The organism is Pauljensenia sp. 27098_8_83, from assembly GCF_041432695.1.
GTDB lineage: Bacteria > Actinomycetota > Actinomycetes > Actinomycetales > Actinomycetaceae > Pauljensenia.
Genome location: NZ_JAPWAD010000002.1, coordinates 115,344 through 173,014, shown reverse-complemented (window position 1 = coordinate 173,014; position 57,671 = coordinate 115,344). Strand labels below are relative to the sequence as shown.

General features: G+C 64.0%; 45 protein-coding genes and 1 tRNA gene (2 of these 46 cut by a window edge). 35 read left to right on the top strand and 11 right to left on the bottom strand.

Annotated features, from left to right (window positions below):
* The 14 genes from O3656_RS01850 to O3656_RS01785 all read left to right on the top strand — a co-directional run.
* Positions 1–1,338, top strand: partial view of a replication-associated recombination protein A gene (locus O3656_RS01850; RefSeq protein ID WP_500062358.1) — the 3' portion only. It extends 6 nt beyond the left edge of the window; only the last 1,338 of its 1,344 coding nucleotides appear in the window; its start codon lies off the left edge, out of view; its stop codon occupies positions 1,336–1,338.
* A 119-nt stretch (positions 1,339–1,457) separates the two neighbouring features.
* A complete protein-coding gene (gene rpsD / locus O3656_RS01845) occupies positions 1,458–2,081 on the top strand; it encodes a 30S ribosomal protein S4 (protein ID WP_500062357.1) in 624 nt (207 codons plus the stop codon).
* A 119-nt stretch (positions 2,082–2,200) separates the two neighbouring features.
* Entirely contained in the window at positions 2,201–4,909 is a 2,709-nt protein-coding gene (alaS, locus tag O3656_RS01840; protein ID WP_500062356.1) for an alanine--tRNA ligase, read from the top strand.
* Entirely contained in the window at positions 4,906–5,394 is a 489-nt protein-coding gene (gene ruvX / locus O3656_RS01835) for a Holliday junction resolvase RuvX (protein WP_500062355.1), read from the top strand. The genes alaS and ruvX overlap by 4 nt, the downstream gene beginning before the upstream one ends.
* Positions 5,391–6,833, top strand: coding sequence for an endolytic transglycosylase MltG (gene mltG / locus O3656_RS01830; RefSeq protein WP_500062354.1), 1,443 nt, complete (start codon positions 5,391–5,393; stop codon positions 6,831–6,833). The genes ruvX and mltG overlap by 4 nt, the downstream gene beginning before the upstream one ends.
* Positions 6,830–7,690: a shikimate dehydrogenase gene (locus tag O3656_RS01825; protein WP_500062353.1), complete on the top strand. Its 861-nt coding sequence runs from the start codon at positions 6,830–6,832 to the stop codon at positions 7,688–7,690. The genes mltG and O3656_RS01825 overlap by 4 nt, the downstream gene beginning before the upstream one ends.
* Positions 7,687–8,379 carry a prepilin peptidase gene (locus O3656_RS01820; RefSeq protein WP_500062352.1) on the top strand — a complete coding sequence of 231 codons (693 nt, stop codon included), beginning with the start codon at positions 7,687–7,689 and terminating at the stop codon, positions 8,377–8,379. Before O3656_RS01825 ends, O3656_RS01820 begins: the two co-directional genes overlap by 4 nt.
* Before the next feature lie 97 nt (positions 8,380–8,476).
* Positions 8,477–10,006: a chorismate-binding protein gene (locus O3656_RS01815; protein WP_500062387.1), complete on the top strand. Its 1,530-nt coding sequence runs from the start codon at positions 8,477–8,479 to the stop codon at positions 10,004–10,006.
* A gap of 88 nt (positions 10,007–10,094) precedes the next feature.
* The gene (gene trpC / locus O3656_RS01810; RefSeq protein WP_500062351.1) at positions 10,095–10,943 is read left to right on the top strand and encodes an indole-3-glycerol phosphate synthase TrpC; all 849 of its coding nucleotides are present in this window, start codon (positions 10,095–10,097) and stop codon (positions 10,941–10,943) included.
* Positions 10,943–12,238: a tryptophan synthase subunit beta gene (trpB, locus tag O3656_RS01805; protein ID WP_500062350.1), complete on the top strand. Its 1,296-nt coding sequence runs from the start codon at positions 10,943–10,945 to the stop codon at positions 12,236–12,238. Before trpC ends, trpB begins: the two co-directional genes overlap by 1 nt.
* Before the next feature lies 1 nt (position 12,239).
* Positions 12,240–13,049, top strand: coding sequence for a tryptophan synthase subunit alpha (trpA, locus tag O3656_RS01800; protein ID WP_500062349.1), 810 nt, complete (start codon positions 12,240–12,242; stop codon positions 13,047–13,049).
* Positions 13,046–14,005, top strand: coding sequence for a prolipoprotein diacylglyceryl transferase (gene lgt, locus O3656_RS01795; protein WP_500062348.1), 960 nt, complete (start codon positions 13,046–13,048; stop codon positions 14,003–14,005). Before trpA ends, lgt begins: the two co-directional genes overlap by 4 nt.
* A gap of 124 nt (positions 14,006–14,129) precedes the next feature.
* The gene (gene pyk / locus O3656_RS01790) at positions 14,130–15,575 is read left to right on the top strand and encodes a pyruvate kinase (protein ID WP_500062347.1); all 1,446 of its coding nucleotides are present in this window, start codon (positions 14,130–14,132) and stop codon (positions 15,573–15,575) included.
* Between the two features lie 241 nt (positions 15,576–15,816).
* Complete coding sequence (locus O3656_RS01785; protein WP_500062346.1) at positions 15,817–16,032, top strand: hypothetical protein; 216 nt, start codon at positions 15,817–15,819, stop codon at positions 16,030–16,032.
* A 132-nt stretch (positions 16,033–16,164) separates the two neighbouring features.
* Here the strand turns inward: O3656_RS01785 and O3656_RS01780 are convergent.
* A tRNA-Leu gene (locus tag O3656_RS01780) sits at positions 16,165–16,238 on the bottom strand.
* 63 nt (positions 16,239–16,301) lie between these two features.
* On the opposite strand from O3656_RS01780, the gene O3656_RS01775 reads away from it, so the two are divergent.
* Positions 16,302–16,892 (top strand): ANTAR domain-containing response regulator, encoded by a 591-nt coding sequence (locus O3656_RS01775; RefSeq protein WP_007588074.1) that lies wholly within the window; start codon positions 16,302–16,304, stop codon positions 16,890–16,892.
* A gap of 59 nt (positions 16,893–16,951) precedes the next feature.
* Here O3656_RS01775 and O3656_RS01770 read toward each other — a convergent pair whose 3' ends face one another.
* A complete protein-coding gene (locus O3656_RS01770) occupies positions 16,952–17,428 on the bottom strand; it encodes a hotdog fold thioesterase (RefSeq protein ID WP_500062345.1) in 477 nt (158 codons plus the stop codon).
* On the opposite strand from O3656_RS01770, the gene polA reads away from it, so the two are divergent.
* Both polA and rpsA read left to right on the top strand, forming a co-directional pair.
* The gene (gene polA, locus O3656_RS01765) at positions 17,427–20,153 is read left to right on the top strand and encodes a DNA polymerase I (RefSeq protein WP_500062344.1); all 2,727 of its coding nucleotides are present in this window, start codon (positions 17,427–17,429) and stop codon (positions 20,151–20,153) included. The two genes, O3656_RS01770 and polA, sit on opposite strands and share 2 nt — an antisense overlap.
* A 171-nt stretch (positions 20,154–20,324) precedes the next feature.
* The gene (gene rpsA / locus O3656_RS01760; protein ID WP_500062343.1) at positions 20,325–21,761 is read left to right on the top strand and encodes a 30S ribosomal protein S1; all 1,437 of its coding nucleotides are present in this window, start codon (positions 20,325–20,327) and stop codon (positions 21,759–21,761) included.
* A 537-nt stretch (positions 21,762–22,298) separates the two neighbouring features.
* Here the strand turns inward: rpsA and brnQ are convergent.
* Positions 22,299–23,648 (bottom strand): branched-chain amino acid transport system II carrier protein, encoded by a 1,350-nt coding sequence (gene brnQ, locus O3656_RS01755; RefSeq protein WP_500062342.1) that lies wholly within the window; start codon positions 23,646–23,648, stop codon positions 22,299–22,301.
* A 92-nt stretch (positions 23,649–23,740) separates the two neighbouring features.
* Here brnQ and coaE point away from each other — a divergent pair, with 92 nt between their 5' ends.
* The 5 genes from coaE to O3656_RS01730 all read left to right on the top strand — a co-directional run bounded on the left by coaE (position 23,741) and on the right by O3656_RS01730 (position 31,299).
* Positions 23,741–24,412, top strand: coding sequence for a dephospho-CoA kinase (gene coaE / locus O3656_RS01750; RefSeq protein ID WP_500062341.1), 672 nt, complete (start codon positions 23,741–23,743; stop codon positions 24,410–24,412).
* Between the two features lie 103 nt (positions 24,413–24,515).
* On the top strand, positions 24,516–26,600 hold the full coding sequence (uvrB, locus tag O3656_RS01745; RefSeq protein ID WP_500062340.1) for an excinuclease ABC subunit UvrB: 2,085 nt from the start codon (positions 24,516–24,518) through the stop codon (positions 26,598–26,600).
* Between the two features lie 281 nt (positions 26,601–26,881).
* Positions 26,882–27,862, top strand: a complete 981-nt coding sequence (locus O3656_RS01740; RefSeq protein WP_500062339.1) for a TerC/Alx family metal homeostasis membrane protein — start codon at positions 26,882–26,884, stop codon at positions 27,860–27,862.
* Between the two features lie 58 nt (positions 27,863–27,920).
* Positions 27,921–28,919, top strand: a complete 999-nt coding sequence (locus O3656_RS01735; protein WP_500062338.1) for a TerC/Alx family metal homeostasis membrane protein — start codon at positions 27,921–27,923, stop codon at positions 28,917–28,919.
* Positions 28,909–31,299: a cation-translocating P-type ATPase gene (locus O3656_RS01730; RefSeq protein WP_500062337.1), complete on the top strand. Its 2,391-nt coding sequence runs from the start codon at positions 28,909–28,911 to the stop codon at positions 31,297–31,299. The genes O3656_RS01735 and O3656_RS01730 overlap by 11 nt, the downstream gene beginning before the upstream one ends.
* Before the next feature lie 70 nt (positions 31,300–31,369).
* Here the strand turns inward: O3656_RS01730 and O3656_RS01725 are convergent, their stop codons facing one another.
* On the bottom strand, positions 31,370–31,651 hold the full coding sequence (locus tag O3656_RS01725) for a YciI family protein (protein WP_500062336.1): 282 nt from the start codon (positions 31,649–31,651) through the stop codon (positions 31,370–31,372).
* 57 nt (positions 31,652–31,708) lie between these two features.
* Between O3656_RS01725 and uvrA the strand changes: the two genes are divergently transcribed.
* A complete protein-coding gene (uvrA, locus tag O3656_RS01720; RefSeq protein ID WP_500062335.1) occupies positions 31,709–34,579 on the top strand; it encodes an excinuclease ABC subunit UvrA in 2,871 nt (956 codons plus the stop codon).
* A gap of 17 nt (positions 34,580–34,596) precedes the next feature.
* Positions 34,597–35,082 carry a polysaccharide transporter gene (locus O3656_RS01715; RefSeq protein ID WP_500062334.1) on the top strand — a complete coding sequence of 162 codons (486 nt, stop codon included), beginning with the start codon at positions 34,597–34,599 and terminating at the stop codon, positions 35,080–35,082.
* Positions 35,083–35,173: 91 nt separating this feature from the next.
* On the opposite strand, the gene O3656_RS01710 is transcribed toward O3656_RS01715, so the two are convergent.
* The 3 genes from O3656_RS01710 to glnA form a co-directional block, all read right to left on the bottom strand.
* The gene (locus tag O3656_RS01710; RefSeq protein ID WP_500062333.1) at positions 35,174–37,090 is read right to left on the bottom strand and encodes an AMP-dependent synthetase/ligase; all 1,917 of its coding nucleotides are present in this window, start codon (positions 37,088–37,090) and stop codon (positions 35,174–35,176) included.
* A 45-nt stretch (positions 37,091–37,135) separates the two neighbouring features.
* Positions 37,136–39,001 (bottom strand): AMP-dependent synthetase/ligase, encoded by a 1,866-nt coding sequence (locus O3656_RS01705; protein ID WP_500062332.1) that lies wholly within the window; start codon positions 38,999–39,001, stop codon positions 37,136–37,138.
* 115 nt (positions 39,002–39,116) lie between these two features.
* Entirely contained in the window at positions 39,117–40,541 is a 1,425-nt protein-coding gene (glnA, locus tag O3656_RS01700; protein WP_500062331.1) for a type I glutamate--ammonia ligase, read from the bottom strand.
* Between the two features lie 186 nt (positions 40,542–40,727).
* Here glnA and uvrC point away from each other — a divergent pair, with 186 nt between their 5' ends.
* The 9 genes from uvrC to secG all read left to right on the top strand — a co-directional run bounded on the left by uvrC (position 40,728) and on the right by secG (position 50,735).
* On the top strand, positions 40,728–42,743 hold the full coding sequence (gene uvrC, locus O3656_RS01695) for an excinuclease ABC subunit UvrC (RefSeq protein ID WP_500062330.1): 2,016 nt from the start codon (positions 40,728–40,730) through the stop codon (positions 42,741–42,743).
* A complete protein-coding gene (gene purT, locus O3656_RS01690) occupies positions 42,740–43,963 on the top strand; it encodes a formate-dependent phosphoribosylglycinamide formyltransferase (RefSeq protein ID WP_500062329.1) in 1,224 nt (407 codons plus the stop codon). Before uvrC ends, purT begins: the two co-directional genes overlap by 4 nt.
* A 43-nt stretch (positions 43,964–44,006) precedes the next feature.
* Positions 44,007–45,002: an RNase adapter RapZ gene (gene rapZ / locus O3656_RS01685; RefSeq protein WP_500062328.1), complete on the top strand. Its 996-nt coding sequence runs from the start codon at positions 44,007–44,009 to the stop codon at positions 45,000–45,002.
* Entirely contained in the window at positions 45,002–46,006 is a 1,005-nt protein-coding gene (locus tag O3656_RS01680) for a gluconeogenesis factor YvcK family protein (protein ID WP_500062327.1), read from the top strand. Before rapZ ends, O3656_RS01680 begins: the two co-directional genes overlap by 1 nt.
* Positions 46,007–46,052: 46 nt before the next feature.
* Complete coding sequence (gene whiA, locus O3656_RS01675; RefSeq protein ID WP_500062326.1) at positions 46,053–47,036, top strand: DNA-binding protein WhiA; 984 nt, start codon at positions 46,053–46,055, stop codon at positions 47,034–47,036.
* Between the two features lie 205 nt (positions 47,037–47,241).
* Positions 47,242–48,249, top strand: coding sequence for a type I glyceraldehyde-3-phosphate dehydrogenase (gap, locus tag O3656_RS01670; protein WP_500062325.1), 1,008 nt, complete (start codon positions 47,242–47,244; stop codon positions 48,247–48,249).
* Between the two features lie 107 nt (positions 48,250–48,356).
* Positions 48,357–49,547, top strand: a complete 1,191-nt coding sequence (locus tag O3656_RS01665) for a phosphoglycerate kinase (protein WP_500062324.1) — start codon at positions 48,357–48,359, stop codon at positions 49,545–49,547.
* 3 nt (positions 49,548–49,550) lie between these two features.
* Positions 49,551–50,327 carry a triose-phosphate isomerase gene (gene tpiA / locus O3656_RS01660; RefSeq protein WP_500062323.1) on the top strand — a complete coding sequence of 259 codons (777 nt, stop codon included), beginning with the start codon at positions 49,551–49,553 and terminating at the stop codon, positions 50,325–50,327.
* A gap of 162 nt (positions 50,328–50,489) precedes the next feature.
* Positions 50,490–50,735: a preprotein translocase subunit SecG gene (gene secG, locus O3656_RS01655; RefSeq protein ID WP_500062322.1), complete on the top strand. Its 246-nt coding sequence runs from the start codon at positions 50,490–50,492 to the stop codon at positions 50,733–50,735.
* Positions 50,736–50,859: 124 nt separating this feature from the next.
* Here the strand turns inward: secG and pgl are convergent, their stop codons facing one another.
* The 4 genes from pgl to tkt form a co-directional block, all read right to left on the bottom strand.
* The gene (gene pgl / locus O3656_RS01650) at positions 50,860–51,603 is read right to left on the bottom strand and encodes a 6-phosphogluconolactonase (protein ID WP_500062321.1); all 744 of its coding nucleotides are present in this window, start codon (positions 51,601–51,603) and stop codon (positions 50,860–50,862) included.
* A gap of 1 nt (position 51,604) precedes the next feature.
* On the bottom strand, positions 51,605–52,546 hold the full coding sequence (locus O3656_RS01645; RefSeq protein WP_500062320.1) for a glucose-6-phosphate dehydrogenase assembly protein OpcA: 942 nt from the start codon (positions 52,544–52,546) through the stop codon (positions 51,605–51,607).
* Positions 52,543–54,069 (bottom strand): glucose-6-phosphate dehydrogenase, encoded by a 1,527-nt coding sequence (zwf, locus tag O3656_RS01640; RefSeq protein WP_500062319.1) that lies wholly within the window; start codon positions 54,067–54,069, stop codon positions 52,543–52,545. The genes O3656_RS01645 and zwf overlap by 4 nt, the downstream gene beginning before the upstream one ends.
* 169 nt (positions 54,070–54,238) lie before the next feature.
* Positions 54,239–56,323 (bottom strand): transketolase, encoded by a 2,085-nt coding sequence (gene tkt / locus O3656_RS01635; protein ID WP_500062318.1) that lies wholly within the window; start codon positions 56,321–56,323, stop codon positions 54,239–54,241.
* A 127-nt stretch (positions 56,324–56,450) separates the two neighbouring features.
* On the opposite strand from tkt, the gene O3656_RS01630 reads away from it, so the two are divergent.
* Entirely contained in the window at positions 56,451–57,398 is a 948-nt protein-coding gene (locus O3656_RS01630; protein ID WP_500062317.1) for a site-specific tyrosine recombinase XerD, read from the top strand.
* A 17-nt stretch (positions 57,399–57,415) separates the two neighbouring features.
* Positions 57,416–57,671, top strand: partial view of a ParA family protein gene (locus O3656_RS01625; protein ID WP_500062316.1) — the beginning only. The gene runs 608 nt beyond the window's last position; the window shows 256 of its 864 coding nt (coding positions 1–256); its start codon is at positions 57,416–57,418; the stop codon falls past the right edge of the window.

Genomic DNA, 57,671 nt, shown 5'->3' with positions numbered 1-57,671 from the left:
CTGTTTGATTCTGAGTCTGTCGACGAGTCGGGCGTGCCTGCTTTCAATGCGGGCGCGCCCCTCGCCGTTCGTATGCGCCCGACGACGCTCGCAGAGGTGGTTGGTCAGTCGCACCTGTTGGGTGAGGGGGCTCCGTTGCGGCGCTTGCTCTCTCCGGGTGCGAGCGATGGGGTCTCTGTTTCCTCCGTGGTCCTGTGGGGACCTCCGGGTACGGGAAAGACGACGCTTGCCTACTTGATTGCTCGTGCGTCCGGGCGCCGGTTTGTGGAGCTGTCCGCAGTTTCCTCTGGTGTGAGCGATGTTCGTCGCGTAGTCGATGATGCTCGACGGACTCTTGCCGGCGGGGGACAAGAGACGATCCTGTTCGTCGATGAGGTGCATCGTTTTTCGAAGTCGCAGCAGGACTCGCTTCTGCCCGCGGTTGAGAATCGCTGGGTTGTGCTTGTGGCGGCAACGACTGAGAATCCCTCGTTCTCGGTGATTTCCCCTCTCCTGTCGCGCTCTTTGCTGCTGACCCTGCGTCCGCTTGATGCGGATGCGATTGAGGGGCTGATTCGTCGTGCGCTCTCGGATGAACGTGGGTTGTCGGGCCGTTTCTCCATTACTGACGAGGCCGTGGCTGGCTTGGTGCAGCTCGCGGGCTCGGATGCGCGTAAGTCTTTGACTCTCCTGGAGGCAGCCGCTGGCGTAGCCAGCGACGATGGATCCGGCGAGATTACGGTCGCGAGCGTTGAAGCGGCGGCCAACCAGGCCCTCGTTCGATGGAGCAAGGATCAGCACTACGATGTGGCAAGCGCGTTCATCAAGTCGATGCGTGGGTCTGACGTGGATGCGGCGCTCCACTACCTCGCCCGTATGATCGAGGCCGGGGAGGACCCGCGCTTCATTGCGCGGCGTATCATGATCGCCGCCTCAGAAGAGGTCGGAATGGCTGCCCCTGAGGTGTTGACGACCTGCGTGAGCGTCGCGCAGGGCGTTGCGCTGATTGGTATGCCCGAGGCCCGTCTGCTCCTCGCGGAGGCGGTGGTCGCCGTGGCAACGGCCCCGAAGTCGAACGCGACGTACCTGGCGATTGATCGTGCGATCGCCGATGTGCGTGCGGGGCGTGGGGGAGCAGTACCGGAACACTTGCGCGACGCGCACTATTCCGGTGCGAAGTCGCTGGGCCACGGTGAGGGGTACCTCTATGCGCATGATTATCCGCACCATGTTGCGGCGCAGCAGTACCTACCTAACGACCTGGAAGGCACGCGTTACTACGAGCCAACGGAAAACGGGCATGAGGCGATGCTCACGAAGCGGCTTGGCGTGATTCGCAATTTACTGAAAAGACGCTAGGATGTAACAGTTGTCCGCACCAGCGGACACCTGGGGCCTTAGCCGACGGATCTCATTGATCCTGGAGTTGGCCCCATGCCGGTACCTCCGGCATGACATGAGAAACAGGAAGAAGAAACATGGCAACGAATCGTTCCCGCAAGCAGGTGCGTGAGTCTCGCGCCCTCGGTCTGGCTCTGACCCCCAAGGCCGTTCGCTACTTCGAGAAGCGTCCCTACGGCCCCGGTGAGCACGGTCGTACGCGCCGCCGCCAGGACTCCGACTACGCCGTTCGTCTGAAGGAAAAGCAGCGTCTGCGCGCCCAGTACGGCATCCGTGAGTCGCAGCTGCGCCGCACCTTCGAAGAGGCTCGTCGTACCGTCGGCCTGACCGGTGAGAACCTGGTTGAGCTACTCGAAATGCGTCTGGACGCCCTCGTCCTGCGCGCTGGCTTCGCCCGCACCATCCAGCAGGCTCGCCAGTTCGTCGTTCACCGTCACATCCTCGTTGATGGCAAGATCGTCGACCGTCCCTCGTTCCGCGTGAAGCCCGGCCAGACCCTGCAGGTCAAGCCCAAGTCGCAGACCACGGTTCCTTTCGAGATTGCTGCCGAGGGTATTCACCGCGACGTTCTGCCCGCCGTCCCCGAGTACCTGGACGTTGATCTCGCCCGCCTGAAGGCGACCCTGGTGCGTCGCCCGAAGCGCGCTGAGGTTCCGGTGACCGTCGATGTTCAGATGGTCGTCGAGCACTACTCGCGCTGACACTGGCCTTTTCCGCGCCCCCGAGCGATGCTCGGGGGCGCGGTTTTTCTTTTATCCCACTGTCCGCTTGCGCGTGCCGATGTGCCGTGATGGCTGGGGACCGACTAACATAAGGCACTATGCGTACTTCTGAAATCCGTACCCGTTGGCTCGACTACTTTGAGAAGCAGGGTCATGAGATTCGTCCTTCTGTTTCTCTCGTCTCCCCGGAGCCTTCGATTCTGTTCACGATCGCGGGCATGGTTCCGTTCATCCCTTACATCATGGGCGTCGAGCCTGCGCCGTGGCCTCGTGCCGCGTCGGTGCAGAAGTGCATTCGCACGAACGACATTGATAACGTCGGTAAGACGACCCGTCACGGAACGTTCTTCCAGATGAACGGCAACTTCTCATTCGGCGATTACTTCAAGGAAGGTGCCATTAATTTCGCGTGGGACCTGCTGACCGGCTCGCGCGAGGAAGGCAAGTACGGCCTCGACGGCGATCGTTTCTGGGTGACGATCTGGGACGAGGACGATGAGGCTCTGAGCGTCCTGACCAAGCAGATCGGCATGGATCCCAAGCACATCGTGCGCCTGCCGCGGGTTGAAAACTTCTGGGATACGGGTCAGCCCGGCCCTGCTGGCCCCTGCGCCGAGTGGCACTACGACCGCGGCCCCGCCTACGGTCCCGAGGCCGTGGGCGGCACCGTGGACCCCGGCGGTGACCGCTACCTCGAGCTGTGGAACCTGGTGTTCGACCAGTTCATGCGCGGCGCGGGCACCGGCAAGGACTACCCGTTGCTCGGCGAACTCGACAAGAAGGCGATTGATACCGGGGCAGGCCTGGAGCGCCTCGCGTTCGTCATGCAGGACAAGCCGAACATGTACGAGATCGACGAGGTGTTCCCCGTCATCGATGCCGCGATGCAGATGAGCGGCAAGCGCTACGGCCTGGGTGCCGCGGGCCCCGAGGCCGGCGCGGCTTACGACGATGACGTGCGCATGCGCGTGGTTGCCGACCACGTTCGCTCCTCCCTCATGCTCATCGGCGACGGCGTGCGTCCCGGCAACGACGGCCGCGGCTACGTGCTGCGTCGCCTGATCCGCCGCGCGGTGCGATCGATGCGTCTGCTGGGGGTCGACGAGCCGGCGATGCCGACGCTGCTGACGGCCTCGAAGGATGCGATGAAGGCCTCCTATCCCGAGCTGGAGACGAACTGGAAGACGATCTCCGAGGTTGCCTACGCGGAGGAGGATGCTTTCCGTCGCACGCTCAGCGCCGGCACGACGATCCTGGACGTGGCCGTGGCGAGCGCGAAGGAATCGACGGGCGCGCCCGTCATCTCGGGCAAGTCGGCATTCTTGCTGCACGACACCTACGGTTTCCCGATCGACCTGACCCTCGAGATGGCCGCCGAGCAGGGCGTGTCCGTCGATGAGGAGGGCTTCCGCACCCTCATGGCCGAGCAGAAGGAACGCGCCCGCGCCGACGCGCGCTCGAAGAAGACTGGTCATACCGACGTGCGCGTCTTCCACGAGATCGAAAAGGAGATGGGCGGGGGTTCGACCTTCCTCGGCTACACCCAGGACTCCGCGCCTGCCCGTGTTCAGGCGATCCTCGTGGACGGACAGCCGGTACCGGCGGCTGAGGCTCCTGCCGCTATCGACATTGTCCTCGATCAGACGCCCTTCTATGCGGAGATGGGCGGCCAGCTGGCCGATCATGGAACGATTCGCCTGCCCGGCGGCGACACGGTGATCGACGTGACCGACGTCCAGGCTCCGATCCGCGGGCTGACCGTCCACCGTGGTCACCTGCGTCAGGGTGGCATTGCTCTGGGCGATTCGGTGATCGCCGAGATTGACTCCGAGCGCCGCCTCGCGATCGCTCGTGCGCACACGGCGACCCACATGGTCTACGCGGGACTGCGCAACGTCGTGTCCGAGCATGCGGACCAGGCGGGGTCGGAGAACTCGCCCTCGCGTCTGCGCTTCGACTTCCGCCACAACAGCGCGCTTGCCGCTTCCCAGCTGGGCGACATCGAGGAGCTGGTGAACGAGAAGCTGGCCGAGGACCTGCCCGTGACCACCGAGGTCATGAGCATCGACAAGGCGAAGGAAATGGGCGCGATCGCTCTCTTCGGCGAGAAGTATGGCTCCGAGGTGCGCGTCGTCACGATCGGTGACGGCTTCGATCGCGAGCTGTGCGGTGGCACCCACGTGCCCACGACGGGCCACATCGGCCGCGTGACGGTGCTCGGCGAGGGCTCGGTGGCCTCCGGCGTGCGCCGCATCGAGGCCCTGGTCGGTACCGGCGCGTATGAGTTCCAGGCGAAGGAACACGCTCTCGTCTCCCAGCTGTCCCAGCTCGTGGGCGGGCGCGTGGACGAGCTGCCCGCGCGCATCGAGTCGCTGCTCGCCAAGCTGCGCGAATCCGAGAAGAAGCTGGAGAAGGTTCAGGCCGAACAGGCGAAGCGTCGGGGTGGCGACCTCGCGGCATCCGCTGAGCGCATCGGCGCGGTCGACCTCGTGGCAGCCGCGGTCGACGGTGTCCCGACGAAGGAGCTGCGCGGTCTGGTCCAGGACGTCGTGGCGCGTCTGGGGCACGAGCGCGGCGCGGTCGTCGCCCTGGCCGGTGCCGAGGGTGGCAAGGTCGCTTTGGTGGTTGCCACGAACGAGCGTGCGCGCGAGCTGACGCTCGACGCGGGTGCGTTGTTGCGCGCGGGACTCGCGCACGTCGATGGTCGCGGTGGCGGCAAGGCTGACATCGCTCAGGGCGGCGGTACGAAGCCCGAGGGCATCGCGGATGCGATCGATGCGATCCGCAAGGAAATCGAGGCCCTGTGAGTATTCGTCGGGGTATTCGTATCGGCGTGGACGTCGGCACCGTGCGTGTCGGCGTCAGCCGGTGCGACCCCGACGGCATTCTCACGATGCCTGTCGAAACCCTTCACAGGGCGTCCGATCTGTCTGATCTTGATCGTCTGGCTGACATCGTTCGTCGTCATGAAGCGATCGAAGTGATCGTTGGATTGCCTCGCCATCTGCGCGGGGGAGAGGGCATTTCTGCAAAGGGGGCGCGCAAGTATGCGCGTCGCATCAAGAAGCTTGTTCCCGATGTTCGGGTCGCGATGGTCGATGAGCGCATGACATCCAACCAGGCGCACGCTCGACTGCGCGCCTCAGGTATCCCGGAAATTGACCATCGCAGCGTCATCGACCAGGTGGCTGCGCAGATCATCTTGGAACAGGCTCTCGAGCTTGAACGCATGGGCGGTCGAGCTCCCGGTGAGGAGATTATCCTCGAACCCAACGAAGGAGTACACACGTGAGCACGCCTCCCCCTTACCCCTTCCGTTCTCGCCGTGAGATTCACTCCGGTGAACCCAAGGTCTACTCCGATGCCCCACAAGAGAGCTCCGACGCCACGGCGGCGCAGGATTCAGATCGTACCCCGGTTCACGGCACACCTGCGGTAGCCTCGGCCTCGACCGACACAGCACCCGTGCCCGGAGCGCGCCCTCGTCAACGCGCGGCTGTGCACTCGTCCTTCGATGAGGTGACGGAGACTGGCTCATCACCGCGTGTATCCGCTACGCCCGCCCGCGCAAGTGGCGTGGCGACGATCGCCGAAACCGCGTCAGAAACGACTGGTATGCGCTCGCGCAGGCTTGCCAGCGAACGCCGTGCGGCCCGTAAACGTAAGCGTCGTCGTCGTATTCGTTCGTTCTTCATCATCGTTCTCGTGCTCGGGTTGCTCGCCGGTGCGAGCTACGTTGCCTACGACCAGCTCTTCAACGCATCAACGACGTCGTCGGATGACTATCCGGGCCCCGGCACCGGCTCGGTTGAAGTGACCATCGATGAGGAGGCCACCGGCCGCGCGATCGGTCAGACCCTCGTGGAAGCGGGCGTCGTGAAGTCCGTGGGTGCCTTCGTGCGCCAGTTCGAGAAGACTTCGGCATCCATGTCGATCCGCCCGGGCACGTACCGCTTGAAGCTGCAGATGAGCGCCTCCGGAGCGCTTGCCGCCCTGCTGGACGAGACAAACCGTGTGGACTCGACGGTGACTATTGGCGCCGGGCAGAAGTTGTCGGAAGTTAAGCAGCGCATCGTGGATATCATGGGTGTTTCCGAGGCCGACGTCGATGCGGCATTCGCCGATACCGAGGCGATCGGCCTGCCTTCTGAGGCAGGCGGTAACGCCGAAGGGTGGCTCCTTCCGGGCTCCTATGAGGTCGGTGAAACAGACACGCCGACGACCCTCATCGCGCGTATGGTCAAGGGCACGATCGATGAGCTCGACCGTCTGGGCGTCGCCCCGGCAGATCGCGAGACCGTCCTCATTAAGGCGTCCATCGTGGATGGCGAGATGAACATCGATAAGTACATGCCGATGGTCGCGCGCGTCATCGATAATCGTCTGGCCGATACGAACGGAGAGACGAAGGGCATGCTCGGCATGGACTCGACGGTGCTGTACGGCGTGGGGAAGACCAGCGGTGTGCCAGATCAGGCGGACCTCGATAACGACAACCCATACAACACGCGCCTCCACCCGGGACTGCCGCCCACCCCGATTGGGCAGCCGAGCGAAAAGGCCATCAAGGCCGTGCTGAATCCGGCCGACGGAACATGGCTGTACTTCGTGACGGTGAACCTGGACACGGGTGAGACCCTGTTCGCTTCCACTCTGGAAGAGCAGGAGAAGAACCGCGAGCAGTTTAAGGCGTACTGCGCTGCGAATCCGAAGGTCTGTACGGCCTCATGACCTGGGCCGCCGTCATCGGTTCTCCGATCGAGCATTCCCTGTCGCCGGTCATCCACCGAGCAGCATGGGCGCAGCTCGGCATCGATGGGTGGGAGTATCGTCGCCTCGAGCAGGACGGCGCATCACTTCCCGGTTTCATCGGTGGACTCGGCGACGACTGTGTGGGCCTATCGGTGACGATGCCCTGCAAACAGGCGGTGATGCCGCTGCTGGATGCGATCGATCCTCTCGCGAGTGCTGTCGGCGCGGTCAATACGGTTGTTCCGTCCTCGGGCGTTCTCGCCGGCTTTAACACCGACGTGGCGGGTATCGCCTCGGCTGTTCGCCGTGCGTGTTCGCTCGCGCAACGCCCCTTGCCTGCGAGTGCTCTGATCCTTGGTGCCCGCGCCACGGCTTCCTCGGCACTCGCCGCGCTTGGCGAGCTGGGGATAACGACGTCGACCGTCGCTGCACGCCGCTTCGGTGGGCCCGGGTCGGCTGTTGCTGCAGCATCGCGTCTGGGCGTCACCATCGAACAGGTTCTATGGTCAAACGTCGAGGCCGTGTTGCAGGCAGCGCGCGCGGTTGACCTCATCGTGTCAACGCTGCCCGCGGGCGTTGCGGATCCGCTCGCGCAGTGCCTCGATGTACGTGACGGACAAGTCCTTTTGGATGTCGTCTATTCCCCGCGCAATACGGCATTGCGCAGCGTCTTTGAGGCAGGCGGCGGCATTGTCGCGGAAGGTACGGATATGCTCGTCTATCAGGCGGGCGCACAGGTCCAGTTGATGACCGGGCGCAGTCCCGATATTGATGTGATGCGCACTGCGCTTGAGGAGGAGCTGGAGCAGCGCTCACGGGAAGGAGCGGCGTCGTGATCGTCGGTTGGCTTTCCCAGCGTATTAGTGCGGATCTGTCTCTTGTATCCGGATTCCTCACGTGGATTATCGTGCTGGTGTGGCTGTGGCGCTCTGGCTGGAAGATTCAGCGGCGTTATTTCATTGAAGCGACTCGTACCCCGCTCACGCGTAACGCGATTGTGTGGAGTTCCGCGATCGTCGGGGCGATCCTTTTTGTGGCGGCGCAGATGCGCCCCGGCATGCCGGCTGTCATGACGGTTGCGATGATCGGGGCACTGAGTGCCTACGTTGACGCGCAGACCCACCGCCTGCCGAACGCATATACCGCGGCGATGGGTATCGGCGTGAGCGTGGGTGTCATTGTTGGCGTCATCATTTCGCCCCTGTGGCAGCAGCGCCTCATCGGATGTGTTGCCGGAGCTCTCATTTGGACTATCCCTATCGCACTGCTGAACCGTTTGCCCGGCGGTATGGGTGGGGGAGACGTGAAGCTCGCACCCGTTTTGGGAGCGATGGTTGGGACCGTCGGTATTCAGGCAGCGGTCTCCTCACTGGCCTTATCTTTCGTGCTGGCTGGCTTCGCTGCGCTCTGGAAAATTGTGATCGGCTCAGCGGGGACGAAGTCGCGCGTGCCGATGGGTCCTTGGATGATTGGATCCGCGCTGACGGCCGCAATCGCGTGGGGCGTCGTTCCGGACTGGCTGTAGCAGTCGGTCTCATTGTGGACCCCGCCGGGACGAGTACGCGTCCGGATGGGACAATAGGGTGGTGAGTATTTCGACGCCTTCGTACCAGTTTGAGCCTGTGAGCCTTGAGTGGGGCCAGACCTGGCCCCCACGCGACGTCTTTGTCGATCTCGCGGCCTCCAGGCGCGTGATCCCCGTTGTGCGGCGTGTCCTCGCAGATGAGCTGAGCGCGGTTGGCGTCTATCGACAGCTCGCCCATGGCAATTACGGAAGCTTCATTCTCGAGTCTGCCGAACACGGTGGTTCGTGGGGGCGCTGGTCTTTTGTCGGAGCCTCAAGTGCTGGCGCCATCGTCGCACGCGACGGTCACGCACAGTGGATCGGTTCCCACCCGGAAGGTGCTCGTGAGGAGGGAACGTTCCTTGAGGTCGTTCACTCTGCACTCGAAGAACTCGCTGCGCCGGCGATTGACGGATTGCCTCCGCTGACGGGTGCTCTCGTTGGTTCTCTCGGTTGGGGCATCATCCCCGAGTGGGAGCCTACGCTCGCCGCGACAGCACCGAAGGAGTCGGATATTCCGGACGCGACGCTCGTGTTGGCGACGGAGGTTGCTGCCCTCGATCATGCGACAGGGTCGGTGTACCTGATGGCGATCGCCTGGAACCTCAACGGTTCGGCGGACGGCGTTGATGGGGCGTACGACCGTGCTATTGAGCGCCTCGATGCGATGACGACACAACTGGCGACCCCGATTGCGCCCGCGGTGCTGGGGACGAGCGATGCGACGCCGCCTCAGGTACGTGAGCGTACAGCGCGCGCCGATTTCGAGTCCTCTGTCAACGCAGCGAAGCGCGCCATTGAAGATGGTGATGCGTTCCAGATCGTCGTGTCGCAACGCCTTGATGTATCGACGTCAGCCAGCGGCATCGATGTCTATCGCGTGCTGCGTACGGTCAACCCTTCGCCCTACATGTACTTCCTGGACCTGCCCGACGAGAAGGGCGGTCATTTTGAGGTTGTCGGTTCGTCTCCGGAGACCCTCGTCAAGAGTGAACGACGCCGCGTCTGGACGTATCCGATCGCCGGTTCGCGTCCGCGTGGGGCGGATTCTGCGCAGGACCACCGCCTGGCGGCCGAGCTGCTTGAGGATCCCAAGGAGCTGTCGGAACACGTGATGCTCGTCGACCTGGCTCGCAATGACCTGTCGAAGGTGTGCGATCCTGCGTCGGTCGAGGTCTCCACGCTCATGGAGCTGAAGCGTTTTTCGCATATTCAGCACATTTCGTCCACGGTGACGGGTGTGCTGCGTCCGGATGCTGATGCTCTCGATGCTCTGGTCGCGACCTTCCCTGCGGGGACGCTCTCCGGTGCGCCCAAGCCTCGTGCCATTGAGCTCATCGACGACTTCGAACCCGCCGCGCGAGGCGTATACGGTGGCGTCGTCGGTTACTTCGATCTGTCGGGCGATGCTGATTTGGCGATCGCGATTCGTACGGCATCGTTGAAGGATGGCGTTGCCTCGGTGCAGGCGGGTGCGGGCCTTGTTGCCGATTCGGTGCCGGCGCTGGAGTACGAGGAGTCCCGTAACAAGGCTGCTGCCGCAGTCGAGTCCGTCGTGCGCGCATCGACCCTGGTGCCCCTGTCCTGACTCGTCCCACGGGATGCCTCACCCGCCGTCGGCCATTTTTCGCTAGCCTAGGTGAAGATTGATTGTTTCTGCCTGAAAGGGGAGCATCGTGAGCGTTCTCGATGACATTATCGCCGGGGTCCTCCAGGACCTGAAAGAGCGTGAAGATCGCGTCCCTCTGGCTCGGATCAAGGAGATGGAGACCCAGGTTCCCGAGGCGAAGGATGCGCTTGGTGCCCTTCGTAACCGTGACGGTGCCGTCAAGATCATCTCCGAGGTGAAGCGCTCTTCGCCGTCCAAGGGGGCACTCGCGTCGATTCCGGATCCGGCCGCGCTTGCTTCCACGTACGAGGCCGGGGGAGCATCGGTTATCTCGGTGCTCACCGAGCAGCGGCGCTTCAACGGTTCGCTCGCCGATCTCGATGCGGTACGCGCAGCCGTCGACATTCCAATCTTGCGCAAGGACTTCATCGTCACGCCGTACCAGATCCACGAGGCGCGTGCTCACGGTGCTGATCTCGTGCTCCTGATAGTCGCGGCGTTGGAGCAGAACGTCCTTGTGTCCCTGCTGGAGCGTACCCGCTCGTTGGGTATGGAGGCCCTCGTCGAGACACACTCGCGTCTCGAGGCCCTGCGTGCGATGGAGGCGGGGGCGTCTATCATCGGCGTCAATGCTCGTAACTTGAAAACGCTGGAGGTTGACCGCTCGACCGTCGAGCAGGTCATCGACGTCATTCCTCAGGATGTCATTGCCGTCGCCGAGTCCGGCGTTGCAAACGCGCACGACGTCTTTGAATACGCCAAGTGGGGCGCAGACGCGGTTCTCGTCGGTGAGGCACTCGTGACGTCGGGCGACCCGATGGCGAGCATTCAGGACATGGTGAGCGCTGGACAGCATCCCGCGCTGCGCACGGATCGTAAGGCTCGCGTCGCTGCGGCGCGTCAGGAAGGACAGTGATGGTTGCCGAGAATTTTGTGCAAGGACCGTACTTTGGTGATTTCGGTGGGCGTTTCGTTGCCGAGTCCCTCGTGGGTCCCCTCGAAGAGGTTGAGGCTGCGTGGAAGCGTCTGTGGCGTGATCGGTCTTTCCAACGCCGCTTGCGTGACCTGTTTGTGAATTACGCGGGGCGGCCCTCCCTGCTGACGGAGGCACCCCGTTTCGCAGCAGATTTGGGCGGCGTGCGCGTATTCCTCAAGCGCGAGGATCTCAACCACACGGGGTCGCACAAGATTAACAACGTTCTCGGCCAGGCCCTGCTGACGAAGGAGCTCGGAAAGACCCGGGTCATCGCGGAGACCGGTGCGGGCCAGCACGGCGTGGCCACGGCGACAGCGGCTGCCCTCCTCGGTTTGGATTGCACGATCTACATGGGGCGTGAAGACACGGAGCGCCAGGCTCTCAACGTCGCGCGCATGCAGATGCTCGGGGCCGAGGTCATCGCTGTGACGGCGGGTTCCGCGACCCTCAAGGATGCGATCAACGAGGCTTTCCGCGACTGGGTGACCAACGTCGAGACGACCAACTACATCTTCGGTACCGCCGCGGGTCCGCACCCGTTCCCCGAACTCGTGCGTGACCTCCAGCGTGTCATCGGCGACGAAGCGCGTGCTCAGCTGCTTGCCGCCGAGGGCCGCCTGCCCGACGTCGTGGTCGCCTGCGTGGGTGGCGGCTCCAACGCCATTGGCTCATTCACCGCTTTTATCGATGACCCGAGCGTCGAGCTCCTCGGATGCGAGGCTGCCGGCGATGGTTTCGAGACGGGGCGTCACGCTGCCTCCATCACCGCCGACGAGGTGGGCGTGCTCCACGGAGCACGCACGTTCGTCCTGCAGGAACGTGACGGCCAGACGAAGGCTTCTCACTCGATTTCCGCCGGCCTCGACTATCCGGGAGTCGGTCCGGAGCACGCGTGGTTGGCGCGTACGGGTCGTGCCTCCTACATGCCGATTTCTGACGCCGAGGCCATGGATGCGTTCCTGCATCTGTCCCGCACCGAGGGCATTATCCCCGCCATCGAGTCCTCTCATGCGCTCGCTGGCGTTCGCAAGTGGGCGTTGGCCAAGGCCGAAGCAGAGGGGCCTTTCGAACCGGGGGAGGAGCCTATTGTCATCGTGACCGTCTCTGGGCGCGGCGACAAGGACGTGGATACCGCATCGCGGTGGTTTGGATACGGGCGCGCCAAGCTGCAGGTCATCGACCCCAGCGCCGGCCCGTCGGGCGTTGCCGTCCTGGACCAGAACGAGGAGAAGTGACATGACGCGCGCACCCCATTCAGCCGTTGCCATTGATGCCGCCCTCCAGCGTGGCGACGCGGCTCTCATCGGCTACCTTCCCGTCGGCTTCCCGTCTGTTGAGGATTCGATTCGTGCGGGCAAGGTCCTCGCGGACTGCGGCGTTGATGTCATCGAACTCGGTTTCCCCTACTCGGATCCCGGGATGGACGGACCGACCATCCAGCGTGCGACCGTCGCCGCTCTTGAGCGTGGCACCCACCTGGAGGATCTGTTCCACGCCGTGGACGAGCTGACCTCGTACGGCATTTCGACATGCTCCATGACCTACTGGAACCCCGTCGAGTGGTGGGGCGTTGAGCGCTTCGCCAAGGACTTCGCCGCCGTTGGTGGTTCGGGTCTCATTACCCCCGACCTGCCGCCCGAAGAGGGCGCGCAGTGGGAGGCTGCGTCGGATAAGTACGACCTGGAACGCATCTACCTGAGCGCACCCTCGTCCCCCGAGCACCGCCTCAAGCTCATTGCCGAGCACTCGCGCGGCTGGGTGTACGCGGCCTCGTCGATGGGCGTCACGGGTGCACGTGCCGCGGTTGGCGCGCATGTCACCGATGTTGTGGCGCGTACCCGCGCGGCCGGAGCCGAGCGCGTGTGCGTGGGTCTCGGCGTATCCAATGGTGCCCAGGCCCGAGAGATCGGGGCCTACGCGGACGGAGTCATCGTGGGTTCCGCTCTTGTTAAGACGCTCTTCGATGACGATATCGACCGTGGTCTGAAGGCCCTGGGCGAGCTCGCCACTGAGCTGAAGACGGGCGTCACTGGAGCGCGCGCGTGAGCGCCCTCATCGCGGCCGGTATTCCTTCTCCTTCTCAAGGCGTCTGGCACCTCGGGCCGATCCCACTGCGCGCCTACGGCATCATTATTGCCGTTGGTATGATCGTCGGCGTCTGGTGGACCGCTCGTCGCTACCGAGACCGCGGTGGAAACCCGGACACACTGTACGACGTCGCTCTTTGGGCGATTCCGCTTGGCGTCATCGGCGCACGTATCTATCACGTTATTACCTCCCCGGATGCCTACTTCGGTCCGGGTGGTGATCCGATGCTCGCCTTCCAGATTTGGCGCGGTGGTCTCGGTATCTGGGGTGGCGTTGCCTTCGGAGCGCTTGGAGCTTTTATCGCTGTCAAGCGGGCTGGTGTGCGTTTCGCTCCGATCGCGGACTCTTTGGCTCCCGCACTCCTGGTCGCCCAGGCCATCGGTCGGTGGGGAAATTGGTTTAACCAGGAGCTCTTCGGCGGACCGACGACTGTGCCATGGGGGCTCCAGATCGATGCAGCCCACATGCCTGCGGGGTATCCGGCGGGAACCTTATTCCACCCCACGTTCCTCTACGAGTGCCTGTGGAACCTTGCTGCCGCTGCCATTATCGTGTGGCTCGATCGGCGTCACCGCTTCGCCGGAGGCCAGGTGTTCGGCCTGTACCTGATGGCTTATACGGCGGGACGCTGCTGGATCGAGATGCTGCGCATCGATGATGCGCACACGGTTCTCGGTCTGCGCCTGAACGTATGGACATCCCTGCTCGTGTTCGCGCTCGGAGTGCTCGTATTCGTTATCGCAGGACGCCTGGGGCATCCGACAACCGTCGTCGCTGACGAGAGCGAGGCCGCGGCGGACACCGAGGAGACGGGGGATGAAGCGGTGCCCGACGATAGCGACGCTGACGATATCGTCGGTGCCGGTGTGACCGAGGAAGAATCCGCCGACGAGAGCACCCTCGAGGCATTCTGATCCTGAACTCGGTCATTTTCCGATGCGCGAAGGTCCCGCCACAGGTGGATTCATGGGAATGATCACGTCGACCCGGCGCGGATCCTCCTCGTTTCAACAGTGATTGGGCGGTAAACTCTTATCTATGCGTCGAGCTAAGATTGTCTGCACTATTGGACCTGCTACTGATTCCCCTGAGCAGCTCCAGGCGCTGGTGGACGCCGGCATGGATGTCGCGCGTATCAACCGGTCGCATGGAAAGGCTGAGGAACATGAGGCCGTCATCGAGCGCGTGAGGAAGGCGTCTGCGACGTCCGGTCGCGCGGTCGCTATCCTGGTTGACCTCCAGGGCCCCAAGATCCGCCTAGAGACGTTCCAGGACGGCCCTCAGGAGCTCAAGATCGGTGACACCTTCACCATTACCACCCGCGACGTTCCCGGCACCAAGGAACTCGTCGGCACGACCTTCAAGGGGCTGCCCGGCGACTGTGCTCCCGGTGACCGCCTGCTGATCGACGACGGCAACGTCGCGGTCCGCGTGGTCGAGGTGACGGATACTGACGTCGTGACCCGCGTCGAGGTTCCCGGTATGGTCTCGGACCACAAGGGCCTGAACCTTCCCGGCGTTGCTGTGTCCGTCCCAGCACTGTCCGAAAAGGACAAGGAAGACCTGCGCTGGGGCATCGAGCAGGATGCCGACTTCATCGCGCTGTCCTTCGTGCGTTCTGCGCAGGACATCAAGGATGTCCACGAGATCATGGACGAGATGGGCAAGCGCATCCCGGTCATCGCCAAGATCGAGAAGCCCCAGGCTGTTGAGGCGCTGGAAGAGATCGTCGAGGCCTTCGACGGCATCATGGTCGCCCGCGGTGACCTCGGCGTTGAGATGCCCCTGGAAGCCGTGCCGCTGGTCCAGAAGCGCGCGATTGAGCTTGCCCGTATTGCTGCCAAGCCGGTTATCGTCGCGACGCAGGTCATGGATTCCATGATCAAGAACCCGCGTCCCACGCGCGCCGAGGCATCCGACTGTGCGAACGCCATTCTCGATGGTGCCGATGCGGTCATGCTGTCCGGCGAGACCTCGGTCGGCGCATTCCCGATCGAGACTGTCCGTACGATGGCCGCGATCATCGAGTCGACGGAAGAAAACGGTGGTGAGCGCATCGCCTCCATCCCCGGTTTCTACGCCGATCGTGCGGGCGTTATCTGCGAAGCTGCGGCTCGTATCGCCGAGCACCTGGATGCCCGTTACCTCGTGACCTTCAGCCAGTCCGGCACGTCGGCGCGTTTGCTCTCGCGCATGCGCCGTCCGATCCCGATGCTGGCGTTCACCCCGCTCGAATCGACACGTCGTCGTCTGGCCCTGTCGTGGGGTATCCAGACCTACCGTGTTCCCGAGGTGAAACACACAGACGATATGGTGTGGCAGCTCGATCAGGTCGTGCAGTCCTCGCACCTGGCGGACATCGGTGATCAGCTTGTCATCGTCGCCGGTATGCCGCCGGGCATCGCTGGCTCCTCGAACATGCTGCGTATCCACGAAGTCGGAGATGAAGCCGACTATGCGATTGGCGGTCTGCGCCACGCGTGAGATGCGGCAGTAGTGGGGGGCGCTGGCGATGAGCCAGCGCCCCCCACTGTTTTTGTTTCGTCACGTGGACAAAACGGAATTCGTGGAATAAAGTACTCGGATACACGTTGAGACACGTGGACGCCGCACCAATGACGGCGCGGCACATGCAGCAAAGTGCTGCTAGGCGTGCTCAGAAATGCCTGTGCGATCAAAGCATGTTTTCTGGGGCGCCCGAAGAGAAGAAGATGGAGGAAGAAAAATGAATACGAACATCCGGACCGTGTCGGTCCACGACACTCTGTTTGGCCGCGTGGCCAACAACCTGGAGGTCGGCCAGCTCTCGCGCGCCGTTGAGCCCTGGTTCGCTGACTTCCACGATTCGAGGGTCAAGCAGGCTATCGCCGACCTTGACGAGCCGACCCGCAGGGGCGCGGCTGCCGAATACCTCGGCCTCGAGCTGTGCGTCGTGGCCTGAGCAGCAAAAGGGGCCGACAAGCAACGCTTGTCGGCCCCTTTTCATCTGCAGTTTTGAGGTATCAATTGCGGTGCGCACGTCGCATATGCGCTGAAATGCCGGTACCATTAGGAGCACGTACTCCACTGGCGGTACCCCGAGTGGGATTCGAACCCACAACAAGCCGGGTTTGAGCCGACCGCCTCTGCCAGTTGGGCTATCGGGGCTTCGCGTGTGCGAGACCCACAATAGAGCAGCTGAGCAAACCGATCAAACTGAGGAATATGACAATGAGTGAAGAGCAGGCTGAACCGCGTCGCGTCCTCGTCGCAGAAGACGAGGGGTTGATCCGTCTCGATATCGTTGAGACGCTCACCCAGGCGGGGTTCGAGGTCGTCGGCGAAGCTGCCGACGGTGAGGAAGCTGTCGAGCTGGCACTCGAGCTCGAACCCGATCTATGCGTGATGGATGTCAAGATGCCGAAGATGGATGGCATCACCGCTGCGGAGAAGATCCTGCAGGAGCTGTCGTGCGCCGTTGTGATGCTCACCGCGTTCTCGCAGACGGAGCTCGTTGAGCGCGCACGCGACGCCGGTGCGATGGCCTACGTCGTGAAGCCGTTCAGCCCTGCCGACCTGATCCCTGCAGTCGAGATCGCACTGTCGCGTCACGCTGAGATCGAGTCGCTTGAAGACCAGATCGCCGATCTGTCCGATCGTTTCGAGACCCGCAAGCGCGTGGACCGCGCCAAGGGACTGCTCATGAAGAACATGGGAATGAGCGAGCCTGAAGCCTTCCGCTGGATCCAGAAGACGTCGATGGATCGCCGTCTGTCGATGCGTGAGGTCGCTGACGCGGTCATCAACCAGGTCGACGACTGAGAATCACGTACACGAATGGGGAGGGTCACTCGGCCCTCCCCATTACTGTTTCTTGTCGGTCAGTCGTGGCTCGCGCGCACGAGGATCCGGTTGGTGACGCGCGCAACTGAGATGAGGCGGTCGGCCTCGTCCCTGATCTCCACAGTGTGGACGGTGGACGAGCGCCCCAGGTGGACCGCCGTCGCGGTCGCTGTGATGATCCCTTCACGTCCGGCGCTGATGTGCGATGCGTTGAGCTCCGTGCCCACTGCGTAGGCCTGCTTGCCGGGGTTTGTCTCGCGCGCATGAATCTGGGCGGCGAAGGACGCCGCCGTTTCGGCGAGTGCAGCGGAGGCACCCCCGTGCAGAATGCCAGCGCTCTGGCGGTTTCCGTCAATCGGCATGGAAATAACGGTACGCACAGCACTGTGCTCGATAACCTCCATACCCGTTGCTTCCATGAGGGTCCCAGGCCAGTGGGCACCGACCCAGCCGCCGCGCGCGAGCGGATCAGGTGAGGAAGACTGCGTGTGTTTCATCTGGTGATCGTGTGTCATGGCATCTAGGGTGGCATGTGTGAGTGACACCGTGCTGATTATTGATGGCCATTCGATGGCGTTTCGCGCCTTCTATGCGCTCCCGCCAGATAACTTCGTGACGGCCACAGGCCAGCACACAAACGCGGTTTACGGCTTCGTTTCAATGCTGACGCGCTTGTTAGAGACCGAGCAACCGACGCATATCGCTGTCGCATTCGATGTGTCGAGGCACTCATTCCGCACGGAGGAGTACCCCGAGTACAAGGGCACCCGTGACGCGACGCCCGAAGAATTTAAGGGACAGGTGGAGCTCATCCGCGAGGTGCTTGACGCGATGGGTATCGTGTCTCTGTCCCGTGAGGGTTTTGAGGCCGACGATATCCTCGCGACTCTCGCGTATCGCGCAGGTCACGAGGGATCGACTGTTCTGGTGGTGTCCGGCGATCGTGACTCGTTTCAGACGGTGACCGACAACGTGACGGTGCTCTACCCCGGTACGGGGCCAGGTGACCTGCGTCGTATGACTCCGCAGGCGGTGGAAGACAAGTACGGCGTTCCGCCGCACCGTTACCCCGAGATTGCCGCAATCGTTGGTGAGACCTCGGATAATCTGCCCGGCGTCCCGGGTGTAGGGCCGAAGACCGCCGCGCAGTGGATCAACAAGTTCGACGGTCTCGACAACCTGCTGGCGCGTGCCGATGAGATTGGCGGAAAGCGCGGCGCTGCACTGCGTGAACACATGAACGACGTGGTGCGCAATCGTCGGCTCAATCGTCTGCTCACCGACATGGACCTAGAGGTCTCGCTCAGTGATCTGGCACGTCGCCCCACGGACGTCGCCGCCATCGACCGTCTCTTCGACTCTCTCGAGTTCGGGCGACTGCGTACGAAGGTCCGTGAGGTTGCCGGTATCGGCATGGGGGAGGGGGCCATCGACGAGACTCCCGAGCCCGCCGCCGACGTTGACATCGAGGTGATGGTTGCCGATGCCTCGTGCGATATCGCGCAATGGGTGGGCACTCGCTCCAGCCTCGCCCTTCTCGTTGAAGGCGATTCACGCCCCGTGCGTGGAGACGTCACCCGCGTTGTTCTAGCGTCCGAGAACGACGCACTCGTCATCGATCCCGTCGAACTCAGCCCCGCGCAGGAGCAAGCGCTCGGCGACGTTCTTGCCACGGCCTCGTCCCTGATCGTGCACGATGCCAAGGGGACGCGCCATGCGCTCGCTTCACGCGGCTGGACTCTCGGTACCGTCGGCTGCGACACGATGCTCGCCGCCTACCTCGCGCACCCCGACCAGCGTTCCCACAAGCTTGAGGACGTTCTCTCGCGTGTCCTCGGCGTCGTGATCGACGTGGAGGAGGGTGATTCGGATGCTCTCTTCGGCCTGGATGACCTGGGTGCCGGTCCCGGCGCTGGCGCAGTGCGCGCCGGGAAACTAGCCGCCCACCTGCACCCGCTTGCCCGGGCGCTGCGCGCCCAACTGGAGGAAAGCGCCGAGACGTCTCTCCTCACCGACATGGAGATGCCGCTGTCGATCCTTCTAGGCCAGATGGAGACCATCGGCATCGCCGCGGACACTGACGTTCTCGACGGTCTGTCCGCAGAACTCGGCAAGGCGGTCGATGCTGCGCGTGAGGGGGCGTGGGCCGCAGCGGGACGCGAAGTCAACCTCTCAAGCACCAAGCAGCTCCAGGAGCTTCTTTTCGATCACTTCGGCCTGCCCAAGACGAAGAAGACGAAGACCGGGTACACGACGAACGCTGAGGCGCTGGCCGACCTGTACGCCAAGACGGCGGATGCCGGGGGAGCGGGGCATGACTTCCTCGGTTTCCTGCTGACTCACCGCGACCGCATCAAGCTCAAGCAGATGGTGGACTCGCTGTCCGCCACCGTCGCCTCGGACGGGCGCATCCACACGACGTTCTCTCAGGTCGCAGCTGCCACGGGGCGTCTGGCCTCCTCCGACCCGAACCTGCAGAACATCCCCGCGCGCAGCGCCGACGGTATGCGCATTCGCGGCGCTTTCGTCGCGGGCGAGGGCTTTGAGTCACTGATGAGCGCGGACTATTCGCAGATTGAAATGCGCCTGATGGCGCACCTGTCCGGGGACGAGGCGCTTATTGAGGCCTTCAACTCCGGCGAAGACCTGCACCGCACCATGGCGTCAATGGTGTTCGGCACTCCGGTCGCCGAGGTCTCCGGCGAGGAACGCTCGCGCATCAAGGCCACCTCCTACGGCCTGGCCTACGGTCTTTCCTCCTACGGCCTGGCGGCGCAGCTCGGTATTGCGGTCCCCGAGGCGTCTGCGCTGCGTGACCGCTACTTCGAGCGCTTCGGAAAGGTTCGAGACTATCTCGAAGGGCTCGTCGCCCAGGCGCGCGCGGATGGCTACACCCAGACGATGTTCGGGCGCCGCCGCTACCTGCCCGACCTGCGTTCCTCGAATCGCCAGCGTCGAGAAATGGCTGAACGTGCCGCCCTCAACGCGCCGATCCAGGGCAGTGCCGCGGACATCGTGAAGATCGCGATGATGAACGTGGCGGACGCGCTGTCCGAGGTCGGGCTTGCCTCCCGACTCCTCGTGCAGATCCACGACGAACTGCTCCTCGAAGTTGCTCCCGGAGAGGCTGCGGCCGTCGAGGCGCTTGTCCGTGAGAAGATGGCGACTCCCGTCGAGCTTTCCGTCCCGCTTGACGTCGCTGTCGGAATCGGCGCGTCGTGGCAGCTCGCTGCCCACTGAAACCTGTGACGACGCGACGCACGCCACGGAAAGTGTCGCCAAATTCGTCACATTTGCGCGCTCAAGGCTGCTAAACTAGACCCCAGTGTCTGGGGACAGGTGCATCCGCAACAGTCTTCAGGCGCTGGAACTGTCCATCTACTATCCAGTCCGTTTCGGAGAAACTACTACATGACCACCAACACGCCGCAGGTCGCTATCAACGACATTGGTTCGGAAGCAGACCTGATCGCAGCCATCGACGAGACCATCAAGTACTTCAACGATGGCGACATCGTCGAGGGCACTGTCGTCAAGGTCGACCACGACGAGGTCCTCCTCGACATCGGCTACAAGACCGAGGGTGTCATCCTCTCTCGCGAGCTCTCCATCAAGCACGACGTCAACCCCGACGACGTTGTCGCCGTGGGCGACCACATCGAGGCGCTCGTCCTCCAGAAGGAAGACAAGGAAGGCCGCCTCCTCCTGTCGAAGAAGCGCGCGCAGTACGAGCGTGCATGGGGCCAGATCGAGAAGATCAAGGAAGAGGACGGCGTCGTTACCGGTACCGTCATCGAGGTCGTCAAGGGCGGCCTGATCCTCGACATCGGCCTGCGTGGCTTCCTGCCCGCCTCCCTCGTCGAGATGCGTCGCGTCCGCGACCTCGCCCCCTACATCGGTCGCGAGATCGAAGCGAAGATCATCGAGCTCGACAAGAACCGCAACAACGTGGTCCTGTCCCGCCGCGCATGGCTCGAGCAGACCCAGTCCGAGGTCCGCACGAACTTCCTGCACACCCTGCAGAAGGGCCAGGTGCGCACCGGCGTCGTCTCCTCCATCGTCAACTTCGGCGCATTCGTCGATCTCGGTGGTGTCGACGGCCTGGTTCACGTCTCCGAGCTGTCCTGGAAGCACATCGACCACCCGTCCGAGGTCGTCGAGGTTGGCCAGGAGGTCACCGTCGAGGTTCTCGACGTCGACATGGATCGCGAGCGCGTCTCCCTCTCGCTCAAGGCCACCCAGGAAGATCCGTGGCAGGCATTCGCCCGCACCCACGCCATCGGCCAGGTTGTGCCCGGCAAGGTCACCAAGCTCGTCCCCTTCGGCGCGTTCGTCCGCGTCGAGGACGGCATCGAGGGCCTCGTCCACATCTCCGAGCTGGCTCAGCGTCACGTCGAGCTGCCCGACCAGGTCGTCAAGGTCGGCGAAGAGGTCTTCGTCAAGGTCATCGACATCGACCTCGAGCGTCGCCGCATCTCCCTGTCGCTCAAGCAGGCCAACGAGGGCGTGGACCCGAACTCCGAAGAGTTCGATCCTTCGCTCTACGGCATGGCTGCCGAGTACGACGAGAACGGCAACTACAAGTACCCCGAGGGCTTCGATCCGGAGACCCAGGAGTGGATGGAAGGCTTCGACGCTCAGCGCGAGGCTTGGGAAGCTCAGTACGCCGAGGCTCAGGCCCGCTGGGAGGCCCACAAGGCTCAGGTCCGCAAGGCCCTCGAAGAGGACGCCGAAGCGGCTCCCTCCATCGAGGAGCAGGCCTCCTACTCGACCCCGGTCGACAACGAGGGCACCCTTGCTTCCGACGAGGCCCTGGCCGCGCTGCGTGAGAAGCTGACGAACAACTGAATCAGTTTTCCTGACTGAGCTTCGACTCGTCAGTTCACGTCAGTGAACGCATGAGTGGTGGTCCCCAGGTTTTCCTGGGGGCCACCACTTTTTTGTCTGATTGCCCTGTCGCCTGATTTCCGGCCGCCGCGAGGCCTGCCCGCCCGCGAGACTTAGCAACCGAACTTCGCTCGGTGCCTCGTCTCGAAGCCCGGCCAGGCCCCGCAGTCCTCGCGGCGGCCTCCAATCGGGCGGCGCTAGGCATGCTCCGGCCAGGCCCCGCCGCCGCCCACGTGCACCGTAGCCAGGCCCCGCAGTCCTCATGGCGGCCTCCAATCGGGCGGAATAGTTGCTCAGTAATGTCGCACGTAATTCCCTTGTAGGTGTTTCAAATATTGAAGTCGCATCGTTGGAATTGCAACGTTTTTAGCGGATCTCGAAAACTGACCGTTGGAAATTATGTGCGATTTTTGTTCTGGCTTACGTCGTGGCGTCGCAGCACAGACAACGAGACCCCGCTCAGTAACGATGCTGTGCGGGGTCTGCTGCCGACGACGATTAGGTGGCCGAGTGCTTCAGAACTGCCACATCGATGCACGCGCCGATCAACGCCGCGACGACGGTGGGTAGGATCCAGCCGAGCTGGTTCGCCTGAAGTGGGCTCCACATGAGAAGAGAGTTAATTCCCTCTGTTGCAACACCGATATGTGCCAGCGTTGTCGCCGCAGACCATGCCGCAGCCATCCACGCGCCCAGGCGGAACGTCCACAGCGCCGGCGTTGCGAGTCGAAGCGGATGGGTGATGATCGTGATGAACACGACCGTGATCGCGACAGGGTAGAGGAACGTGATGATCGGAACCGCGATCGCGAGTACGGAGCTGAGCCCCGCAGATGACAACACGAAGGAGATGATCGTAAAGACGATCATCCACGTGCGGTAGGAAATCTGCGGGAGAAGCCGGTGGAAGAACTCCGAGGTTGCTGCGATGAGGCCGACAGCTGTTGTCATGCAGGCCGTGAGAACGATCAGGCCGAAGACAATCTGCCCGGGCCAGCCCATCGTCATCTGAGCGGCGTCAGCGAGCAGGGTCGCACCGTCGCTGTAGCTCTGAGCATTCGGGATCACGTGGCCGATGAGGCCTAACCCCACGTAGACGACGCCGAGCAGCGAACCGGCAATAATCGCCGCCGTCGAGGTGCGGCGTACGACCTTCGCGCCGATGCCGCCCCCAGTATGACCGAGCGACGTGACGACGATGATGCCGAAGGCCAGGGCCGCAATTGAGTCCATCGTCATGTAGCCCTCGAGGAGACCAGCGGCGAGGGGAGTTGCCGCGTACTCGCCGGTTGGCGCGTCGTGAGAGGCCGGCAGGGATGCCAGGCAGAGGAACACGAGGAGAACTAGCAGCCCGAGCAGGATGGGGGTGAGTACCTTGCCGAGCGCGTCGATGATATGGCCGGGATTCCAACACAGGTAGAAGGCGATGGCAAAGAAAATGAAGCTGAAGATGATCGATGCGGTGAGAGACTTCGTCCCGATAATGGGGGCGACCGCTGTCGAGAAGGACACAGCACCCGTGCGCGGCAGCGCGTAGAAGGCACCGATCGAGAGATACACGATCACAGAGAAAACGAGCCCGAAGGGCTTGCCGGCGCGGCTCACAAGGTCACGGATATCGGTGCCCGACAGGGCAATAGTGATGATCGAAATGACGGGGAGAGCGACGCCGCCGATGAGAAAACCAATCATCGCGGGGGTCAAGTTGGTGCCGGCCGACGCGCCCATGATCGGCGGGAAAATAAGGTTACCGGCACCAAAGAACATCGAGAAGAGCGTCAAGGACGTCGCGATGAGGACCGCGACGCCCGAACGCTCAGTGGAATCATCATTGACTGTCTGCGTCACTGCTACTCACTTGATAATGTGCGTTCTCTAACAGCACCAATTCTTGCATGAGGGCGTGTATACGCAACCGCAGGCGGGATAGTCTGGGAGTCGTGAACACGACTCTTCGCGCTGGGGCTTGTACGGCCACGCTTATTCGTCCGCCCGCCGCGCCTCGCAGTCAGGGGCCGCGTCGCATCATTGCGGTCAGTGGGGGTATCGGCAGTGGCAAGTCGTCGGTGACGCGCGTTTTTGCATCCAAGGGGGCTGTCATCGCCGACGCGGATGCTATTGCGAGACAGATCCTCCAGCCCGGTGAGCCCGTGCTTGCCGAGGTTGCGCGGGAGTTCGGTAACGACCTCATCCGGCAGGATGGCACTCTGGATCGGTCGCTCCTCGCCTCGCGCGTGTTCGGGGGTGAAGGGGCGGAGGAACGCGTCGCACGGCTCAACGCTATGACGCACCCCGTCATCGAAGCGCGCGCGTGGTCGATCCTGCGTGAGGCCCCGGCAGGTGCGCTAGCGGTCTACGATATTCCTCTCCTCGTCGAGGGGGACCGCGCCGATCGTTTCGACGCTGTTGTTATCGTGGACGCGCCCATCGAGCAGCGTATTGAGCGCCTGGAAGCCAGGGGAGTGGCACCCGAGGACGCGCGCTCCCGCATCCGCGCCCAGGCCTCGTCGCAGGAGCGCCGTGCCATCGCTTCCATCTGGATCGACAACGAGGGCAGCGTCGCCGACCTTGAGGAGGTTGCAGGCCTCGTCTATGACCGTTGGCTGGCCTAGGGCGTTCCCGTCGTTGATTGACGAGGCCCGGGCCCTCCATGCTCGTCGCGAACCCGCGCGCTTTGTGCGGGCACCTCGCGCACCTGGGCGGTAGCGTAGGAGCGTGAGCGAAACCCCCGTCATCCGCCAAGACAAGCCTTTCGAGGTCATCTCTCCCTACATGCCATCGGGCGACCAGCCTAAAGCAATCCGTGAGCTGGCGGCACGCATCCGTGACGGCGAGCAGGACGTGGTCCTCATGGGTGCGACCGGCACGGGAAAGAGCGCAACCACGGCGTGGCTCATCGAAGAGCTGCAGCGTCCCGCGTTGGTGCTCGAGCCCAACAAGACCCTCGCCGCCCAGCTCGCCGCCGAGTTCCGCGAGCTGCTGCCCAATAACGCGGTCGAGTACTTCGTGTCCTACTACGACTACTACCAGCCCGAGGCCTACGTTCCCCAGACGGACACGTTCATCGAGAAGGACTCGTCGATCAACGACGAGGTCGAGCGACTGCGGCACAGCGCCACGAACTCGCTGCTGACGCGGCGCGACACGGTCGTCGTCTCCTCCGTGTCTTGCATCTACGGCCTCGGTACCCCCGAAGAGTACGTGGCGCGCATGATCGAACTTGAGCGCGGCATGATCATCGACCGCGACGCGCTGCTGCGCCGCTTCGTCGCGATGCAGTACGTGCGTAACGACATGGCCTTCACGCGTGGTACCTTCCGCGTGCGCGGCGACACGATCGAGATCATCCCCGTGTACGAGGAACTCGCGATTCGCATCGAGATGTTCGGTGACGAAATTGATTCCCTCGCGGTCCTGCACCCGCTCACCGGCGACGTGATCGACCAGGTCGACCACACCTACCTGTTCCCCGCCTCGCACTATGTGGCGGGCGAGGAGCGCATGAAGAAGGCGATCGCCTCGATCGAGGACGAGCTTGACGACCGCCTCGCGTGGTTCCGGGCGCAGAACAAGCTCCTCGAGGAGCAGCGCCTGCGCATGCGCACCACCTTCGACCTGGAGATGCTCAAGGAAATCGGATCCTGCTCGGGCGTGGAAAACTACTCGCGCCACATCGACGGGCGAGGCCCCGGTACGCCCCCGCACACGCTGCTGGACTACTTCCCGGACGACTTCCTGCTCATCATCGACGAGTCCCACGTGACCGTCCCACAGATCGGCGCGATGTTCGAAGGCGACATGTCGCGCAAGCGCACCCTCGTCGACTACGGATTCCGCCTGCCCTCCGCGATGGACAACCGTCCCCTCAAGTGGGACGAGTTCACGCAGCGCATCGGCCAGACCGTCTACCTGTCCGCGACGCCGGGTCCCTACGAGCTCGAACGCTCGGACGGGGTGGTCGAGCAGATCATTCGTCCGACGGGCCTCGTCGATCCGCTCGTTGTCGTCAAACCCACCGAGGGACAGATCGACGATCTCCTCGAACAGGTGCGGCTACGCGTTGAACGCGACGAGCGCATCCTCGTCACCACCCTCACCAAGAAGATGGCCGAGGAGCTCACGACCTACCTGGCCGAGCGTGGCGTCAAGGTCGAGTACCTGCACTCCGACGTCGACACGCTGCGCCGCGTCGAGCTGCTGCGCGAGCTGCGCCTGGGCACCTTCGACGTGCTCGTCGGCATCAACCTGCTGCGCGAGGGCCTGGACCTGCCCGAGGTCTCCCTCGTCTCCATCCTCGACGCGGACAAGGAAGGCTTCCTGCGTTCCACCCGTTCTCTTATTCAGACGATCGGCCGCGCCGCCCGAAACGTGTCCGGCGAGGTCCACATGTACGCCGACAACATGACGGATTCGATGAACGAGGCCATCTCCGAGACGATGCGTCGTCGCGAGATTCAGATCGCCTACAACAAGGAACACGGCATTGATCCGCAGCCGCTGCGCAAGAAGATCTCCGACGTCACCGACATGCTGGCACGCGAGCAGGTTGACACGCAGACGTTGCTCGAGGGCGGATACCGCAAGGAGAAGAGCAAACGGGAGCGCACCGACGCGACCGGTGGCGGTCGCGCCGTGACGTCGGGCCAGCGCGCCGAAGCTGAGCTCGCCGAACTCATCGAGGAGCTATCCGCCCAGATGATGACCGCCGCCCAGCACCTCCAATTCGAGGTCGCCGCCCGCCTGCGTGATGAGATCGAGGATCTCAAGAAGGAGCTGCGTGCCATGAAGCGAGCACACTGAGCGTGCTTTCTACCCGGCATGGTCAGACATGGGAGGTAGCCCCGGCCTCGTCTTGTGGGAGCAGTGCGCATCGTCAAGGCGACAGACGCCACTTGTCATGAATCGCCGAGCAGCGGCTGTGTCCGACTAGGATAGAGATGTAAGCGGAGGGGAGTACTCCCACCAACAGTGGCGTCGTCATCACGACGGCCCGCCCATGCGGCGCGGCCTCCGGTGTCACTGGCCAGGTATTTCTGGCGGGAAGAGACCTCCGGTACCCGACTCGTACCGGAGGCACCCGTATGCACGTGCACGCGCTCGCCTGGATCGTCCTGGCGGCCATCATCCTCACCATGATCGTTGTCGACATCGTCGGCCACGTCCGTACCCCCCACGAACCCACTCTGAAGGAAGCGGCCTGGTGGTCGCTCGCCTACATCGCCATTGCCCTGATCTTTGGTGGCATTGTCTGGGCTTTGTGGGGGCCGGAATACGGCCAGGAGTACCTCGGCGGCTACATCACCGAGAAAGCGCTCAGTATTGACAACCTCTTCGTGTTTGTCATCATCCTGTCCTCTTTCCGCGTGCCGCGTAAGAACCAGCAGGAGGTCCTGCTGGCGGGCATCGTCATCGCCCTCGTGTTGCGGCTTCTTTTCATCCTGGCGGGCGCCGCGCTCATCGAAAACTTCTCGTGGGTTTTCTACCTTTTCGGCGCATGGCTGCTCTGGACCGCGATCAGCCAGGTCCGTGAAGGATCTGGCGACGATGATGATGACGAGTATCGTCCGCCGTCAATTGTGCGCTGGGTGTCGAAGATTGTTCCGGTCACCGATGGCTTCATCGGTTCGCGTATGCTCTACCGTCACGGGGGCCGCACCTACATCACACCGATGCTCCTATGTGTGATCGCGATCGGCACCGCCGACGTCATGTTTGCCGTCGACTCGATCCCCGCGATCTACTCGCTGACGTCGGAGGCGTACCTGGTGTTTGCCGCAAACGCCTTCTCGCTGCTCGGCCTGCGTCAGCTTTACTTCCTCATCGACGGCCTGCTGGATCGTATCGTCTTCCTCCACTATGGCCTCGCCGCTATTCTCGGCTTCATCGGTTTCAAGCTCATCAACCACGCGCTGCACACGAACGAGCTGCCCTTCATTAACGGCGGTCACGAGGTTTCTGCCATCCCCGAGCCGTCGATCGCGTTCTCGCTCTGCTTTATCGTGGTGACAATTCTCGTCACGGTCGTGGCCTCTCTCGCGGTTTCTCGCAAACGGCGTGCGTGAGAAGAGCTTGGTTCGGGAGAGCGCTAAAATTTCCTCGTTGGATAGTTAAGAGGTACTCATGGTTGTTCATCCGTGGGCGTGGGGCATTCTCGCCCTCGTTGCCATCGGTTTGGTCGTGCTCGATTTCCTCGGGCATGCTCGTAATCCACATCCGCCCACGGCTAGCGAGGCTGCTCGCTGGACCCTGTTCTACGTTGGTTTGGCCGGCATTTTTGGTGTTGGCATCTGGCTGACCAACGGGTGGCTCTACGCCCAGGAGTTCTACGCGGGTTGGGCGATGGAATGGTCGCTGTCAGTCGATAACTTGTTTGTCTTTATCCTGATTCTGAAGGCCTTCCGCGTTCCGCGCGAGAATCAGCAAAAGGCGCTGCTATTCGGCATTGTGATTGCGCTGCTGCTGCGCCTCGTGTTCATTCTTCTGGGCGCCGCGCTCGTCTCTCGCTTCTCCTGGGTCTTTTTCCTATTCGGACTGTGGCTCCTGTGGACGGCCTTTTCGCAAATTAAAGAGACCATCACGGGCGAGGAGAACGACGAGGAATACGAGGAGAATGCGTTCATTCGTATCGTGCGTCGCGTCCTGCCGATCACGGATGGTTTCATCGGCAACCGTATGCTGTATCGCCACGGTGGCCATACCTACCTCACCCCTCTGTCCGTGGTTGTATTGGCGCTCGGTTCTGCGGATCTGATGTTCGCCTTCGACTCTATTCCTGCGATTTTTGGCATCACCTCGCAGGCTTTCCTCGTGTTCGCGTGCAACGTGTTCGCGCTGATGGGCCTGCGCCAGCTCTTCTTCCTCGTGGATGCGCTGCTGGGCAAGCTCGTGTATCTGGGCTACGGCCTCGGTGTGATCCTGAGCTTCATCGGTATCAAGCTGATTCTCGAGGCTTTGCACACCAACACGATCCCGTTTATCAACGGTGGCCGGGGATTCGAGTGGGCACCCGAGATCTCCGTGTCGGTGTCGCTGGGCGTCATCGTTGTTACCTTGGCGATCACAGTCGTTGCCTCGCTGGTGCGTACCGCCATGGACGAGGGGAGCGGCGGTGACCGTTGAGAACGTGAACATCGATGAGCGCGGCCTGAGCGCCGCTGAGGTGGCCGAGCGTGTTGCGCGCGGCGCTGTCAACCGCGTGAAGGACCGCACCTCTCGGTCGGTGGCCTCGATTATCCGTGAGAATGTGCTGACGCTGTTCAACGCGATCATCGTCGCAGCGTCGGTCATCGTTCTGCTCTTCGGAGACCTGCGCGACGGCATTTTCGGCGGCGTCATGATCATCAATGCCGTGATCGGTATCGTCTCCGAGCTGCGTGCGAAGCGCACCCTCGATTCCCTCGCTATCGTCGATGCTCCGCAGGCGACGGTTCTGCGCGACGGTACGCTCTCGGTGGTGCCCGCTCGGGACGTTGTCCTCGATGATGTCATCGATCTGACGCTCGGCGACCAGGTGAGCGTTGACGGCACAGTGCTGTCGTCGGCGGGTCTCGAGATCGACGAGTCGCTGTTGACCGGCGAGTCGCGCCCCGTCAAGAAGAAGCAGGGCGATCAGCTGCTGGCAGGTACGAGCGTCGTCGCGGGTTCGGGCAGGATGGTCGCCACGGCGGTGGGTGAGCGTGTCTACGCGCAGGGCTTGTCCGAGCAGGCGCGCGCCTTCACGCGCACGGTCTCTGAAATTCAGATGTCGATCAACCGGGTTCTGCAGGTCGTCTCGGTGATGCTGCTCCCTATTGTGATTTTGACGTTCTACTCGCAGAATCGCATTGCTGGCGGACACGGGGGAGACTGGCGCGAGGCCCTCGTTCTCTCCGTTGCGTCCGTGATCGGCATGATCCCGCAGGGACTCGTGTTGCTCACCTCCATGAACTTTGCGATTGGTTCGGCGACGCTGGCTCGTCGCGGCGTTCTTGTTCAAGAACTCCCGGCGGTCGAAGTACTTGCGCGCGTCGATTGCCTGTGCCTGGATAAGACGGGCACGCTCACCACCGGCGGTATCCGAGTGCGCGGCATTGATGTCATCTCGGGTGACGAGGCCGTGGTGCTTCGCGCGCTTGCGAGTGCGGCGAGCGACCGCACCAATGCGACTGCGGAAGCCATCTGGGATTACCTGGACGAGTCGGCGCGTACCGGTGCGGCTGAGCGTATCGAGTGGTCGGTTCCCTTCTCCTCGGCGCGCAAGTGGAGCGCCTGGGGGAGCGCGAGTGAATCCTGGATCCTTGGTGCACCCGAGTTCGTCATCGACGAGGCCTCGGCCCACAGCGCTGAGCTCCTGGCGAAGGTGCGTGGTATTGCGCAGGAAGGGTCCCGTGTCGTCGCTCTCGTTCGCGCTGACGAGGCAGTGGTCGACGATGAGCTCCCCACGCATCGCACCGTGGTGGCCATCGTGGTGCTCGAGGAGGACCTGCGCCCGGACGCGGCTGAAACGCTCGAGTATTTCCGGTCGCAGAACGTGCACGTGCGCGTCATTTCCGGTGACAACCCGACGACGGTCGGAGCGTTGGCCACACAGGCTGGCCTGACCGCGCCCGATGGGTCGCCCGCTCGCCTCATGGATGCGCGTGATCTGCCCGAGGACCTGACCTCCGAGGCATTCATCGATGCGATCGAGAACCACGATGTGTTCGGACGCGTGACGCCTGAGCAGAAGCGTGCGATGGTCGGCGCTCTCCAGGCTCGCGATCACTGTGTCGCGATGACGGGCGATGGCGTTAACGACGCGCTCGCACTCAAGGACGCCGACCTCGGCATTGCAATGGGCAACGGCACGCAGGCCACGAAGGCGGTCGCGCAGATCGTCCTGGTCGACTCGAAGTTTTCGGTCCTGCCGGGCGTCCTGTCCGAGGGACGCAGGATCATCGCGAACATGGAGCGAGTGTCGTCGCTGTTCCTGGCGAAGACCACGTACGCGGCCGTGCTTGTCATCGTGACGGCGCTGGTCGGCTGGCGATACCCGTTCCTGCCACGCCAGTTCAGCTACATTGACTCTCTGACCATTGGTATTCCCGCGTTCTTCTTGGCCCTGTGGCCGAACCCGCGTCGCTATGTGCCCGGGTTCTTGAAGCGTACGCTGTCGCTGGCGATGCCCACGGGCGTGATTCTTGCGGCGGCTGCCCTGACAGCTTTCGGTATCGTCGATGGCCCGCCGCAGTCGCGCGAGTCGACGGCCGCGATCCTCTCGCTCATGCTGGGTGCGATCTGGCTCCTCGTCATCACCTCGCGTCCGCTGTCGACCTGGAAGTGGGTGCTCCTGGTCAGCGTCATTTCCGCGACCGTGGGCGGCGTCCTGCTGCCGCCGGTGCGTCATTTCTTCTCGATGGTCGCGCCAAGCGGCTACGAGTGGCTCGTCATCGTGTGCGTCGGCACCTGCGCCGCCCTCCTCATCGAGGTCGCGCAGCGCATCTTCTACGCGCGCCAATTCGCGCGTTCCTTGGAAGGCTAAGCCAGAGTCGATACGAGTCGAGGCCGACGTCGGGTGACAGACCCGGCCCCGGCCTCGTTCGTATGAGGCGTCAGAACGCCCGGATCACGGGGTTCCATTCGCGGATGAGGCGCGCCTGGATGACCTCGGCGACGTAGAAGGGATCCTCGTTGAGGATGCGCTCAACGTCGGCCTCGCTCTCGGCGTTGATAAGGAGCAGTGCGCCGGGGATTTCGCCGACGAGGGGACCGGACGCGATGTTGATCCCCTGCTCGAGCAGGCCGGACAGGAACGCGCGGTGCCTCGGACGAACCTCGTCCATGGTCTCGGTCATCGACGGGTTGTAGACGTATTCAACTGCGTAGTAAGCCATACGCATAACACTAGCCCTGATCCGGGCTTTTGCCTAGATGGCGGATAGTATCGAATGGTGCATGACAAGCTAATTATCCAGGGTGCTCGCGAACACAACCTCAAGGACGTCAGCCTCGAGCTGCCCCGCGACTCCATGATCGTCTTCACCGGCCTGTCCGGATCGGGTAAATCATCCCTCGCCTTCGATACGATTTTCGCCGAGGGACAGCGCCGCTACGTGGAATCCCTGTCCTCCTACGCGCGCCAGTTCCTCGGGCAGATGGACAAGCCCGACGTGGACTTCATCGAAGGCCTGTCGCCCGCCGTGTCCATCGATCAGAAGTCGACGTCGCGCAACCCGCGCTCGACCGTCGGCACGATCACGGAGATCCACGACTACCTGCGCCTGCTCTACGCCCGAGCCGGCGCGGCACACTGCCCTGTGTGCGGCGCGCGGATTCAGGCACAGACGCCGCAGCAGATCGTCGACCGCGTGCGTACCATGGAGGAAGGCACGCGCTTCCAGGTCCTCTCCCCGGTCGTGCGCGGTCGCAAGGGTGAGTACCAGGACCTCATCGACGAGCTGCGCTCCGAGGGCTACACCCGAGCGATCATCGACGGTGAGATGGTCCGCCTTGAGAACGCCCCCAAGCTGGAGAAGAAGCTCAAGCACACGATCGAGGTCGTCGTCGACCGTCTCGTTGTGCGCGAGGGCATGCGCCAGCGCCTCACGGATTCCGTCGAGACGGCGCTGCGCCTCTCGGATGGCCTCGTCATCATTGACTGCGTCGATCTCGATCCCGAGGACCCGGAGCGCCGCCGCCGCTTCTCCGAGAAGCGCGCCTGCCCGAATGACCACCCGCTGATGCTCGATGAGATCGAGCCGCGCACCTTCTCCTTTAACGCGCCCTACGGTGCCTGCCCGGATTGCTCGGGCCTCGGTTTCCGCCTGGAGGTTGACCCGGAGCTGGTCGTCCCCGACGAGGAGCTCTCTCTGGCCGACGGTGCCGTGATCCCCTGGAACTCGAACTTCAAGTACCACAAGAAGCTTCTCGAATCCCTCTCCAAGGAGCTGGGCTTCGCGATGGGGACGCCCTGGAAATCCTTGCCGAAGAAGGTCAAGGACGCCGTCTTGTACGGCAAGGACTACGAGGTTACGGTGAAGTTCCGTAACCGCTGGGGGCGCGAGCGCTCCTACACGACGGGCTTCGAGGGTGCGGTCAACTATATCGAGCGCAAGCGCGAGGAGACCGAGTCGGCCGCCGTGTCCGAGAAGCTCGACTCCTACATGCGCGAGATTCCCTGCCCGACGTGCCACGGCGCACGCCTGCGCCCCGAGGTCCTGGCCGTTCGCATCGGGGACAAGTCGATCGCGGAGCTCTCCGACATGTCCATCTCGGAGGCACGTGAGTTCCTCGCGACTGTCGAGCTCGAGCAGCGTGCGCGCGCGATCGCGGCGCCAATCCTCACCGAGATCGAGGCACGCTTGGCCTTCCTCGTTGACGTGGGCCTGACCTACCTGACCCTTTCCCGTGGCGCTGGCACGCTGTCTGGCGGCGAGGCGCAGCGCATCCGCCTGGCGACGCAGATCGGCTCCGGCCTCGTTGGCGTCCTGTATGTCCTCGACGAACCGTCGATCGGCCTGCACCAGCGAGATAACCGCAAGCTCATCGCGACGCTCGAACGACTGCGCGATCTTGGCAACACGCTCATCGTCGTCGAACACGACGAGGAGACGATGGAGGCGGCCGACTGGATCGTCGACATTGGCCCCGGTGCAGGCGAGACCGGCGGTTGGGTCGTCCACTCGGGCCCGCTGGCCGAGCTCCTGAAGAACCGCAAGTCGCTCACCGGACAGTACCTGTCGGGCAAGCGTCGCATTCTCCTGCCGCCGACACGACGCCCGATCGACAAGAAGCGCGTCGTGACTGTCAAGGGCGCGCGCGAAAACAATCTGAAGAACATCGACGTGTCCTTCCCACTCGGTGTTTTTACCGCCGTCACCGGTGTGTCCGGTTCCGGTAAGTCGACGCTCGTCAACGGCATCCTGTACCGCACCCTGGCCTCGCGCCTGAACGGCGCGCGCATGGTTCCGGGTCGTCATCGCACGATCACGGGCATCGAGCAGCTCGATAAGGTCGTGCACGTTGACCAGAGCCCGATCGGGCGGACGCCGCGCTCGAACCCGGCCACCTACACGGGCGTCTGGGATCAGATCCGCAAGCTCTTCGCCGAAACGCAGGAGGCGAAGGTGCGCGGCTACGGCCCGGGACGCTTCTCCTTCAACGTTAAAGGCGGTCGCTGCGAGTCCTGTAAGGGCGACGGCACGCTCAAGATCGAGATGAACTTCCTGCCTGACGTGTACGTGCCCTGCGAGGTCTGCCACGGCGCTCGCTACAACCGCGAGACCCTGGAGGTCGAGTACAAGGGCAAGACTGTCGCCGATGTGCTCGACATGCCGATCGCGGAGGCTGCGCAGTTCTTCGCGCCGATCTCGCGCATTGCCCGCCACCTCAACACGCTCGTCGAGGTGGGCCTGGGCTACGTGCGCCTCGGCCAGAGCGCTACGACTCTGTCGGGCGGCGAGGCCCAGCGCGTGAAGCTCGCCTCCGAACTGCAGCGACGCTCGACCGGCCGCACGGTCTACGTGCTCGACGAGCCCACGACGGGCCTGCACTCCGAGGACATTCGTAAGCTCCTCCTGGTGCTGCAATCCCTGGCTGACAAGGGCAACACCGTCATCGTCATTGAGCACAACCTGGATGTCATCAAGAGCGCCGACTGGATCATCGACATGGGTCCTGAGGGCGGCGCAGGCGGCGGCACGGTCGTCGCGCAGGGCACGCCCGAAGAGGTCGCACAGGTGAAGGAATCCTTCACCGGCCAGTACCTCGCCGAGGTCCTCGCGAAGGAGGCCGCGCGCGACGCCGCGAGCTCGCGCAAGTAATGGTTAGTATGGACCTCATGAATCCCGCATACGGCCTCTACGGCTTCTCGTACTTTTGGCCCGCATGGGTGCACCTGATCGTGGTGGCGCTCATGGTGGTGTCGGGCGGCCTTGCCCTCAAGGCTCTCGTGGCCCACGCCGCTGGGCGCAGCCGCGTCTACGGGCTGGGCTGCGGTTTCGTCGCGGGCCTCGGCAACCTGTGCCTGAGCGTGACGGCTCATGCGGAGGCACGCCACGTGTGGCAGCTGGGGACGGCCATTGCGATCTACGCGGTTGTGCTCGTGTTCCTGATTATGACGCTCGTATCCCTGTGGAGCTCGGAATCCGGTGGCTTCGTGTGGGCGCGCGCCTTCCACATGTTCCTGACGGTCGGCGTGGTCGCCTCGGCCGCCCTGGAGATCGCTCGCCGAATGCTCTTCTGGATCCCGATGCCGGTCATCGGTGTTGCCTTCCTCCTCGCGCTGTTTGCTGCCTTCGTCGTGGGACGCAATACCGCAGACTAGGTGTTCCTGAACGGACGAAGCGGCCCCGGCCTCGTATGTCACGAGGTCGGGGCCGTTTCGTCGGATCGGGATCCCCGAGCAGGTCGCCGGGTTATTCCTGGTTTTTCGCTGCCTCGCCCGACGCGTACAGGGCGTCGACCTCGTCGGCGTAGTCCGCTAGGACGCGGCGGCGCTTGAGCTTGAGGGAGGGCGTCATGTAGCCGTTTTCTACGGTGAAGGCCGCATTGACGATGCGGTAGCGGCGGATCGACTCGGCGCGAGACACCGCCTTGTTGGCGCGGGCGATCGCTTTCTCCAGCGATTCGCGTACCTCGGGCAGGTTCGCGGCCTGCGCAGCATCGACGACGGGCAGGCCGTGGGTGGTCAGCCACTCGGGCAGCATCTCCGTGTCCAGGGCGATGAGCGCACCGATGTAGGGGCGGTTGTCGCCCACCACGATGATGTTCGCGATGAGCGGGTGCGTCGAAAGGGACTCCTCGAGGATCTCGGGGGAGACGTTCTTGCCGCCCGCGGTAACGATGAGCTCCTTCTTGCGTCCCGTGATGCGCAAGTGACCGCGATCGTCGATGGAAGCGAGGTCGCCGGTCTTGAACCAGCCGTCGACGTAGGCCTCGGCAGTTGCCTCGGGCAGGTTGTGGTAGCCCTTCGACACGGAGATGCCGCGCACGAGCAGCTCGCCGTCGGGAGCAATCTTCATCCGGTTGCCGGGCCAGGGGAAGCCCACCGAATCCGGCGGGAAGTCCTGTGGGGTCTCCACGGAGATCGGTCCGGTCGTCTCGGAGAGGCCGTATCCCTGCAGGAGCGTGATGCCCAGGCCGCGATAGAAGTTTGCCAGGTCAGGGGCCAGGGGCGCGCCACCCGAAATGATGGTGTGCAGATTCGGCCCGAGCACCGCACGGACCTTCTTCAAGACGAGCGCGTCGGCGACGCGGCCACGCAGCTTGAGCGATGCCGACGGACCGGGGGAGGGCGTCGCGGAAGCATCGGGGATGGGCGTGGTGTCGGGGCCGGGACCCGCGACGGCGGACTCGGGCAGGGGAGAGTCCACGTAGGCGGTGGCCGCAGACAGGGCACGGGCCTGCTTGGCAGCCCAGGCAAAGATTCGTCCCTTCGCGCCGCCGCCGGCCTTCGCGGAGGCAGCGTTATAGACCTTCTCCATGACGCGCGGAACCACGAGGAGCATCGTCGGTTTGAATGTCGCAATGTCGTTGACGAGATTACGGGTGTCGGGGGAGAAGGCTGTCACGCCCTGGCCCGCGAGCAGGCAGTACATGACGAAGCGCGCGAGCACGTGGGCGACCGGCAGGAAGAGCAGGGAGCGCGACTTCGGGTCGTTGATGAGCACCGGCAGGAAGTCATAGGCCTGCAGCATCGGCGAAATGAAGTTGCCGTGCGTGAGGACGACGCCCTTGGGCATGCCCGTCGTGCCGGACGTATAAATGATCGTCGCCTCGTCGCTGAGCTTGACGGCGTCGGTGCGCTCGCGCACCTGCTCGACCGTGACACCCTGGGCGGCACCCGTCAGGACGCGCTCGGCACCTCGGTCGAGGGAGAGGATATGGCGGACGCCCTCGGTGCGCACGGATTCGACGAGCTCGGCCTGCTGGGTGGTCGCCGTGATGACGATGCGCACGTCGGCGTCTTGGAGGATGTGCGCGATCTGGGAGGCGGAGTCCGTCTCGTAGATCGGCACGGTGATGGTGCCACAGGACAGTGCGGCCACATCGATGAGCGCCCACTCGTAGGAGGTGGGTGCCAGGATCGCCAGGTGCTCGCCGGCCTCGAGGCCCATGCCGATGAGACCGCGCGCAATCGAGTCGGCTTCGCTCAGGAACGTCTCCATGGTGACCCGGCGCCACGCGCCGACGTTGGAACGCCGCTCAATCGCGACCTGTCCGGGGTGAGATGCCACGCGCTGGTGGAGCATCTTCGGCAGGTTCATGTCCTCGGTTGCCTCTCGCGTTGCGATCGACTCCCATGAGCCGTCTGCGAGCCTGCGTACCGTCATTGCGGTCCTTTCGTGGGGTGAGCGCGCTGCGCTGTGTTGGTGGGATCAGTTCTTCTTGGAGCGGTGGAAGAAACCGCGCTTCTTCGTCGGCTCGGCGGAGACGGGGCCGCCGTAGAGCGCATCGACCTCGTGGGCGTAGTCGGCGAGCACCTTGCGTCGGCGTAGCTTCATCGAGGGAGTCACGTAGCCGTTCGCGATTGTAAAGGTGGCGTCGATGATGCGGAACTTACGGATCGACTCGGCGCGGGACACGGCCTTGTTGGCACGTTCGACGGCCTTCTCGAGGGATTCACGCACGGCGGGCAGCTCGGCGGCCTCGGTGGGGGAGCACTGCGGTAGGCCGTGCTTGGCGAGCCAGTCGGGCAGCATATCGGCGTCAAGCGTGAACAGCGCGCCGACGTACGGGCGCTGGTCGCCCACGACAATGACGTTGGCGACGAGCGGATGCGTGGCGAGGGAGTCCTCAAGGACCTCGGGGGAGACGTTCTTTCCGCCCGCGGTGACGATGAGTTCCTTCTTGCGGCCGGTGATGGTCAGCTGCCCCTTGCGGTCGATGGAACCCAGGTCGCCGGTGTGGAACCACTTGCCGTCGGGCATGACCTCGGCGGTCTGCTCAGGCAGGTGGTAGTAGCCGGGCATCACCGACTGGCCGCGCACGAGGATCTCCCCATCCTTGGCTGTCTTAATGAAGTTGCCGGGCAAGGGGAGTCCGACGCCACCGACGGGATTCTTGCCGATGTGCTGGACAGCGATCGGTCCGGTCGTCTCAGATAGGCCGTAACCCTGGATGAGGGTGAGTCCCATGCCGGCGTAGAAGTGCGCGAGATCGGTGGCCAGGGGTGCGCCGCCGGAGACGATGTAGCGCAGGTTGGGCCCGAGGATGGCGCGGATCTTCTTCAGGACGAGCGCATCGGCGATGCCGTGGCGCATCTTCTTCAGCATGCCCGGCCCGAAGGTCTTCTCGGAGGCGATCGAGTAGGCGCGTGCCTGCTTGGCGCTCCATGCGAACATGCGGCCCTTAATGCCGCCGCCTGCCTTCGAGGACGCGGCGTTGTAGACCTTCTCGAGGACGCGAGGAACGACGAGGAGGACGGAGGGCTTGAAGGTCTGGATGTCCGGCAACAGGTTCTTGATGTTGGGCGAGAAGCCGAGCACGCCCTGGCCGGAGAGGATCACGTGCATGACGAGGCGGGCGAGCACGTGCGCGACGGGGAGGAAGAGGAGCAGGCGTGTCTCGGGTGAGTCAATGACCTCACCGAGGACCTGGCGCGCTCCCTGAGCGGTTGCGATGAAGTTCGCGTGCGTGAGGGCCACGCCCTTGGGGTTACCCGTCGTGCCCGAGGTGTAGATGATGGTTGCGATGTCCGAGGACGAGATGGTGGCGCGACGCTGCTCAACGTTCTCAATGGTGATGCCGGTGGCTGCGCGGGCGATCATGCGCTGTGCGCCGCGATCGAAGGAATCGATGGCGACGGTATGCCCGGGGGCAACAGAGCCCACGAGCTCGGCCTGCTGCGTCGTGGCCGTGAAGACGCGGGTCACGTGCGCGTCGGTGAGGATGTGCTCGATCTGGGCGGCGGAATCGGACTCGTAGATCGGGACGGTGATCGCGCCGATCGAGAGCAGTGCCAGATCCAGGAGGAGCCACTCGTACGAGGTCGGGGCCAGGATCGCCACAGCGTCTCCAGCCTGCACGCCGAGGCCGATGAGGCCACAGGCGGTGTATTCGACCTGACGCTGGAGCTCACCGGCGGTCAGAGAGCGGGTGGATCCGACGGAGGAACGCTGCTCGACGCACACTTGCTGCGGGTGGGTGAGGGCCCGCTTGGTCAGCATGTCGGGCACGATGTCGTGGTCGCCGACCTTGTACGTCGGCTTGATCGTGTACGAGCCATCGCGCATGCGCTTCATCGTGTCCTCCCGGGTATCGGTTCAAAGACTGAACAATAGGTCCATTGTGAGTCTACTGGGTATGGCGCGGCCCCCGCCCCATAATTGGGGCGGGGGCCGCTGAGTGACGATTAGATCACAGATCGTAGTACATCTGGTACTCGTACGGATGCGGGTAGGCGCGCATCGGGGCGACCTCGTTGGTCTCCTTGTAGTCGAGCCAGGTATCAATGAGATCCTGGGTGAAGACGTCGCCCTCGGTGAGGAACTCGTGGTCCTCGCGCAGTGCGTCGAGAGCGGCCTCGAGAGAGCTCGGAAGCTTCGCGATGTCCTGGTACTCGGCCGGGGGCAGCTCGTACAGGTCCTTGTCGATGGGAGCTGCCGGCTCGATGCGACGCTTGATGCCGTCGATGCCAGCCATGAGGCACGCGGAGAACGCCAGGTAGGGGTTTGCGCTCGGGTCCGGCACGCGGTACTCCACGCGCTTGGCCTTGGGTGACGTGCCCGTGACGGGGATGCGGATGCACGCGGAGCGGTTGCGCGCCGAGTACACGAGGTTGATCGGAGCCTCAAAACCGGGAACCAGGCGGCGGAAAGAGTTCACCGACGGATTCGTGAAGGCGAGGAGCGCGGGAGCGTGCTCCAGTAGGCCGCCGATGAACCAGCGGGCAGTGTCGGACAGGGATCCGTAGCCGCGCTCGTCGTAGAAGAGGGGCTCGCCGTTCTTCCACAGGGACATGTGGGTGTGCATACCCGAGCCGTTGTCGCCGAACAGGGGCTTGGGCATGAAGGTCGCGGAATGGCCAAACTCGAGGGCCGCGTTCTTAATGACGTACTTGAACTTCATCATGTCGTCGGCCGCGGTCTGCAGCGTCGCGAAGCGGTAGTTGATCTCCTGCTGACCGCCTGAGCCGACCTCGTGGTGGGCGCGCTCGATCGTCAGGCCGACCTCTTCGAGGAGGCGGCTCATCTCGTCGCGCACATCCGCGTACTTGTCGGCGGGGGAGACAGGGAAGTAACCGCCCTTGACGGCCACCTTATAGCCCATGTTGCCGCCCTCTTCGACGCGACCGGTGTTCCAGTACGCCTCGGGGGAGTCGACGGAGAAGAACGTGTTGTGCGGGGTGACCTGGTAGCGCACGTCGTCGAAGAGGTAGAACTCCGCCTCGGCGCCGATGAAGCACTCGTCTGCGATACCGGTCGAACGCAGGTAGGCCTCGGCCTTCGCGGCCACCTGGCGCGGGTCGCGCGAGAAAGGCTCATCCGTGAAGGGGTCGACGATCGAGAAGTTAACGACCAGGGTCTTTCGATCACGGAACGGGTCAACGAACGCGGAAGAGATGTCCGGGATGAGCTTCATGTCGGACTCGTGGATGGCGGTGAATCCGCGCACAGAGGAGCCGTCGAACATGAGGCCGTCCGACAGTGCGGCGTCCAAGAATTCGCTCACGGGGATCGTGAAGTGCTGCTGAACCCCGGGGACGTCGCAGAAGCGCACGTCGACGAGTTCAATGTTCTGCTCGGAGATAAAGTCTGCGACCTCTTGGGTGGAGGTGAACATGAACGTCCTTCTTTGTGGGAGAGCTGTACTCGTTGGTCAAGAATGGGTCAATTCGTAACCAAGACCAGTATATGCCTACAGGTGGCAGCTGCGCGTATTGGTTTCAATATTCAAAGGTTTCATGACATAGAGCACGCCCGCGGTGGGCATCGGGCGCTGCCAGCCCCGGCCTCGTACTCTGGGAGCGTGGCTGATCCTTCGACGTACCGACCCCGCACGGGAGATATTCCGACCTCGCCGGGCGTCTACCGATTCTCCGACCCTCAGGGCCGCGTCATCTACGTCGGTAAGGCCAAAAACCTGCGCAATCGCCTGACGAACTACTTCCAGGATCTGGCGAACCTGCATCCGCGCACCCAGCAGATGGTGACGACCGCGAGCGCCGTCCAGTGGACCGTTGTGCGTTCCGAGGTGGAGGCGCTCACGCTGGAGTTCACGTGGATTAAGGAATTCAATCCGCGTTTCAACGTCATGTTTAAGGACGACAAGTCCTACCCGTATCTGGCGGTGTCGATGGGGGAGCGCTTCCCCCGTGTGCAGGTCACGCGTGAGCGCAAGCGTGCGGTGTCGCGTTACTTCGGGCCGTACACGCAGGTGTGGGCGATTCGTGAGACGATCGATCAGCTGCTGCGCGTGTTTCCGATGCGCTCGTGCTCCGCGGGCGTGTTCCAGCGGGCGAAGGCTCAGGGGCGTCCATGTCTGCTCGGCTACATCGATAAGTGTTCGGCGCCGTGTGTCGGTCGGATCTCGATGGAGGAGCATCGCGAGCTCGCCGAGGGGTTGTGCCAGTTCATGGAGGGGCGCACGGGTCCCGTCATCCGTGACCTGGAGGAGCAGATGCGCCAGGCGTCGGCGGAGCTGAACTTCGAGCGTGCGGCGAAGCTGCGCGACGATGTGTTGGCGTTGCGCACGGTGCTGGAGCGCAACGCGGTCGTGCTGGATGACGGCTCGGACGCCGACGTGTTCTCGCTCGTCAGCGATGACCTGGACGCGGCGGTACACGTCTTCCACGTGCGTGGCGGGCGTATCCGGGGCACGCGCGGATGGGTGATCGAGCGCGTCGACGGGGCGGATGACGCCGCCCTCATGTCCCGCCTCCTGGAGCAGGTGTATTCCTCGGCGTCGCCGGACGAGGCCGGGGCCGGGAAGCCGGACAAGGTGGCGGCCGTGAGCGTGGACGACGTCGCGCATACGCCCACATCGGCGATCCCGCGCGAGGTACTCGTTTCTGTCGAGCCCGAGGAGAAGGAGACGATTGCGCGCTGGCTGCGGGAGGTGCGCGGCGCGTCCGTGTCCATTCACGTTCCCAAGCGTGGCCCGAAGGCTCAGCTCATGGAGACGGTGACCGAGAATGCCCGCCAGGCCCTTGCCCTGCATCGGACGAAGCGGGCGGGTGACATCACGGCACGTTCGAAGGCGCTCGAGCAGCTCGCCGAGAACCTGGACCTGCCCGCAGCGCCCTTGCGTATCGAGTGCTACGACGTGTCGCACACGGGCGGCGACAATCAGGTGGCCTCGATGGTCGTCTTTGAGGATGGTATGCCGCGTAAGGACGCCTACCGCACCTACAACATCCGCGGTGAGGACGGGAGTGGTACCCCCGACGATACGAGCGCGATGAACGAGGTCCTCACCCGGCGCTTTTCACGCTTGCTGGCCGAGGAGGCTGGCGTCGAAGGGGAGGACGAGGATGGTGTCGCCTACGCCTCCGGTCCGATCGACGCGACGACGGGGCGGCCCAAGCGATTCTCCTACCGCCCCGACCTGGTCGTTGTCGATGGTGGCCTCCCGCAGGTGAACGCCGCGCGCGGCGCCCTGGACGCCGTGGGTGCGGACGTGCCCGTCGTGGGACTGGCGAAGCGGCTCGAGGAGGTATGGATCCCCGGTGAGGAGTTCCCGCTCATCCTTCCACGCACCTCGGAGGCGCTCTACCTCCTGCAGTACCTGCGCGACGAGTCCCACCGCTTCGCGATCACGAAGCATCGTAAGCGGCGTTCAAAGGCCCAGCGGCGCTCGGTGCTCGATTCCATCCCAGGGCTTGGACCCGCCCGTCAGGCCGCGCTGTTGAAACATTTCGGCTCTGTCAAGCGGATCCGTGAGGCGTCCGTGGAGCAGATTGCCGAGGTCAAGGGCGTGGGACCCGGTCTCGCGCGCACGATTCGCGATAGGCTTGCGACATCGTCGAGGGAGGACACACCATGACATTGACGCTTCCCGTGCCGCTGCCGGCGCGCGTGCTGCTGCTTGGATCGGGCGAACTCGGTAAGGAAGTAGCGATCGCCCTGCAGCGCTACGGATGCACCGTCATCGCGTGTGACTCCTACCCGAATGCTCCGGCGATGCAGGTCGCGGATGAGTCTCGCGTTCTCGACATGAGTGACCCCGAGGCCTTGCGTGCAGTGCTCAACGGCCTCGATGTCGACCTCATTGTTCCCGAGGTGGAAGCCATCGCGACTGACGAACTCAGCGCTTGTGAGGAGCGAGGCGTGCGCGTCGTCCCCAACGCCTTCGCCGTCCAGGCCACGATGGACCGCCAGCGCATCCGCACCCTCGCCGCCTCCCTCCCCGGCGTGCGCACCTCCGCATTCCGATTCGCACGCAGCGAGGCCGAGCTGGCCACCGCTCTCGACGAGATCGGATACCCCGCCTTCGTGAAACCGACCATGTCCTCTTCCGGGCACGGCCAGTCCCGCGTCACCGGCCCCGAGCAGGCCGCCTCCGCATGGGCCCACGCAGAAGAAGATGCCCGCGCGACGACCGGCGTCGTCATCGTCGAAGAAGGCGTCGACTTCGACTATGAGATCACGCTGCTCACCGTGCGCTCCTGGGACGCGAAGTCCGGTACGGTCACGACGAGCTTCTGCGCGCCCATCGGGCACCGCCAGGAGGGCGGAGACTACGTCGAATCCTGGCAGCCCATGGCCATGAGCGAGGCAGCCCTCGAAGCCTCACGCACGATGGCCAAGGCCGTCACTGACACCCTGGCCGAGGCTGGAAACGGCCCCTGCCTCGGCATCTTCGGCGTCGAGTTCTTCGTGCGTGGCGATGAGGTCTGGTTCTCCGAGCTCTCGCCACGCCCCCACGACACCGGCATGGTGACGATGGTGACGCAAGCGCAATCCGAGTTCGAACTGCACGCACGCGCCATCCTGGGCCTGCCCGTCTCGACCGCGCAGGCGAGCCCCGGTGCCTCGGCCGTCATCAAGTCAACCGGCGCCGTCGATGCCCCCGTCTACGAGGGCGTCGCCGAAGCCCTAGCCACCGCCGACATCGTGCGCATCTTCGGCAAGCCCATCAGCCGCGCAGGTAGGCGCGTCGGTGTCGTCGCCACCACCGCGAGCACGCCGAAGGAAGCGCGAGTCATCGCCAGGCGCGCGGCCGCAGGCATCTCCATCGACGAGGCCCCCGCTCCTTGCGCATAACAGCTCCCACCTACCAGCACATCCCACCCGTCAGGAGGACGTCATGCCCGACCACACACCCAGGGACGACCGCGATGAGCGCCCGGCCCAGGCCTCGTCGATGAACGAGGAGAACCCTCCCACGGTTCCCGAGGGCATCGCCGTGCGCGACATGATCCGCGTCAAGTACGAGCCTCGCGCCTCCAACGAGGTCCTCATCATCACGGGCTACTCCGGGGCGGGCCGCACGGGAGCCGCCCGCGCGCTCGAGGATCTGGACTGGTACGTCGTCGACAACCTGCCGCCGACCATGCTGCCCGCTCTCGTCGGCATGATGTCGAATGACCCCGCGGCCGGCGTGCACCGCCTGGCGGTCGGCGTCGATGTTCGCTCGCGCACCTTCTTCCGCACATTGGACGCCACACTCGAGCAGCTCAAGGGCGCGGGCATCGCCTACCGCATTATCTTCCTCGAGGCCAGCCCCCAGACCCTCGTGCGCCGCTACGAATCCAACCGTCGTCCCCACCCCCTCCAGGGTGCCGGCACCCTCATGGACGGTATCAAAGCTGAAATGCGCCTCCTCGCGCCCCTGCGCCGTGCAGCCGACGAGGTCATCGACACCTCCACCATGAGTGTCCACGATTTGACCCGACGTATCCGCGATATCGTGGCGGGGGAGGAGCGCCCCCTGCAGGTGACCGTCGAGTCGTTCGGTTTCAAGCACGGGCTGCCCCTCGACGCCGATCACGTCGTTGACGTGCGTTTTCTCAAGAACCCGTACTGGGTGGACGAGTTGCGTCACCTCACGGGCAGGGACCAGGCCGTCGCCGACTACGTGCTCTCTCAGCCGGGTGCACGCGATTTTGCTCTCGGATATGCGGACCTACTGGCTCCCATGCTGAGCGGCTATCTGGCAGAATTGAAGCCATTCGTCACGATTGCCGTCGGATGCACGGGCGGAAAGCACCGCTCAGTTGCTTGCTCCGAGGCAATCGCCAAGCGCCTGCGCACACACGGATACACGGTTCGCGTGATGCACCGTGACATTGGGAGAGACTGATGCCCTATCTTGATGCAGCCGGCTGGGTTCAACGTGGAGAATCCGGCCAGAACATAGTCGCCCTGGGCGGCGGACACGGCTTGTCCGCAACCCTGCGGGCTTTGCGCCACATTACCCGTGCGCTCACGGCAGTCGTGACTGTCGCCGATGACGGTGGTAGTTCCGGCCGTCTGCGCCAGGAGATGCCGATCCTGCCTCCCGGCGACCTGCGTATGGCGTTGGCGTCGCTATGTGAGGAATCCGAGTGGGGCTTGACGTGGCGTGACGTCATGCAGCTGCGCCTGGATACGAGCGGCCCGCTCAACGGCCATGCGCTCGGCAACCTGCTGATTTCTGGCCTGTGGCAGCTCCTCGACGATCCGGTTGAGGGCCTCGACTGGGTTGGTCGGCTCCTCGGGGCACAGGGGCGGGTCCTGCCCATGTCGACGACGCCCATTGATATCGAGGCGGACATGAACGACGGTGGACGTCGTTACGTCGTGTCCGGCCAATCGAAGGTTGCTGTCGCCCCCGGTACCGTCGAGCACGTTCGTATTACGCCCGAGGCCCCCGAGGTCCCTTCTGCGGTTACCGACGCCATCTCCGAGGCCGACTGGGTCGTGCTGGGCCCCGGCTCCTGGTACACGTCGGTCATTCCGCATCTGCTGGTCCCCGACATCAACCGAGCACTCGCAACGACGGACGCGCACCGCGCGCTCGTGCTCAACCTGGCACGCCAACGCGGCGAAACCGATCTCATGTCGACCGCCGATCACGTGCGTGTCCTGCGCGAGTACGCGCCCATGCTCAAGCTCGACGTCGTCGTCGCTGACCCCACGGCATGCGATGATATCGATGACCTCATCGTCGCTGCCGAGGAGCTCGGTGCGCGCGTTCTCCTGCGCCAGGTCCGCACGGGCGACGGGGCTCCGCACCACGACCCGCTGCGCCTTGCCGCAGCATTGCGTGACGCATTCGACGGCTTCCTTGGTGAGGTCGGACAGCCTGAAACGTGGTTACCTTAGAAGCTGTTGCCTGTTGACAAACGACTTCACACCCTAGGAAGAACCCGTGTCTCTGACATCTGACATGAAGGACGAGCTCGCGCGCGCCGTCATCACGACGCCGTCGGAGGTGGCCGCCGAGGTAAGCGCGACACTGCGTTTCGCCGGCGGTCTGCACCTCGTGGGCGGTCGCATTCTCGTCGAGGCTGAGCTCGACTCGCCTGTCGCTGCACGGCGCCTGCGCACCTACCTGCAGGCGCTGTACAACGCGGAATCCTCCGTCGTCGTCGTGTCCGGATCATCCCTGCGACGCGGCAAGCGCTACGTTGTGCGAGTCGTCCACAAGGCTGATGAGCTCGCTCGCCTGACCGGTCTCGTTGATTCACTGCGCCGTCCCATTCGCGGCCTGCCGCCCGTACTCGTCGCCTCGGGGACGGCTGAGGCTGCGGCGATTTGGCGCGGTGCGTTCCTCGCCCGCGGCTCGCTCATGGAACCCGGACGTTCCTCCTCGCTTGAGATCACCTGTCCCGGTCCCGAGGTGGCGCTCGCCATGGTGGGTTGCGCGCGTAAGCTCGGCGCGGCCGCGCGCTCGAAGGAGGTGCGCGGTACGGATCGTGTGTCCGTCCGTGACTCTGATGCGATCGGCGCGCTGATTTCCGCGATGGGTGCACCCCAGACCTTCGAGGCCTGGCAGGAGCGACGCGAGCGCCGCGAGGCGCGGGGTAGCGCCAACCGACTGGCTAACTTTGACGATGCGAATCTGCGCCGCTCCGCGCGTGCCGCCGTCGCAGCCGGTGCGCGCGTTGAGCGAGCCTTTGAGATTCTTGGGGACGATGTACCGGCTCACCTGCTCGAGGCAGGTACCCTGCGGCTGAAGTACAAGCAGGCGTCCCTCGAAGAGCTCGGCAAGCACACGAATCCACCGCTCACCAAGGATGCCGTTGCCGGGCGAATCCGACGACTCCTGGCCCTCGCTGACAAGGTTGCACACGAACGAGGCATTCCCGATACGGAATCCGCGCTCACCCTCGACATGCTCGATGAGGACTGAGGTCCCTGGTTCCTGCCACAACGTCTCGATTCAAACGAGAATTACCCCACGTGCAGATTTTCAAATTGGATTGTGACAGAGCACGCTCTGGGGTGTAGATTAGGAACTGCTGGAACCGCAGACATCTGCGGGCCGGGCTGGCAACCCGCACGCCCGGTTGCATCGAATACCGTGCCCCGCGAGGGGCACGAGCAGGAGGAACATAGTGACCACCCGCGTTGGCATCAACGGCTTCGGCCGCATCGGCCGCAACTTCTTCCGCGCTGCTCTCGAGCAGGGCGCGGACATCGAGATCGTCGCCGTTAACGACCTCACCGACAACAAGACCCTCGCTCACCTGCTGAAGTACGACTCGATCACGGGTCGCTTCCAGGGCGAGGTCTCCTACGATGACGAGGGCATCGTCGTCAACGGCAAGCACATCAAGGTGCTGGCGCAGCGTAACCCCGCCGATCTGCCCTGGGGCGAGCTCGGCGTTGAGGTTGTCGTTGAGTCCACCGGCTTCTTCACCGACGGCGAGAAGGCCAAGGCTCACCTGGACGCTGGCGCCAAGAAGGTCGTCATCTCCGCTCCCGCGAAGAACGTCGACGGCACCTTCGTCATGGGCGTGAACGAGGACAAGTACGATGGCGCCACGATGAACATCGTGTCGAACGCCTCCTGCACGACCAACTGCCTCGCCCCCCTGGCCAAGGTTCTTGAGGAGAACTTCGGCATCGAGCGCGGCATCATGACCACCATCCACTCCTACACGGGTGACCAGCGCGTCCTCGACGCTCCCCACAAGGACCTGCGTCGCGCCCGCGCCGCGGCCCTGAACATGATCCCCACCAAGACCGGTGCTGCCCAGGCCGTCGCCCTGGTTCTGCCCGAGCTTGAGGGTAAGTTCGATGGCCTCGCCGTCCGCGTTCCCACCCCGACCGGCTCCCTGACCGACCTCACCTTCATCGCGAAGAAGGAGGTCTCCGTCGAGGCCGTTAAGGCTGCCGTCAAGGCCGCTGCCGAGGGTGAGCTCAAGGGTGTCCTTGAGTACACCGAGGATCCGATCGTTTCCTCCGACATCGTGGGCGACCCGCACACCTCGATCTTCGACGCCACCGAGACCAAGGTCATCGGCAACCTCGTCAAGGTCCTGTCCTGGTACGACAACGAGTGGGGCTACTCGAACGCTCTCGTTCGCCTCACCGCCCTCGTCGGCTCCAAGCTCGCCTGAGCACACAGCTGATATACCAGCCATGAGCTGATCAGCGAGATGCCCGTGCACGCTCGTGCACGGGCATCTCGTACATCGCCACCGCCTTCACACTGAAAGGACTCCTCGTGAGGACTATCTCCACTCTGGGCGACCTGCGCGGCAAGCGCGTCCTCGTCCGCTCCGACTTCAACGTTCCGCTCAAGGACGGCGTCATCACCGATGATGGCCGTATTCGTGCGGCTCTGCCGACCCTCAAGACCCTCACCGACGCCGGTGCCAAGGTCGTCATCATGGCTCACCTCGGCCGCCCCAAGGGCAAGGTCGATCCCGCCTTCTCGCTTGCCCCCGTCGCCAAGCGCCTTGCTGAACTCTCCGGCGTGAAGGTCACGCTGGCTTCCGACGTCGTCGGCCCCTCCGCTGCTGAGACCGTCGCCGCTCTGGGTGATGGTGAGATCGCGCTGCTCGAGAACGTCCGTTTCGATCCCCGTGAGACCTCCAAGGTCGACGAGGAGCGCGAAGAGCTTGCCCGCGATTACGCCAAGCTCGGCGACGCGTTCGTCTCCGACGGCTTCGGTGTCGTGCACCGCAAGCAGGCTTCGGTCTACGACATTGCGAAGCTGCTGCCCTCGGCCGCTGGTCTGCTCGTCCTCAAGGAGATCGAGTCCCTGTCCAAGGTGACCGGCGACCCCGAGCGCCCCTACGGCGTCGTCCTCGGCGGCTCCAAGGTCTCCGACAAGCTCGGCGTTATCGCCAACCTGCTGAAGAAGGCCGATATGCTCTTCATCGGCGGCGGCATGGTCTTCACCTTCCTCGCCGCTCAGGGCTACTCGGTGGGCAAGTCCCTCCTCGAGGAAGACCAGATCGACACCGTCAAGGGCTACATCGCCGAGGCCGCCGAGCGCGGTGTTGACCTCGTCCTGCCCGTGGACGTCATCGTCGCCCCCGAATTCGCGGCAGACGCGCCCGCGACCGTCGTCAAGGTCGACGCTATCCCCGATGATCAGATGGGTCTGGACATCGGCCCGGAGTCCGCGAAGCTCTTCGCTGACAAGCTCGCGACCGCCAAGACCGTCGCCTGGAACGGTCCCATGGGCGTCTTCGAATTCGACGCGTTCGCCGGTGGCACCCGCGCCGTCGCAGAGGCCCTGTCCAAGGGCTCCATGTTCTCCGTCATCGGCGGCGGCGACTCCGCCGCAGCCGTGCGCCTGCTCGGCTTCGACGAGAACACCTTCTCCCACATTTCCACTGGTGGTGGCGCTTCCCTCGAACTCCTCGAGGGTAAGGTTCTGCCCGGTATCGCAGTTCTGGAGGACTGACTCATGGCACGTACGCCCCTCATGGCCGGCAACTGGAAGATGAACCTCGATCACCTCGAGGCCAATCATCTCGTCCAGGGCCTCGAAATGGCACTGTCCGACGCTGGTCACGACTACTCCAAGTGCGAGGTCCTCGTGATCCCGCCGTTCACCGACATCCGCACCGTCCAGACCATCGTCGACGCCGATGATCTCCAGATCAAGTACGGCGCCCAGGACGTCTCCATCCACGACAACGGTGCCTACACCGGTGAAATCTCTACCGAGATGCTCACCAAGCTCGGCGTCACCTACGTGGTCATGGGCCACTCCGAGCGCCGCGAGTACCACGGTGAGTCCGACGAGCTCGTCGGCGCCAAGGCCCGCAAGGTCTTCGACGCCGGTATGACCCCGATCCTGTGCTGCGGTGAAGCCCTCGAGATCCGCAAGGCCGGCACCTACGTCGACTTCGTTCTCGGCCAGATCCGCGCCGCGCTCGTCGGCTGGAAGGCCGAAGAGGTTGCCAAGATCGTCATCGCCTACGAGCCCATCTGGGCCATCGGCACCGGCGAGACCGCATCCGCGCAGGACGCCCAGGAAGTGTGCGGCGCCATCCGCGCCGCCCTGGCCGAGGACTTCGGCACCGAAACCGCCGAGTCCACCCGCATCCTCTACGGCGGCTCCGCCAAGCCCGGCAACATCAAGGAGCTCATGGCTCAGCCCGACGTCGACGGCGGTCTCGTCGGCGGCGCGTCCCTGAAGGCTGAATCCTTCGCCGCCATGGCGAACTTCTACGCCTGAGCAACGCTCACACGCCCGTGACACCCGGCCAGTCGAGCTGGGTCGGAGCGGACGCGAGATGGGGCCAACCGGTGTGCCGGTTGGCCCCATCGGCATTCTCAGTTAATATAAGACTATATGTGCCCCGAATTGGGGCGACCTGCGATAGAAACTGGACCCACCGTGACCATTCTGAACAACGTACTGATTGGGCTGATCTTCGTGACCAGCATCCTGCTCACCCTGACCATCCTGATGCACAAAGGACAGGGCGGCGGCCTATCGGACATGTTCGGTGGCGGCATCTCCTCGTCGGCAGGGTCCTCCGGTGTCGCCGAGCGTAACCTGAACCGCATCACCATGGGCACTCTGTTCATCTGGGTGGTGTGCATCATCGGTTTCGTCCTGCTTGGAAAGTTTGGTGGCTGATCGGTACCGATCAGCATCGAGCTGTGGCTCTCCGTTGATCAGCGGGGAGCCATTTCGTACCCTGGCAAGAGACTGTGGGGCCGCCTTCGTCACGAAGGCGGCCCCACAAAGTAAGGTGGTGTATCTACCCGAGGTCCAGTCGCGAGGCCGCTGCCTCGTCCACGTAGACTCGCGTCGTTGGGCAGAGGATCCCCGCAACGGGAATGTCGAGGGGCGACTCGCCGCCAAAAGCGCGTCCGAGCGCTCCTGCCTTTGCCGAACCAGCGGTCGTGAGCCACACCTCCGGACAGCGGCGCATGATGGGCATCGATACGGTGATGCGCTCGGGGGGCGGTTTGGGCGAGTTGCGAATTGCCAGGATGGGGGAGGCCTCGTCCATGTCGACGCGTCCGGGGAAGAGCGAGCAGATGTGCCCGTCGGGACCCATACCGATCAGCGCAATATCGAAGGATCGATCGCCCATGAGCGAGTGCCAGGTGTCTGCGAATGCAGCGGTGGCATCGTCAAGAGAACCAGCGCCGGGTGCTGAGGTATCGGCGCTCGGCATCCGCACGAACTCCACGCCTGATGCAGCATAGAGGAATCCATCCCACGCCTGGTCATCGTTGCGGTCTTTATCTCCGGCGGGAACATAGCGTTCATCCACCAGCCACACGCGAACGCGCGACCAGTCAACCTGGTCGACACACGGTAGCAGGGAGGGCAGAAGGGAGGTGGTGATCGCGCCGCCGGAAATGGCGACGTTGATACGCACGTCCGTCCCGGCCTCGTTGATGAGCGTGCGCAGGCGCTCAAAGAATGCGCGGCCAACGGCGGCGTTCAGCTCGTCGACGGTTGGAAAAACCTCAAGCGTGTGAACGGAAACCATGTCACTCGCCTTCGGAGGAGAGGGCGAGCCGTGGCAGTTCTTCCGTGAGGAGCTCCCCGTAGTAGACGTCTGGATCGAGACGACGCAGATCCTCCATGAGTGAATCCTGAACGGAACGGCGTGCCAGGTTCACGCTACGGTCCTCGAGGCCGGGACGCGATAGACAAGCCACCGACGAGGAAGCACTGCGCGACAGAGACACGGTCGTGTCATCGTCAAAGAAGAACGTGATGTCCGTGATCGTGAGCGCGTCGTTGTCGACAACACGCTCGACTGGCACGCCCAGCTGGTGGTGCAGCCACGCGGCGACGAGGAACGGCGACGGATGTGTGGCGTTTCCTGCGACGCGGATTGAGGTTGGTAGACGGTCGAAGTCTTCCGCGATCGCGGCCAGGAGCGCACGCCACAGGGTGACGCCGGCCCATGCCAGATCGATGTCGCCGGGGGTGTACACGGTCGACAGAGCCGACAGCGTCTCCATCGGGCACTCGGTTGCACGCGAATCGGTGATGCGCTTGACCGCCAGGCGGCCGAGCGGGTGGGCGCCAGGATTCTGCGGTGGAACCACCGGCCAGTAAGTGACGACAGGAGTGTCGGACTGGAGCAGAGGCATGACGAGCGAATCGATGTTGGATGCTGCCTCGCCGCGTGGCTCCAGGATGATGATGTCGGACAGCCCCGCTGCGTCGCCGACGCGAATCTGGGCGTTGAGGCGCGCGGTTCCCTCCGTCGACTCGGGCTCGACAATGACGATGACGCGGCAGGGGTGCTCGCGCGAGACCGCGTCGGAAACCTCGATTGCGTTGTCGACGTCGATCAGGTCAGGCACGCAGATGAGGAGCGTGAGAACGCGGCTGAGGGCCGCAGCGCCGCGTTCGTCACGCAGCTCGACGATGCGGGATGCGACCTCGGCGGACGTGGTGTTCTTCAGGGTGATGATCACGGGAGCCTCCAGAAACGGCCATCGCGGGCCAACATGTCGTGCGCGGATTGGGGACCCCAGGTGCCGGGGGCGTAGGGCTCGGGCTGTCCCTGGCTCTCCCAGAAGGACAGGATCGGATCGAGGATCTTCCACGAGGCCTCGACCTCGTGCTGGTGCGGGAACAGGGGCGCGGAACCGACGAGCGCATCGAGGATGAGCCGCTCATACGCCTCGGGGGAGTCCTCGGTAAACGCGTGGCCGTAGGCGAAGTCCATGGTGACGTCACGCACCTGCATCGAGGTGCCCGGGACCTTGGCACCGAGCTTGAGGGTCAGGCCCTCGTCCGGCTGGACGCGGATGACGAGTGCGTTTTGAGCGGATTCGCTGAGGGCAGAGTTGCCGAACGGTACGTGGGCAGAGCGCTTGAAGATCACGGCGATCTCGGTAACGCGCTTGCCCAAGCGCTTGCCTGCGCGCAGATAGAAGGGCACGCCAGCCCAGCGCCGCGTGTCGACGAAAAGCTTGATCGCTGCGAATGTCTCCGTGGTCGAATCGGCGGGGATACCGTCCTCCTCGAGGTAACCGCGTACACGGTCGCCTCCCTGCCAACCGCCCGCGTACTGGCCGCGTGCGGTGTCGGCGGCCAGGTCGTCGGGCAGGCGCACGGCAGAGAGAACCTTCTCCTTCTCGGTGCGGATCTCCTCGGGCGTGAAACGTACGGGTTCCTCCATGGCAGTGAGTGCCATGAGCTGCAGCAGGTGGTTCTGGATGATGTCGCGCGCTGCGCCGATGCCGTCGTAGTAGCCCGCGCGCGTGCCGATACCGATGTCTTCGGCCATCGTGATCTGCACGGAGTCGACGTAGTTGGCCTTCCACAGCGGTTCGAACATCGCGTTCGCGAAGCGCATGGCCATGATGTTCTGGACGGTTTCCTTGCCCAGGTAGTGGTCGATGCGGAAGACATCTTTCTCGTCGAAGATCTGCGAGATAACATCGGAGAGCTCTTGCGCGGACTGGAGGTCGTGACCGAAGGGCTTCTCGATGATGACGCGTCGCCATTCACGGCCCTGTCGCTTGTTGAGACCGGTGTCCGACAGGTGCTTGGCCACGACGGGGAAGTACGAGGGGGGAATGGATAGGTAGAAGGCGTGATTGCCGCCGGTGCCGCGTGAATGGTCGAGCTCGGCGACGGTCTGCGCGAGTCGGCGGTAGGCCTCGGGGTCGTCGAAGGTGCCGGAGACGAAGCGCAGTCCCGAGCGCAGTTGGTTCCACGTGCCCTCGTTAAAACCGGTGCGTGTGTGTGCCTCAATGGACGCGCGCACGTATTCCTCGAAGTCCTGCGGGCTCCAGTCACGGCGCGCGAAGCCGGTGAGTGAAAACGCGGGGTGGAGCAGGCCGCGGTTGGCGAGGTCGTAGATCGCGGGGAGCAACTTCTTGCGGGCGAGGTCACCGGTGATGCCGAAGATGACGAGGCCGCAGGGCGGTGAGATACGCGGAAGCCTGCGGTCCTGGGGATCGCGCAGGGTGGGGATCTCGTTGGTCACGAGTGGTCGCTCCGTTCGCTCAAGGGGTTGGGACGAGGCCGGGGCCCGAACGCTGCGCCCGTTGGGTGAGCGAAGCGGGACCGAGGACCCACACATGTTAACGAGAATAGGGCTGCTGGCACGCCCTCGCGCGCCAGCAGCCCCATGTTCAGTTCAGTTGACTAAAAAGTCACGAACGAGCGGCCTCGATGGATTCCTTCGCAGCCGCGGCCACGTGCTCGGCGTCGATGCCGTACTCCTTGAAGAGCGTCTCGCCCGGCGCGGATGCACCGAAGTGCTCGATGGAGACTGCGCGACCGGCGTCGCCGATCCAGCGGTACCAGGGCAGGGCGATGCCTGCTTCGACGGAGACGCGAGCGCGCACCGACGGGGGCAGGACGGAGTCGCGGTACTCGCGGTCCTGAGTCTCGAACCAGTCGAGGCACGGCACAGACACGACGCGCGCGGCGATGCCCTCGGTGGCCAGGCTCTCACGCGCCTCGAGGGCGACGGAGACCTCGGAGCCGGAGGCCAGCAGGATCACGTCGGGCGTGCCCTCGGTGTCGGCCAGGACGTAGGCACCGCGCGCGAGGTCCTCGGTGGTGGCCAGGCCGGTGCCTTCACCACGTGCCGGGTTAGGCAGGTTCTGGCGGGACAGGACGATGGCGGCCGGGTGCGACTGCTCGAGAATGGCCTTCCAGGAGGCCGCCGTCTCAGCTGCGTCGGCGGGACGCACGACCGCGAAGTTCGGGATCGCGCGGTAGGAGGCCAGGTGCTCGATCGGCTGGTGCGTCGGGCCGTCTTCGCCGACGCCGATGGAGTCGTGGGTCCACACGTAGGTGACCGGCAGATCCATGAGGGCGGCGAGGCGCACGGCCCCGCGCATGAAGTCGGAGAACACGAAGAACGTGCCGCCGTAAGCGCGGGTGAAGCCGTCGGCGGCGATACCGTTGAGGGCAGCACCCATGGCGAATTCGCGCACGCCGAAGTGCAGGTTGCGGCCGAACTCGTTGCCGCTGAAGGCAGACGAGGAACGGTGTGCGGGCAGGAAGGAAGGCTCTCCCTTCAGGAAGGTGTTGTTCGAGCCGGCGAGGTCGGCGGAGCCGCCCCACAGTTCGGGAAGTACCGGAGCGATCGCGTTGAGGACCTGACCGGAGGCAGCGCGGGTTGCGATGGCCTTGCCCTCTTCGAAGGCGGGCAGCGCGGCCTCCCAGCCCTCGGGCAGGCGGCCTTCGAGGAGACGCTCAAGCAGGGCAGCCTGCTCGGGGTGAGCAGCCTTCCATGCCTCGAAGCGGGCGTCCCAGTCCTTGCGGTACTCGGCTGCGCGAGCGGCCGCGCGGGCACGGACCTCGTCGACGAGCGCGGAATCGGCATCGAACATCTTCTCGGGATCGGCGCCCAGTGTTTCCTTGAGGCCCTTCAGTGCCTCGGAACCGAGCTTGGAACCGTGAATACCGCCGGTGTTCTGCTTCCCGGGAGTCGGCCAGCCGATGATGGTGCGCAGCGCGATGAGCGAGGGCTTCCTGGTCTCGGCCTTGGCGGCGTCGAGGGCGTCGTTCAGCGCGGCGGTGTTCTCCTCGTAGGAGCCATCCTCGCCGAGCCAGTCGACGCGCTGGACGTGCCAGCCGTAGGCCTCGTAGCGGGCCAGGACGTCCTCGGTGAAAGCGATCGACGTGTCGTCTTCGATGGAGATGTGGTTGTCGTCCCAGATGACGGTAATGTTGCCGAGCTCCTGGGTGCCTGCGAGGGACGAAGCCTCAGCGGAGACGCCCTCTTCGAAGCAGCCATCGCCAGCGATGACGTAGACGTTGTGGTCGAAGACGGACTCACCGAGCGGGGTCTCGGGATCGAGCAGGCCGTGGACGCGGCGGGCGTTCATGGCGAAGCCGACGGCGGAGGCGATGCCGGTGCCCAGCGGGCCGGTCGTGATCTCCACGCCCTTGGTGTGGCCGTACTCGGGGTGGCCGGGGGTCAGGGAGCCAGCGGTGCGCAGCTTCTTGATGTCATCAAGTTCGAGCCCGAAGCCGGAGAGGTAGAGCTGGACGTACTGGGTCAGCGACGAGTGGCCGGCCGAGAGGATGAAGCGGTCGCGTCCGATCCAGCGTGGGTCGGCAGGGTCGACGTTCATGACTTTGTTGTAGAGGAGGTAGGCGGCGGGGGCGAGCGAGATAGCAGTACCGGGGTGGCCCGATCCAGCCTGCTCGACGGCGTCGGCGGCGAGGATCTTAGCGGTCTTGACCGCTTCGTCATCAATGTGATCCCAGTGAAGTGACACGGTGGTCTCCTGGTGTTGGGCCCCAGCGTTGGGGCGGAAATGGTTTACCGCGTCACAGTCTAGCGAATATGTGCGCATGCCGATAGCGCTCGCGCACATATGTTGCACAGTCGCTTACCCTGACACCATGACCTCTCTGGAAGCTCTCGTGCGCGACTGGGTGGACTATCTGCGCGTTGAAAAGGGGGCATCTGCGCATACAGTTTCGAACTATCGCAGAGATGCCAGCCGGTATGCGTTTGACATGAAGAACCGAGGGAAAAACGATGTCGGGGACGTGAGCGTGCGCGACATCGAAGACTACATGATGCGGCTGGCATCCGGAGCGGTCACGGGGAAAGCTGCAGCAGCGTCATCCGTAGCGCGCGCGTCGGCCGCTATCCGAGGGCTGCATAAGTACGCGCTGACGGAGGGGGTTGTCGCGACGGATGTCGCTGCCCAGCTGCACGCCCCCCGTCAGGGGCGTCACCTGCCCAAGGCTCTCTCTGTCGAGGAGGTGGGACGGCTGCTTGATGCCGCTCACGCCGACGATTCACCCATCGGCCTTCGTGATGCTGCGTTGCTCGAACTCCTGTATGCCACGGGTGCGCGCGTGTCTGAAGCGGTGTCCCTGAGCGCTGATGACCTTGATCTTGACGGCGATGTCCCCGTTGTGCGTCTGTTTGGCAAAGGACGCAAAGAGAGGATCGTTCCGGTCGGTTCTTTCGCTGTTGACGCGCTCGACGCATACAGAGTGCGTGCACGACCGGCACTGGCAGCACGAGGCAGGGGCCAGACGGTATTTTTCCTCAACTCCCGCGGTGGTGCGCTGTCTCGTCAGAGTGCATGGACGGCTATTCGGCGCGCGGCTCAGGCGGCTGACCTGGGAGACCGCGTCTCTCCGCATACCTTGCGGCATTCGTTCGCGACGCACCTGCTCGAGGGTGGCGCGAGCGTGCGCGAAGTCCAGGAGCTTCTCGGGCATGCCTCGGTAGCAACCACTCAGATCTACACCCAGGTGACCGCACAAGCGCTGCGTGAGGTCTTTACCCTCTCGCACCCACGGGCGCGTGGCACCGAGGCAACCGCGCGGTGATGAATTAGGATGGGGACGTGACCACGAACTCGCATCCTACGCTGACGCCCGACCTGCGCGAAGAGCCGGTCGATTTCCCTGTGCCCGCGCCGCTGTCGGGGCACGGTCCCGCTCGCGTGATCGCGATGTGTAATCAGAAGGGCGGCGTCGGTAAGACGACGACGACCATCAATCTGGGTGCCGCCCTGGCTGAATATGGGCGACGGGTCCTGATCGTGGATTTTGATCCCCAGGGTGCCGCCTCCGTTGGGCTGGGCATTAATGCGCTCGATA

Coding starts and splice junctions, on each gene's coding strand:
- rpsD (WP_500062357.1), top strand. CDS start 1,458: ATGGCAACGAATCGTTCCCGCAAGCAGGTGCGTGAGTCTCGCGCCCTC.
- alaS (WP_500062356.1), top strand. CDS start 2,201: ATGCGTACTTCTGAAATCCGTACCCGTTGGCTCGACTACTTTGAGAAG.
- O3656_RS01825 (WP_500062353.1), top strand. CDS start 6,830: ATGACCTGGGCCGCCGTCATCGGTTCTCCGATCGAGCATTCCCTGTCG.
- trpB (WP_500062350.1), top strand. CDS start 10,943: ATGGTTGCCGAGAATTTTGTGCAAGGACCGTACTTTGGTGATTTCGGT.
- trpA (WP_500062349.1), top strand. CDS start 12,240: ATGACGCGCGCACCCCATTCAGCCGTTGCCATTGATGCCGCCCTCCAG.
- pyk (WP_500062347.1), top strand. CDS start 14,130: ATGCGTCGAGCTAAGATTGTCTGCACTATTGGACCTGCTACTGATTCC.
- O3656_RS01785 (WP_500062346.1), top strand. CDS start 15,817: ATGAATACGAACATCCGGACCGTGTCGGTCCACGACACTCTGTTTGGC.
- O3656_RS01775 (WP_007588074.1), top strand. CDS start 16,302: ATGAGTGAAGAGCAGGCTGAACCGCGTCGCGTCCTCGTCGCAGAAGAC.
- polA (WP_500062344.1), top strand. CDS start 17,427: ATGGCATCTAGGGTGGCATGTGTGAGTGACACCGTGCTGATTATTGAT.
- O3656_RS01770 (WP_500062345.1), bottom strand. CDS start 17,428: ATGACACACGATCACCAGATGAAACACACGCAGTCTTCCTCACCTGAT.
- rpsA (WP_500062343.1), top strand. CDS start 20,325: ATGACCACCAACACGCCGCAGGTCGCTATCAACGACATTGGTTCGGAA.
- O3656_RS01740 (WP_500062339.1), top strand. CDS start 26,882: ATGCACGTGCACGCGCTCGCCTGGATCGTCCTGGCGGCCATCATCCTC.
- O3656_RS01735 (WP_500062338.1), top strand. CDS start 27,921: ATGGTTGTTCATCCGTGGGCGTGGGGCATTCTCGCCCTCGTTGCCATC.
- O3656_RS01725 (WP_500062336.1), bottom strand. CDS start 31,651: ATGGCTTACTACGCAGTTGAATACGTCTACAACCCGTCGATGACCGAG.
- O3656_RS01715 (WP_500062334.1), top strand. CDS start 34,597: ATGAATCCCGCATACGGCCTCTACGGCTTCTCGTACTTTTGGCCCGCA.
- O3656_RS01710 (WP_500062333.1), bottom strand. CDS start 37,090: ATGACGGTACGCAGGCTCGCAGACGGCTCATGGGAGTCGATCGCAACG.
- O3656_RS01705 (WP_500062332.1), bottom strand. CDS start 39,001: ATGAAGCGCATGCGCGATGGCTCGTACACGATCAAGCCGACGTACAAG.
- glnA (WP_500062331.1), bottom strand. CDS start 40,541: ATGTTCACCTCCACCCAAGAGGTCGCAGACTTTATCTCCGAGCAGAAC.
- purT (WP_500062329.1), top strand. CDS start 42,740: ATGACATTGACGCTTCCCGTGCCGCTGCCGGCGCGCGTGCTGCTGCTT.
- rapZ (WP_500062328.1), top strand. CDS start 44,007: ATGCCCGACCACACACCCAGGGACGACCGCGATGAGCGCCCGGCCCAG.
- O3656_RS01680 (WP_500062327.1), top strand. CDS start 45,002: ATGCCCTATCTTGATGCAGCCGGCTGGGTTCAACGTGGAGAATCCGGC.
- tpiA (WP_500062323.1), top strand. CDS start 49,551: ATGGCACGTACGCCCCTCATGGCCGGCAACTGGAAGATGAACCTCGAT.
- pgl (WP_500062321.1), bottom strand. CDS start 51,603: ATGGTTTCCGTTCACACGCTTGAGGTTTTTCCAACCGTCGACGAGCTG.
- O3656_RS01630 (WP_500062317.1), top strand. CDS start 56,451: ATGACCTCTCTGGAAGCTCTCGTGCGCGACTGGGTGGACTATCTGCGC.